We start from the raw sequence: 44,679 nt of genomic DNA, 5'->3' as shown, positions 1-44,679 counted from the left end.
CGGGCCGTCGTCGCAAGCTCAACGAGCCCCTCAGTTCGGATTCCACCAGCGTGCGCACGATCTGGAGGCCGAGCCGATCCGTGCGTTCGAGGGAGTGACCGCGGTGCGCCAGGCCGGCGGGGTGGTGGTGGCGGTTTCGGCGGCTTCCCTGGTGCCGAACTCGGTGAAGAGTTCCTGGGCTTCGGTCCAGCAGCACGAGGCTCCCGGGCCTCGGATCGAGGCGCCCAGGTCGCGCAGGGTTCGGGCTCGCCAGAGTTTCGAGCCGTGCCGGGCCCACAGGCGGAGGGCTTCGGTCAGGCGGGCTCGGGCTTCCGGGAGGTCGCCCGCGGCCAGGGCCGTTTCGCCCAGGGTGCGGGTCGCGAGCGCGACGCCGAACGTGTCGTCGTGGTCGCGGAACAGGGTGAGGGCGCCGCGCAGCGTGTCCGCGACCCCCTCGAACCGGCCCTGGCGCACCGCGGTCTTCGCCGACGCCACCGCCGCCCGGGCCGCGCCCAGGTCGTCGCCCGCGTCCCGCAGCACAACCTCGGCCCAGCGGGTGGAGCGCTCCGCCTCGGCGAGATCACCGACCGCCCGCGCGCACAACCCCGTCTCCAGCACCGCCGACGCCTCGCCGCGCCGGTCGCCGACCAACCGGAACAGCTCCGCGGCGCGAGTCGACATCGCGCGCGCCTCGGCGACGTCGCCCACCGCCAACGCCACCGACGCCACACCGTGGCACGCCGCCGCGACCAGGCCGGTGGCGCCGATCCGGGTGGCCGCCGCGAGGCCCGCCTCCAGGTCGGCCCGCGCGGCCACGAAGCGGGCCTCGTCGCGGCGCACCAGGCCCGACGCGATCGACGCGGCCACCGCGGTCTCGTCGTCCGCCGAGTCCAACGCCCGCGCCAGGGTCGCCGTCGCGGACCGGTGGTCGGCCCGCGCGTGGTGCGCCTGGCCGAGGCTCAGCAGCAGGGCCGCCTCGACCCGGGGTTCGGCCGACGGCAGCAGCGCCTCGTGCGTGCGCCGCCACGTGTCCACGTCGTGCCGCACGGCGCACTCCCGCCCCAGCAGGATCGCCGCCGGCGCGCCGACCGGGTCGGGCACGCCGAGTCCGCGCGCCCGTTCCAGCACGTGCGCGAGCGCCGCGCTCTCCGCCGCCGACCACACCGCCACGTCGGCCGGCGCCGGGTCGACGGGCGCGGTGACGACCGGTCCGACCAGCACCATCGGCAACCGACGTCCGGCCAGCGCGAGCAGTCCGGTCCACGCGCGCAGCAACCGGGTCACCGCCTCGGCGACCACGTCGGGCGGTTCGACCGCCGCCCGTTCGACGCCGAACAGCCGCACCAGCTCGGGCACCCGGTACCGGACACCGCCCGCCGCGCCGACGACCTGGAGCAGGCGCAGGTCCACCAGCCGTTCCACGACGTCCTCGCCGTCCTGCCGGGCGACGCCGACCAGCGTGCCGGCGACCCACCCGGCGAAGTCGGGCAACCCGAGCAGCGACAGCAGGTGGAACACCCGCCGGTGCACGTCGTCCAACCCGGCGTACTCGACCTCCAGGCTGGACCGCACCGCGAGGTCGCCCACCGACAGCGCGTCGAGCCGCCGCCGGTCGTCGGCCAACCGGTCCGCCAGCACGCTCAACCGCCAGTGCGGCCGCGCGACCAGCCGGGCCGCCGCGGCCCGCAACGCCAGCGGCAACCCGCCGCAGTAGGCCGCGATGTCCGCCGCCGCGCCGGGTTCGGCGTCCACCCGGTCCGACCCGACGACCCGGCGCAGCACCTCCACCGCGCCGGCCGCGCCGAGCGGACCGACCTCGACCACGTCCGCGCCCGCGAGACCGGGCAGCCGCGACCGGCTGGTCGCCAGCACCAGACACCCCGGCCCGGCGGGCAGCAACCCGCGCACCTGCCGCTCGGACCGCACGTTGTCGAGCACCAACAACACCCGCCGGCCCGCCAGCTCGCGCCGGAACAGCTCCACCCACAGCCCGGGGTCCGCCGCCGGCACGCCCAGCAGCCCCAGGAACCGGCCGGCGACGTGCCGCGCGTCGGGCTCGCCGTCGCCCAGGTCGGCGTACAGCTGCCCGTCCGGGTACCGGTCCCGCACCAGGTGCGCGGCGCGGACGGCCACCGCCGACTTGCCGACCCCGGCCGGTCCCGCGACGACCACGACCCGCGTGGTCACCGCGTCGGCCCGGTGGTCGGCGACGATCCGCGCCAGCTCGGCCTCCCGGTCGGTGAGGTCGGCGTCGTCCGGCGGCAGGGTGCGCGGCGGCACCACCTCCGGCGCGACCCGCGGCGCGGGCACCCCGGGCGGCTCCACCGCGCGGTCGAGCACCTCCCGGTGCAGGTCCCGCAGCACGGGACCGGGCTCGATGCCCAGCTCGTCGGCCAGCCGGTCCCGGACCTCCCGGTACACGGCCAGCGCCTCCTCCGGCCGGCCCAACACGTGCAACGCCCGCATCAGCAGCGCGTGCGTCTCCTCGCGCAACGGGTGCGCGGCGGCCAGCCGTTCCAGCCCGGACACCGCCTCGCGCGCCAGCCCGAGCGCCAACCTGGTGCGCGCCAAGCCTTCCTCGGCCGCCGCCCGGCCGCCCGCCAGCCCGACGACGCGGACCCGGGCGAACGCGGCGTCCACCCCGCCGAGCGCGGGACCGCGCCACAGCGCCACGGCCCGCTCGTAGTGGGCCACCGCCTCCCGGTGCTCACCACCCCGCTCGGCCCGCCGCGCCACGTCCACGTGCCGCTCGAACTCGCCGAGGTCGGTGTCCGCGACGCCGATCCGCAGCTCGTACCCCGGCGCGCGGGTGACCAGCGCGTCCTCGGCGCCGACCGACGCCAACGCGCGCCGCAACCGGGACACGTAGGTGTGCACCAGCGCGGTCGCCGTCCGCGGCGGCTCCTCCCAGAGCAGGTCGATCAGCCTTTCGGTCGACAGCACCTGGCGCTCCAGCGCCAACGCGGCGAGCACCGCCTTCGGCTTCGCGCCGCCGACCTGCGCCTCCCGCCCACCCGACCACAACTCGACCGGTCCCAACACCAGCACGCGCACGCCGAACCCCCCGCCACCGCCTCCGGCACCCCACGGATCCTGCCCGCCCGCGGACCGCCCCGTCACCCCGTCCCGATCTTCGGGCACGGGGTTCCCCGCACGCACCCCGGGGCGCGTGCGGGGAGAGTCGTCACCCCCAGATGTCCGAGTGCCGCCCGATGGTCGGACCCCAGTAGAAGTGCCGCAACCCTCCGACCCCGTGCAGCCACACGTGCTGCTGGTCGCCGAAGATCGCGCCGACCAGCTGGTCGGAGCCGGGGTCGTTGCCCCACACGTCCTGCTGCCGCCCGAACGACGGGCCCCAGTAGAGGTGCTGGATGTTGCCCGCGGGGTCGCGCACCCACACGTGCCGCTGGTCGCCGTAGGGCAGGTACACCGGGCGGCCCGTGATCTCCGTGGTGGTCCAGTCCTCCTGGGTCACCGCGCCGGTCGTGCCCTTGGCGTAGTGCCGGAGGTTGCCGGTGGCGTTCTTCACCCACACGAGCAGCTTGTCCCCGGACACCCCGGCCACCGGGTCACCCGCGATCGGGTCACCCCAGAGCTCTTGCTGGATGGCCGAGCCCGGGCTCCACCAGAAGTGCTTGAGCCGCCCCGCCGGGGTGCGCGCGAACACGTGCTGCTCGCTGCCGCGCACCACCACCGACGGCTTGCCGACCACGTCGTTGCCCCACACGTCGGACAGCTGCCCGAGCGACGGCGACCAGTAGAAGTGCCGCAGCTCGTTGTTCGCGCCCTGCGCCCACACGTGCTGCTGGTCGCCGATCACGATGGCCGCCGGCTCGTCGGCGATCGTGCCGCCGTCCCAGGTGTCGTTGCGCAGCCCGAACGTCGGGCCCCAGTAGAAGTGCCGGAGCTGGTTGCTCACCCCGCGGGCGAAGACGTGGATCTGGTCGTTGTACTTGACCACGACCGGATCGCTGATCACCGACCCGTAGGGAGCCCACTCGTAGGTGCCGAAGCCGTACTCGGCCATCCACGACGTGGATCGGATCGAGCGGTCGACCCGCTCGAAGTAGTACTGGGCGGTCGAGTTGTCGGCCTGGTAGTCGATCGCCCGACCGCCCTCGACCACCGGACTCGCCGCGACGGTCGCCCGCGCGTCCACCGGCGCTCCGACGGCGACGGCCGAACCGGTGGACAGCACCAGCCCCACCGCCGCCACTCCCACCGTCCGGAGCAGAGTTCTCCGCAACACGGTCCCCCCTCACGCGCCACCGCCCCTCGGTGGCCGGACCGACGGTAGTGCGGCCACCTGCACGCGACCTGTCCCGCGGCCGGCAGCCGCCGTCAGGTCGCCGCGCCGGCCCTCGCGGGCAGCGCGGAGAGCAGTTCCCGGGTGTAGTCGTGGCGCGGGTGGTCGAACACGTCGTCCACCGGGCCGGTTTCCACGATCGCGCCGTCCTTCATCACCGCGACGCGGTCGCTCACGTGCCGCACCACGCCCAGGTCGTGCGAGATGAACAGCACCGCCGCGCCGGTGTCCCGGCGCAGGTCCAGCAGGAGGTCGAGGATCTGGGCCTGGATGGAGACGTCCAGCGCCGACACCGGCTCGTCGCACACCAGCACGTCCGGGTCGGTGGCCAGGGCGCGGGCGATGGACACCCGTTGCCGTTGACCTCCGGACAGCTCGCGCGGTCGACGGGTCAGCACGGTGCGGGACAGGCCCACCCGGTCCAGCAGGTCGGCCACCCGGGCCCGCCGGTCGGCGCCGCGGCGACCGGTGCGGGCCACCGCCTCGCCGATGACCCGTTCCACCGGGTAGCGGGGGTCGAACGAGCCGAGCGGGTCCTGCGGCACGGTCTGGATCCGGGTGCGGCGGGCGCGCCTGGCCCGCTCCCGCAGCCCGCTCCACGGCTCGCCGAACAGCCGCACCTCGCCCTCGTCGGGTTCGGCGAACCCGAGCGCGATGCGGGCCGCGGTGGTTTTGCCCGAGCCGGATTCGCCCACCAGACCGAGGGTTTCGCCGCGCGCGAGGGTGAACGAGACGTCCTTCACCGCGTCGTACCAGGTGCGGTCGGGCGCGCGGAACCGCTTCGCGATGCCGGTGACCTCGACCAGCGCGTCGCCGACGACCGAGGCGGGCGCGATCCGGTCGGGCTCGACGGGTGCGGGCTCGGCGGGCCCGGGGTGCCGGCAGCGGGGGCCGGAGGTCGGGTGGGCGGGCAGTGCCGCGCGGCAGTCGTCGTCGGCGCGGGCGCACCGGGTGGCGTACGGGCAGCCGTCGGGACCGGGCGCGGCGCCGTCGACCGGGGTGATCGACAGTCGCACGCCGCGCGGCCGGGTGCCGGGCACGGCCGCGATCAGGGCCTGGGTGTAGGGGTGGCGCGGGTCGTCCAGCACCTCGCGGACCGGTCCGTGCTCGACCACGACGCCGCCGTACATCACCGCCACGCGGTCGGCGATGCCCGCGACCACGGACAGGTCGTGGCTGATCAGCAGCAGCGCGGTGCCCTCGTCCTTCAAGCGCCGCAACAACTTCAGCACCTGGGCCTGCACGGTGACGTCGAGCGCGGTGGTCGGCTCGTCGGCGATCAGCAGGCGGGGCGCCGCGGCCAGCGCGGACGCGATCAGGGCGCGTTGGCGCAACCCGCCGGAGAGTTGGTGCGGGTACTGCCGGGCCCGCCGGTCGGGTTCGGGCACGCCGACGCCGTCGAGGAGTTCGCGCACCCGCGCCGGCCGGTCGGCGCGGTCCACGACCCCGTGCACGCGCAGCGCCTCGCCGACCTCCGCGCCCACGGTGCGCAACGGGTCGAGCGACACCAGCGCGTCCTGGAGCACGAGCCCGATCTCCCGGCCGCGCACCCGGCGCCAGCCGGCCTCGCGGACGCCGGTGAGGTCGCGGCCGTCGAAGGTCAGGGCGCGGGCGCGGACCGTCGCGGTGTCGCCGGCGAGGCCGACCAGGGTGCGCGCGGTGACGCTCTTGCCCGAGCCGGACTCGCCGACGATCGCGAGGCACTCCCCCGCGTCCAGGGTGAAGGAGACGTCGCGGACCGCGTGCACACCGGGGAACGCGACGTCGAGACCGTCGACCACGAGCAGGCTCATGCGGAAGTCCTCTTGGTGAACGCCGCCTGGAGCCGGCGGCCGACGACGTTGACCGACACCACGGCCAGGGTGATCGCCGCGCCCGGGAACACGGCGGTCCACCAGGCCACGGCGAGGAACTTGCGCCCGGAGGAGAGCATCGTGCCCCACTCCGGTGCCGGCGGACGCGCGCCGAGGCCGAGGAAGCTCAAGCCGGACACCGCGATGATGGCGGTGCCGAACCCGACCGTGGCGAGCACGAGCAGCGGACCGAGCGCGTTGGGCAGCACGTGCCGGGCGATGAGCACCGGACGCGGCAGGCCCAGTCCGACCGCCGCCTCCACGTACCCGGACCGGCGGACCACCAGGGCCTCGGCGCGGACCATGCGGGCGTAGCCGGGCACCAGCGACACCGCGATGGCGATCATGGTGTTGCCCGTGCCGGGTCCGAGCACCGCGATGACGAGCAGCGCGATCATCAACTCCGGCAACGAGAGCAGCACGTCGGCCAGTCGCATGAGGACGGTGTCGGCCACGCCGCCGCCGAGCGCGGCGGCGATGCCGAGCAGCGCGCCGGCGGTGACCGCGACGAGGATCGCGCCCAGTCCGACCGACAGCGACGAGCGCGCGCCGTGCACGACGCGGGAGAACACGTCGCGGCCGAGTTCGTCGGTACCGAGCCAGTGCCCACCACCGGGCGGCCGCAACGCGTTGACCGGGTCGGCCTCGATCGGCGACACCGAGGTGAACAGGCCGGGCGCGACGGCCGCCAGCGCCAGCACGACGACGATCAGGCCGCACAGCACCACGGCCGCGCGAGGAGTCCTGCGCACGCTCGTCACCTCGTCCGCAATCGGGGGTCGACCACCAGGTACAGCAGGTCGACCAGGGTGGAGATCACCACAAACACCAACGCGGACAACAGCACCAGGCCGATCACGAGCGGCATGTCCTTGTTGGTCACGGCTTGCAGCGTCAGCGCGCCGATGCCGGGACGGCCGAACACCGTCTCGACCAGCACCGCGCCGCCCAGCAGCGAGCCGGTGAGCCAACCGGTCAGCGTCACCAGCGGCACCGCGGCGTGCCGCAGCGCGTGCCGGGCGCGCACCGCGGTCCGGCTCAGCCCGCGCGCCCGGGCGGTCACCGCGAACGGCTCGGCCAGGGCGGCCTCCAGCCCTTCCCGCAGCACCTGCGAGAGCACACCGGCCACCGGCAGCGCCAGGGTCAGCGCGGGCAGCACGAGCGCCGAGAAGTCCTCCGCGCCGGACACCGGGAACCACCGCAGCGTGAAGGAGAACACGGTCAGCAGCAGGATCCCGACCCAGAACGGCGGGCTGGAGACCGCGAGCAGCTCCCACCCCGACGCCACCGCCTTGAGCCCGCGCCGCCGACCCGCGGTGGCGATCGCGGAGCCGACCGAGATCGCCACCGCGAGGACCAGGGCGGCCAGCGCGAGCTCGGCGGTCGGACCGAGCTGGTCGCCGATCAGGTCCACGACCTGGCGCTGCAACTGGTAGGACCGGCCTAGGTCACCGGTCGCCAGTCGGCCGAGGTAGTGCAGGAACTGGCCGAGCACGGGCCGGTCCAGCCCGTACTCGGCCCGGATGGCCGCCTGCACCTGCGCGGACGCCTGGGTCGCCGGACCGAGGATGATGGCGACCGGGTCGCCGGGGATCAGTTGCAGCGCGGCGAAGGCGAGTCCGGCCGCGCCCAGGAGCACGGCGAGCGCGGCCAGGACCCGGTGCGCGGCGCCGCGCAGGAGCGGGCGGATCACTTCTTGTCGAGCCAGACGTCGTAGAAGCCGAGCCGGGCGTCCTTGGTGTAGGACAGGCCGTGCACGGTCTTCGCGACACCCGCGGTGTTCAGCGGCGTGTAGACCGGGTCCCCAGCGCGAGGTCGACCGTGGCCCGGCGCTGCACCTTGGCGTAGGCGCCGGCGCGGGCGGCCGGGTCGGCGGACCCGCGGGCCGACTCGGTGAGCTGGTCGAGTTCGGCGTCCTGGGTGAAGGTCGCGTTCTGACCGCCCTTACCGGGCTGGCTCGCGCTGTTGAAGAACAGCCACAGCACGTCCGGCTCGAACCGGTTCCAGCTGTAGTCGGTGAAGTCGGTCTGCCCGCCGTACACCTGCTTGATGTAGGTGCCGATGTCGGGCTGGTCGCGGACGACCTCGACGCCGAGCTTCTTCAGGTCGGCCTGGATGGCCTGCCCCAGCACGTCGCGCTGCTCGCGCAGGTACGGCGGCGGCATGACGGGCCACTTGACGACCAGCCGGGCGCCGTTCTTGGTCCGGTAGCCGTCGGCGTCCTTGCCGGTCCAGCCGGCCTGGTCGAGCAGCTTCGCGGCCTCGGCGGCGTCGTGCGGCCAGCTGTTCTCCAGCGTGGCGTCGTACCCGGTGGTGGACGGCGACAGCGGGCTCCAGGCGCGCTTGTACTGTCCGAAGTAGACGGTCTTCACGGCCTGGTCGAGGTCGATGCCGCGCTGGATCGCCTTGCGCACCAACGGGTCGTCGAACGGCGCCTTGGACGCGTTGAGGTAGATGTTGTAGTTGCCGCCCGGCACGTCGTTCTTGAGCAGACCGACGCTCTGGTCCGCCTCGAGGTTCTTCACGTCGACCGGCGAGATCGCCCGTGCCACCTGCACCTGGCCGCTGGTCAGCGCGCCCACCCGGACCGAGTCCTCGGAGAGGAACCGCACGGTGAGCTTGTCCAGGTACGCAGCCCCGGTGTGCGCCGCGCCGGTCGGCGCCCAGTTGTAGTCCGCGTTCCTGGTCAGGACGAGGTTCTGCCCCTTGGTGTACTCGGTGAAGGTGAACGGCCCGGTACCGACCTCGACCGCGCCACCGCCGCCGAGCTTGTCGGCGTTGTCCGCCAACGTCTTCGGCGAGTAGAACCCGAGGTAGGGGGTGCTCGCGCCCTGGAGGAACGGCGCGAAGGGCGCGGTGAAGGACACCTTGGCGGTGCGCGGGTCGACCACCTCGGTGCCCGCGTACGGGCCGAGCAGGCTGGCCGCGAGCTGGGACTTGGTGGCGGGGTTGGCGATCCGGTCGAAGTTCGCCTTCACGGCCGCCGCGTCGAACGGGGTGCCGTCGGTGAACTTCACGCCGTCGCGCAGGTGGAACGTGTAGGACTTCAGGTCCGGCGCGACGTCCCACGAGGACGCGAGCCACGGCGTGAACCTGCCGTCGGCGTCGACCGACACCAGTGAGTCGACCACGTGGCGCAGGATCTCGCCGGTGATGTCCTGCGGGCTGACGTGCACGTCGAACGAGACGGGCTCGCTGTCGACCGCGACCGTCAGCTCACCACCCGACACCGGTGCCGACGCCGTGGTGCCGGGTCCCGCGTTCGCCCCGCCGCAGGCGGAGAGGACGAACGCGAGACCGCAGACCAGGGCGGCGGCCCGGCGGGACAACAAAGAGGACTCCGCGGTGGCTCTTCGCCTGCGCATGGTGGGGCTCCACAACGTCGAGTACTGGATTTTTCCCTTGGGACAAAGGAAATCCGCCGAGCGGCTGACTCGAACGTAGTCCGGGACACCGAAGTCACCGCACCCCTACGCACCCCTAGCGCCCCCTAGTCACCCCGGCCCGGGTGCTGTTCGGCGGGGCGATCGTGGAGCTGCCCCGGTCACCCGGCACGTGCCCGCGCGCCCGGCGGCGAGGCGGCCGGCGGTGCGCCCTCCCCCGCCGGCCGCCCGCACCGCCTAAGCCTCCGCAGCCTCCGCCGGCACCCCGGTGTCGGGCAGCCAGCGGTCCCACTCCCTCGCCGGCAGCGCCACCTTCGGTCCGAGCGGGAACCTCGGCACCGACACGCGGCGCGCGATCCGCCAACCCGCCGGGGTGTCCCGGAACTCGTCCAGGTAGTCCCCGTTGGTCACGCTGCCGTCGACCAGCACCGCGAGGTAGCGGCTGCGCACGCGCAGCACCTCCGCCGGGTCGCCCGGCGCGCGGAACACCACCGAGTCCAGGGTGTGGTGGTCCACCCGGTCCGGTCCGATGGCGAGCGCGAACTCGCGGATCGCCGCCAGGCCGCGCACCTCACGGCCGCCGCCCATGGTCAGCTCGATCACCGCGTCCTCGGTGAACACCAGGCCGAACCGGTCGACGTCCCTGTTGTCGAAGACGTGCGGGAACAGCGCGCGGACCTGGTCCACCGCGCCGATCTCCGCCGCCGTCGGCCGGGCGCTCAGGACGCGACCTGCTGGATGATGCCCAGGCGGTCGGGCAGCACGCGGTAGCGCACGACCTGGCCGTCCCGGAACGTGATCAGGCTGACGCTGTGGCCCACGAACCGGCGGCCGGTGCCGGGCACGCCGAACATGTTGCCGCGGTGGATGCCGTCCATCCGCCAGTACACGACGACGCGGTCGCCCTCGGCCACCAGGTCGGTGATGGTGGTCTTGACGTCCTCCACCGTCTCCCACAACCACGTGGCGTGCTGGCGGAACGCCTCGCGCCCCGCGCCGCCGATGCCCGCGGCCTCGTCCACCGCGTCCTCGGCGATGATCTCGTCCACGAGGTCGAGCCGGCGCTCGTTGACGAACTCCTCGTAGTACCGCCGGGCGACTTCCTTGTTGATCTCGATGCTCACTGCACGCCTTTCTCGGTGGGGTTTCGGTGCTCAGCCCGGAGGTTCGCCGGGACCGGCCGGCGGGAGCAGGATGCCCCCGTTGGCGGACAGGCCGCCGTCGACCGACAGCACGGTCCCGGTGATGTAGGACGCGGCGGGCGAGGTGAGGAAGAAGATCGCCTCGGCCTGCTCGCGCGGTTGTGCCCAGCGACCCAGCGGGATGCGCCGGGCGATGGTGGCGCCGAACGTCGGGTGCTCGACCTGCGACCGGGTCATCGCGGTGACCGTGCCGCCGGGCGCGATCGCGTTGATCCGGATGTCCTCGGCCGCGTAGTCGATCGCGAGTCCGCGCACCAGGTTGATCTGCGCGGCCTTCGCGGCGTTGTACGCCCAGGTGGACGGGTCGCCGCGCAGCCCGGACACCGAGGAGGTGACCACGATGGCCCCGCCGCCGGACTGGCGCAGCGCGGGCGCGGCGGCCCGGATGCCGGCCGCGGCGCCCAGCACGTTCACGGTCAGCACCTCGGCCAGCCGGTCGAGCGCGCCGGGCGCCTCGATCGGACCGCCGCCGCCGTACCCGGCGTTCAGCACGGCCGCGTCGAGCCTGCCGAACCGCTCCAGCGCGGTCGCGACGGCCTGCGCGTTGACGCGCTCGCTCGCCACGTCGCCGACCACGGCGGCCACGTCCGGGCGGTCGGCCAGGTCGCCGAGACCGGCGGGCGAGATGTCGACCGCGACGGCGTTCCAGCCGCGTTCGGTGTAGAGGTCGAGCGCGGCGCGGCCGATGCCGGAACCGGCGCCGGTCACGACCACCACCCGGGTCGGCTCTTCTGTTGCGGACACTGGGTTCTTCGCTTCCTTTCGTCTCACCCGGCGGCTGCTGCGCCGAGGGTGTCGAGCCAGTCGCGCACGGCGGCCACGGTGGTGTCCGCGTGGTCCTCCAGCACGGTGAAGTGGTCGCCGGGCACGTCGACCACCTCGTGCGGGAAGGGCCACGCCGCACGCCAGTCGTGCGGTCCGTCGGTGATCGTGCCGCGCAGCGGTTCCCCGGCCCGGACGAGCAGGGTGCGACCGCCGATCGGCCTGGGCGCCCAGTCCGCGAGGACGCGGCCGTAGCCGCCCATGGCGGTGAGGCTGGTGTCGCTCCACACCATCCGGTAGCGCTCGATCCGCTCAAGCATCCCGTCCAGCATCGCCTGGAGCCACCAGTCCCGGAATCCGGGCAACTTCGGGCTTTCGATGAGGTAGGAGTCGATCAGGACTTGACCGAGCGGCGGAACACCGTCCGCCTCCAGCGTCGCGGCGACGGCGTTGGCGATGCACCCGCCCATCGAGCGGCCGACGATCACGTACAGCGCGTCGCCCACCCACGCCCGGACCGTGTCGGCGTGCATCCGGACGTAGGTGGACTCGCTGTCCGGCAACGAGTCCGTCTCCCGGTAGCCGGGCGAGGGCACCACCAGCACGTCCCGCTCGCCCGCCAGGCCGTGCCCGAACCGGGCGTATTCGTGCGGCCCGGAGATCGCGCTCACCGCCGGGAACAGCACCAGCTTGACCCGACCCGGCCCGGTGGCCAGCTCGATCGGCGGCAGCACGTGCTCGGGCGTCTGCTCGGCGGTGAAGCTCGTCCGCAGGTGCGAGGCGACGCCGATGATCTCGGCCGCCGCCGGGTACTGCCCGCTGCCCGCGAGCGCCCGGTAGAGCGTCGCGAGCGGACCCTGCCGGTCGGCCGGCGGTGCGGGCGGGGTGTCGGCGAGGTCGCCGAGGCCCGCGTCCAGGTGCGCGGCGAGCGCGGTCGGGTCGGGGTGGTCGAACGTGGCGGTCGCGGGCAGTCGCAAGCCGGTGGCCGCGTCGAGCCGGTTGCGCAGCTCGACCGAGGTCAGCGAGTCGAGCCCGAGGTCCGCGAACGGCCGGTCCGGCTCCACCGCGTCGATCCCGGTGCCCAGCACCGAGGCCGCCTCCGCGCGCACCAGGTCGAGCAGCGCGGCCCGGCGCGCGGCCGGGTCGAGCGCCGCCAACCGGGACCGGGCACCGCGCGGGTCGTCCGTGCTCGCGGCACGCCGACGTGGCCGGACCAGACCGCGCAGCACCGCCGGCACCGCGCTCCCGTTCCGCACGGCGGCGAGGTCGAGCGGCGCCGGCACGGCGGTGGGCAGGTCCAGTCGCAGCGCGGCGTCGAACAGCGCGGCGCCCTGCTCGTCGTCGATCAGCCGGAGCCCGGCGCGCGCGGACCGGGCCAGGTCGACCTCGGTCAGGTGCCCGGTGATGCCGCTGGGCGTGGCCCACTGGCCCCAGGACAGCGAGGTCGCGGCCAGGCCGACGCTCGCCCGGTGCACGGCCAGCGCGTCCAGGAACGCGTTGGCCGCGGCGTAGGCACCCTGACCGGGTCCGCCGAACACCGCCGCGACCGAGCTGTACAGCACGAACGCGGCCAGGTCGTGGTGGCGGGTGAGCCGGTGGAGGTGCCACGCGGCGTCGACCTTGGGCGCGAGCACGGCGTCCACCCGCTCGGCGGTGAGCGTGTCGAGCGTGCCGTCCGCGACGACGCCGGCCGTGTGCACGACCGCGGTCAGCGGGTGCTCGTCCGGGATCGCGGCGACCACGTCGGCGAGGAAGTCCGGGTCGACCACGTCGCCCGCCGCCACCACGACCTCGGCGCCCGCCTCGGCCAACTCGGCCAGCAGCTCCGCCGCGCCCGGGGTGTCCGCGCCACGCCTGCCGACGAGCACGAGCCTCCGGACGCCGTGCGACCGGACCACGTGCCGGGCCGCGATCGCGCCGAGCACGCCGAACCCGCCGGTGATCAGCGCGGTGCCGTCCGGGTTCCACGGCCGGCCGCCGTCCTCCGGCGGCGCGACCCGGGCGAGCCTGGGCGCCAGCACCCGGTCGCCGCGCACCGCCACCTGCGGCTCGCCGAGCCCGAGCACGGCCGGGTCGAACTCGTCGTCCGGGCCGAGGTCCACCAGCACGACCCGACCCGGCCGCTCCGCCTGGGCGCTGCGCAGCAGGCCGAGCAGCGGCGCGGTGACGCCGTCCGGCAGCTCACCATCCACAGTGGACACCGCACCGCGGGTCACCACGGCGAGCACCCGGTCGTCGGCGAGCCGGTCCCGCACCTGCGCCGCGACGGCGAGCAGCGTGGACCGGATCTCCTCCGGCAGCACCGCGTTCCGGTCGCCGGGCGGCACCACCAGCACGTCGCACTCGGGCGTCGGCCCGGGTTCGGCCACCTCGACCCAGGTGAGCGCGAACAGGGCGTCCCGGTCGGACCGCGCGGCGGCGAGCCGGTCGGCGGTGATCAGCCGGGAACGCAACGCGTCGACCGAGACGACCGGCGCGCCGGACGGGTCGACCGCGTGCAGCGCCAACTCGTCCGGTCCGGTCAGGGTGAGCCGAACCCGCAGCGAGCGCGCGCCCGACGCGTGCAGCCGCACCCCGCGGTAGGCGAACGGCAACCGGTTCGCGCCCGGCGGGTTGGTGGCCAGGTCGTGGTGCGCGGGCGCGTGCAGGGCGGCGTCGAACAGCGCCGGGTGCAGGCCGAAGTCGCCCGCCGGGGTGCCCTCGGGCAGTTCCAGCTCGGCGTGGAAGACCTCGCCGGAGCGCCACGCGGCACGCACACCCCGGAACACCGGGCCGTAGTGCAACCCGGCCGCGTCCAGTTCGGCGTAGAGGTCGGCGACGTCGACCGGCTCGCCCGCCGGCGGCCAGTCGAACTCCGGGTGCGCGGCGGAGGCCTGTTCGGTGAGCGCCCCGGTGGCGTGGGTGGTCCACTCGGCCTCGCCCACGCGCGAGTGCACGCCGAACGCCCGGCGCCCCGAGCCGTCCGACTCCTCCACCACGACCTGCACCCGCACCTCACCGCGCTCGGGCACGACGAGCGGCGCGGCGACGACGAGTTCCTCCACCGTCGACGCGCCCACCTCGTCGCCCGCGCGCAGGGCCAGTTCGAGCAGCGCGGTGCCGGGCAGGATCACGGTCCCCCGCACGGCGTGGTCGACCAGCCACGGGTGGGTGCGCGTGGACAGCGCGCCGGTCAGCACGAAACCGCCGCCGGCCAACGCGACCGCGGTGCCGAGCAGCGGGTGCGACTGCGCCGCGCCCGCCGGCCGGACCACGTCGGCGAGCCAGTACCGGTCGCGGCGGAACGCGTAGGTGGGCGGGGTGACGGTGCGCGGCTCGTGGTCGGCGAACACCGCCTGCCAGTCGACCTTCGCGCCCTGGGCGTGCGCGAGACCCAGCGCGGCGAACGCGGTCGCGACCTCCGACCGGTCCCGGCGCAGCGCGGGCAGGGCCCGGACCGGTCGGTCCGCGAGCGCGTCCCGGACCAGCGCGGTGAGCACGCCGTCGGGCCCGAGTTCGAGGAACGTGCGGACGCCCGCGTCGGCGAGGTGGTTCACCACGTCGCCGAACCGGACCGCGCCGCGCACGTGCCGCACCCAGTAGTCGGCCGAGCCGACGTCGCCGACCTCGCCGGTCAGGTTGGACACCACGGGGATCGTCGGCGGGTGGAAGGTCAACCCCTCGGCGACCGCCCGGAACGGCTCCAGCACCGGGTCGACGAGCGGCGAGTGGAACGCGTGCGACACCGACAGCCGGCGGGTGCGCCGACCGAGCGCGGCGAAGTGCGCCGCCACCTCCTCGGCCGCGTGCGCGACGCCCGAGACGACCACGGACGTGGGCCCGTTGACCGCCGCCACGCCGACCTCGTGCTCCCGGCCGGCGAGCAGCGGCAGCACCTCGTCCTCCGTCGCCTGGACGGCCACCATCGCGCCGCCCTCGGGCAGCGCGGCCATCAGCCTGGCCCGCGCGGCGACCAGCGCGGCGGCGTCGGGCAGCGACAGCACGCCGGCGACGTGCGCGGCCGAGATCTCGCCGACCGAGTGCCCGGTGACGTGGTCCGGCCGCAGCCCCCACGACTCGAAAAGCCGGTACAGCGCCACTTCCAGCGCGAACAGCGCGGGCTGGGTGTACCCGGTGCGGTCGAGCTCGCCGGTGTCGCGCTCGGCGAACAGCACGTCCCGCAGCGACCGCGACCCGTCACCGTGTTTGTCCACTTCGGACACCACGGCGTCCAGCGCGGTGGCGAACGCGGCGTGCGCCCGGTACAGCTCCCGCCCCATCCCGAACCGCTGCGACCCCTGACCGCTGAACAGCACGGCCTGCCCGCCGCCGACGGCGCCGGTCACCACGTCGGCGTGCTGCTCACCGCGCGCCAGCACACCGAGCCCGGCGAGCAGCGCGTCCCGGTCCGCCGCCACCACGACCGCGCGCCGGGGCAACGCGGACCGCTTCGTGGCCAGGGCGAAGCCGAGGTCGACCGGCCGCTGGTCCGGGTGCTCCTCGACGTGCCGGGCCAACTTCGCCGCCTGCGCGACGAGTCCGGCCTCCGACCGCGCGGACAGCACCACCGGGATCGGCGTGCCGGCGACGGTCGGGACCGCCTGCTCGGTTTCGGTCCGCGCGGCGGCGCTCCCACCCGCGGGGGAAACCGGTGCCGCGGCCGGATCGGCCGCCCCGGCTTCGGCGCCGGCCGGCAGACCCGCGGCCTCGATCTTCGGGCCGCCCGCCGCCCGCACCACACCGGCCGCGCCGGCCGGCTGATCGACAGCCCCGGTGGCCTCGGTCCTCGTCGCGGCCGGTGCCTGTTCCACGATCACGTGGGCGTTCGTGCCGCTGACGCCGAACGCCGAGATGCCGGCCCGGCGGGGTGCGCCGGTCTCCGGCCACGGACGGGCGTCGGTGAGCAGGCGCACGGAACCCGCCGACCAGTCGACGTGCGGGGTGGGCTCGTCCACGTGCAGCGTGCGCGGCAGGACGCCGTGCCTCAGCGCGCCGAGCAGCTTCACGATCCCCGCGACACCCGCCGCCGCCTGCGTGTGGCCGATGTTGGACTTCAACGACCCCAGCCACAGCGGCCGGTCCTCGGGGCGGTCCTGGCCGTACGCGGCGATCACCGCGCGGGCCTCGATGGGGTCGCCGAGCGCGGTGCCGGTGCCGTGGGCCTCGACCACGTCGACGTCCGCCGGCGAGAGCCGGGCCGAGGCCAGCGCGGCCCGGATGACGCGTTGTTGCGCACCGCCGTTGGGCGCGGTCAGGCCGTTGGACGCGCCGTCCTGGTTCACCGCCGTGCCGCGCACCACGGCCAGCACCTCGCGACCCGCGCGGTGCGCGTCCGACAGCCGTTCCACCAGCAGCCAGCCGACGCCCTCGGCCCACCCGGTGCCGTCGGCGGACGCGGCGAAGGCCTTGCAGCGGCCGTCGGCGGACAGGCCGCGCTGGCGGGAGAACTCCACGAAGCCGAACGGGGTGGTCATCACCGACGCCGCGCCGACGAGCGCCAGGTCCGACTCGCCCGACCGCAGCGACTGGACCGCCAGGTGCAGGGCCACCAACGACGACGAGCACGCGGTGTCCACGGTGACCGCCGGACCCTCGAACCCGAACGTGTAGGCCACCCGGCCGGACGCGACGCTGCGCAACGTGTTGGTGCCCAGGTACCCCTCGACCTCGACCGGTGTCGCGGCCCGCGGCGTGTAGTCCTCGCCCGCGATGCCCGCGAACACCGCGGTGCGGGAACCGCGCAGCGACACCGGGTCGATGCCCGCGCGCTCCAGCACCTCCCACGCGGTCTCCAGCAGCAACCGGTGCTGCGGGTCGGTCGCCAGCGCCTCCCGGGGCGAAATCCCGAAGAACTCGGCGTCGAACTCCGTGACACCGTCCAGGAACCCGCCGTGGCGGGTGGTGGAGGTGCCGGGCGAGTCCGGGTCCGGGTCGAACACGCCGTCGAGGTCCCAGCCCCGGTCGGTGGGGAACTCGCCGACCGCGTCGACGCCGCCCGCCACCAGGTCCCACAGCTGCTCCGGCGAACGCACGCCACCCGGCAGCCGGCAGGAGGCCGCGGTGATCGCGATCGGCTCCCGCCTGTTCGACTCCAGCTCGCGCACCCGCTGCTGGGCGCGCTGGGACTCCGCGAGCGCCCGCTTCAGGTAGTCGCGGAGCTTCTCGTCATTCGCCATGGTCGACCCGTTCCTCGAAGTTGTTGTCCATGAACGCGAACAGCTCGTCGTCCGAGGCCGCGTCGAAGTCGATGTCACCGGCGGCGGTGGCGGTGACGCCGCCGAGCCGGTCGACCAGCGCGCGCAGCCTGGCGGCCAGCTCCGGCTGGTCGCCCGCCGCGAACACCGCCTCCAGGTAGTCGACCGAGGCGTCCGCGTTCGGGAACCGGTCGACCTCGCCACCGTCCAGTTCGGACACCAGGAACGCCGCGACGTCCGCCGGCGTCGGGTGGTCGAACACCAGCGTGGCGGGCAGGTCCAACCCGGTCGCCGCGCCGAGCCGGTTGCGCAGGTCGACGGCGGTCAGCGAGTCGAGCCCCAGTTCCCGCAGCGGTCGCGCGTCGTCCACGCCCGAGGTGTCGGTGTGCCCGAGCACGGTCGCGGTCTCCGCGCGCACCAGCTCGAGCACCGCGGCGGCCCGCTCCGCCGGCGGCAACCCGGCGACGCCCCGCACCGACCGGGACTCCGGCTCGGGCAGGTCGGCCCGGGCCCGACCGTCGGAGGTGGCCTGCGTCAACCAGTAGCGGTTCCGCTGGAACGGGTACGGCGGCAGCGCGACGCGCGCCCGTCCGGTCACCCCGGCCCAGTCGACCGGCACACCGCGCACCCACAGCTCGGCGGCCGAGCGGCGGAACCGGTCGAGCCCGCCCTCGTCGCGGCGCAGCGTCCCGGCCACCACCGGCGCGGCGGCGCCCACGGCCTCCAGGGTGTCCTGCACGCTCGCGGTCAGCACCGGGTGCGGGCTGATCTCCACGAACACGTCGTGCCCCTGCGCCGAAAGGCCTCGCACGGCCTCCTCCAGCCGCACGGTCCGGCGCAGGTTGGTGTACCAGTAGTCGGCGTCGAGCCCGGTGGTGTCGGCCCAGTCCGCGGTGACCGTGGAGAACAGCGGCACGGCGCTCGCGCGCGGCGCGATGTCGCCCAACGCGGTCAGGATCTCGTCCCGGATCGGCTCGACGTGCGCCGAGTGCGACGCGTAGTCGACCGCGATCGTCCGCGCCCGCAGGCCCTCCTCGGTCGCGGCCGCCACGATCTCGGCGAGCGCGTCCGGCTCGCCCGCGATCACCACGGCGGCCGGCCCGTTGACCGCGGCCACCGACACCCGGTCCCCGTGCGGCGCGATGCGCTCGACCACGCGGTCGATCGGCAACGCGAGCGAAGCCATGCCACCGCGCCCGGACAGTGCCGTGATCGCCTTGCTGCGCAGCACGACCACCCGCGCACCGTCCACAAGGGACAGTGCGCCGGCCACCGTGGCGGCGGCGATCTCGCCCTGGCTGTGCCCGACCACCGCGTCCGGCGTCACGCCGTGCGCCTCCCACAGCGCGGCCAGCGACACCGCGACCGCCCACAGCACCGGCTGCACCACGTCCACCCGGTCCAACCCGGGCGCACCCGGTTCGCCGCGCAGCACGGCGACCGGCGACCAGTCGACCAGCGGTGCCAGCGCGGCGGCGCACTCGGCGAACCGCGCGGCGAACGCGGGCGCTCCGTCCAGCAGCTCCACGCCCATGCCCGCCCACTGCGAACCCTGGCCGGGGAACACGAACACGGTCCGGCCGGGCGTGCCCGCGACACCGGTGACCACGTTCGGCGCGGACCGCCCGGCGGCGAGCGCGGCCAGTCCGGCGCCGTGCCCGCCGACCACCACGGCGCGCTCGGCGAACTCCGTGCGACCCGGCAGCGCGGCGGCCACGGCGGCCGGCGGCGCGTCGACACCGGCCACCGCGCCCGCCCACGCGGCGAGCGCGTCCGGGGTGCGGGCCGACAGCACCCACGGCAGCGCGGGATCGTCCGACCCGGCCGCGGGCACCGGCTCGGGGTCGCCCTCCTCCAGGACGACGTGCGCGTTGGTGCCGCTGACGCCGAACGACGACACGCCGGCCCGGCGCGGTCGCGAGGTGAGCGGCCACGGGCGGGACTCGGTCAGCAGCCGCACCGAGCCCGCCGACCAGTCCACGTGCGGGCTGGGCTCGTCCACGTGCAGGGTCGCGGGCAGCACGCCGTGCCGGAACGCCTGGAGCACCTTGATGATCCCGGCCGCGCCGGCCGCCGCCTGGGTGTGCCCGACGTTGGACTTGAGCGAACCCAGGTAGAGCGGCTCGCCCTCGCGGTCGCGGCCGTAGGTGGCGATCAGGGCCTGCGCCTCGATCGGGTCGCCCAGCGTGGTGCCGGTGCCGTGCCCCTCGACCACGTCGACGTCCGAAGTGGACAGTCCGGCGTTGGCGAGCGCCTGCCGGATCACCCGTTGCTGCGCGGGCCCGTTCGGCGCGGTGAGGCCGTTGGACGCGCCGTCCTGGTTCACCGCCGTGCCGCGCACGATCCCGAGCACCCGGTGCCCGTTGCGGCGCGCGTCGGACAACCGTTCGACGAGCAGCAGGCCGACGCCCTCGGCCCAGCCCGTGCCGTCGGCGGCGCCCGAGTAGGCCTTGCAGCGACCGTCCGGCGCGAGCCCGCGCTGCCGGGAGAACTCCACGAACACCGCCGGCGTCGACATGACCGCGACACCGCCCGCCAGCGCGAGGTCGCTCTCGCCGGACCGCAGCGACTGCGCGGCCAGGTGCAGCGCCACCAGCGACGACGAGCACGCGGTGTCCACGGTGACCGCCGGACCCTCGAACCCGAAGGTGTAGGAGACCCGGCCGGACGCGACGCTGCCCGCCGAGCCGTTGGCGACGAAACCCTCCAGCTGCGCGGGCGCCTCGCCGACGCGGGGCGCGTAGTCGTGGTACATCACGCCCGCGAACACCCCGGTGCGCGACCCGCGCAACGAGGTCGGGTCGATGCCCGCGCCCTCGATGGCCTCCCACGCGGTTTCCAGCAGCAGCCGCTGCTGCGGGTCGGTCGCGAGCGCCTCCCGGGGCGAGATCCCGAAGAACTCGGCGTCGAAGTCGCCCGCGTCGTGCAGGAACCCGCCGTGCCGGGTGTAGGAGGTGCCCGCCGTGCCGGGATCGGGGTCGTACAACCCCTCCAGGTCCCAACCCCGGTTGTCCGGGAACCCGGTCACCGCGTCCCGGCCGTCGCGCACCAGGTCCCACAGGTCGTCCGGCGAGGCGACGCCGCCGGGCAGCCGGCAGGCCATGCCGACGATCGCGATCGGCTCGTCGGTCCGCACCGGTGCCGCGACGGCCACCTGCTCGGGCTCGTCCGGCGACAGCTCGGCCACCAGCCGCTCGACCAGGTCGGTCGCGGTCGGGTGGTCGAACGCCAAGGTCGCGGGCAGTCGCAGCCCGGTGGCCGCGTCGAGCCGGTTGCGCAGCTCGACGGAGGTCAGCGAGTCCAACCCGAGGTCGCGGAACGCCTTCGTCGGGCCGACGGCGGACGGCGCGACACCGAGCACCACGGCCACCTCGGCCCGCACCAACTCCAGCAACGCGCCCCGGTCCAGGGTGCGCGGGCGTTCGGTCGCGACGGCCGCGCGGCGGGTCGGGCGCACCAGCCCGCGCAACGGCGCCGGCACGGGACCCGAGCGGCGCACCGCGGCCAGGTCCAGCGGCGCGGGCACGACGAGCGGGTGATCGAGCCGGGCGGCCAGGTCGAACAGCGCGAGGCCGTCGGCGGTCGGGAGCCTGCGGACGCCCGCGCGGGCGTTGCGGGTGTGGTCGGCGGCGGTCAACCCACCGCTGATGCCGCTCGCCTCCTCCCACATGCCCCACGCCAGCGACCGCGCGGGCAGCCCGAGCTCGACCCGGTGCGCGGCGAGCGCGTCCAGGAACGTGTTCGCGGCGGCGTAGGCGGCCTGTCCCCCGCTGCCGAGCACGCCGGCGATCGAGGAGAACAGCACGAACGCGGCCAGGTCGTCCTCGCGGGTCAGCTCGTGCAGGTGCCACGCGGCGTCGACCTTGGGCCGCAGCACACCCGCGACCCGCTCCGGGGTGAGCGAGTCGACCACCCCGTCGTCCACCACGCCCGCGGTGTGCAGCACGGCGGTCAGCGGGTGGTCGGCGGGCACCGCGGCGAGCACGTCCGCGAGCGCGGCCCGGTCCGCCACGTCGACGGCGACCGCGGTCACCCGCGCGCCGAGCCCGGTCAGCTCGGCCACCAGCTCCGACGCGCCCGGCGTGTCGGCACCCCGGCGACCCAGCAGGAGCAGGTGCCGCGCGCCGTGCGCGACGACGGCGTGCCGGGCGAACGCGGCGCCGAGCGTGCCGAGCCCACCGGTGATCAGGACCGTGCCGTCGGGGTTCCACGGTCGCGCGGAGCCGGCGGGCGTGCCGGCCCGGGCGAGCCGCGGCGCGGCCACCCTCCCGTCCCGCACCCGCAGCTGCGTCTCGTCGCCGAACGCGGGCACCACGTCGGAATCGCTGTCCAGCAACAGGATCCGACCCGGCTGCTCGGTCTGCGCGGCCCGCACCAGGCCGCGGACCGCCGCGTGCGCGAGCCCGTCGCGCACCCGCACGACCAGCGTCCGCTCGTCCTCCGCGAGGTGCACCCGGATCCCGGCGAGCACGGCGGCGGCCGCGGTGTGCGCGTCGGCGACGACGTCACCGGTCGGCTCGGGCGCGTCCAGCACGACGACCCGCGCGGCCGTGGACTCGACGTCGCCGAGCTGCGCCCAGTCGACGGTGAACAGGGCGTCCGCCGGCCCGGCGACACCCAGCTCCCGCGCGTCGACCAGCCGCGACCGCAGGCTCTCGACCTCCACCACCGGGGTGCCCGAGGTGTCGGTCGCGAGCAGCGCCAGCTCGTCGTCACCGGTGATCGTCACCCGCACCCGCAGCGCGGTCGCGCCGGTGGCGTGCACCCGCACACCCCGCCAGGCGAACGGCAACCGGTTGCGGCCGGCGGGAGTGGTGTCGAGCGCGGCGAACGCGGCCGGGTGCAGCGCCGCGTCGAGCAACGCGGGGTGCACGCCGAACCCGTCGACGTCCTCGGCGGTCACCTCGGCGTAGAGGGTGCGCCCGTCCTTCCACAACGCCCGCACCCCTTGGAACGCGGGGCCGTACCCGAGTCCGGCCTCGGCCAACGCGGCGTAGAACCCTTCCACGTCCACGGTGTCCGCCGCGGGCGGCCAGGTGTCCAGCCGCTCCGACGCGGTGTCCACCGCCGGCGCCAGCCGACCGCGGGCGTGGCGGGTCCAGTCGGGTGCGCCCTCGGCGCGGGAGTGCACGGACACCGCGCGCAGCCCGGCCGCGTCCGGCGCGCCCACGGCGACCTGCACCTGCACGGCCCGTTCGGCCAGGGCCAACGGGGTGTCCACCACCAGGTCGTCCAGCACCGGCGCGCCGACCTCGTCGCCTGCCCGCACGGCCAGTTCCACGAACGCCGTGCCCGGCACGAGCACCGTCGTGCCGACCACGTGGTCGCGCAGCCACGGGTGGGTGCCCAGCGCGAGCCTGCCGGTCAGCAGCAACCCGCCGTCGGCGGCGACCGCGACGGCCGCGCCCAGCAGCGGGTGGTCGACCGCGGCGAGCCCGAGGCCGGCGGCGTCGGCGGGCGCGTGGTCGGCCTCCAGCCAGAACCGCTCCCGCTGGAACGCGTAGGTGGGCAGGTCAGCGCCGCGCGCACCGGGGAACACCGCCGACCAGTCGACCGCGAGACCCCGCACGTGCGCGGTGGCCAGGGCGGTGACGACGGTCAGCGCCTCCGGGCGGTCCCGGCGCAGGGTCGGCGCCAGTACGGCGTCGGGCGCGCTGTCCGCCGCCGACGCGGTGAGCACCGCGTCCGGGCCGATCTCCAGGAACGTGTCGACGCCCGCCGCCACCAGGTGCGCGACGGCGTCGGCGAACCGGACCGCGTGCCGGGCGTGCCGCACCCAGTAGTCCGGGTCGCGCAGCTCGTCGGTCACCGCGCCGCCGGTCACCGCCGACACGACCGCGAGGGACGGCGCCGCCGACGCCACCCCCGCGACCACCGCGCGGAACTCCGCCAGCACGGGCTCCACCAGCGGCGAGTGGAAGGCGTGCGACACCGTGAGCCGCTTGGTGCGCCGACCCATCGCGGCCACCCGCGCGGCGACCGCCAGCACGGTCTCCTCCGCGCCGGACACGACCACCGACGACGGTCCGTTCACCGCCGCCACGTCCACATCGGACAGTCCGACCAGCAGTGCCCGCACGGTCTCCTCGTCCGCCGCCAGCGCCACCATCGCGCCACCGGCGGGCAGCGACCGCATGAGCCGACCGCGCGCCGCGACGACCTTCGCCGCGTCGGCGAGCGACCACACGCCCGCGACGTGCGCGGCCGCCAGCTCGCCGATCGAGTGCCCGGTCACGAAGTCCGGTCGCACGCCCCACGACTCCAGCAGGCGGTACAGCGCGACCTCGACCGCGAACACCCCGGCCTGGGTGAACTGGGTGTCGTCCAACGATCCCGCGCCACCGCCGAACACGACGTCCGCGACGCCGACGCCCAACTCCCGGTCCAGCTCGGCGACGGCCGCGTCGAACGCCGCCGCGAAAACGGGGTACGCCGCGTGCAGCTCGCGCCCCATGCCGACCCGCTGCGCGCCCTGACCGGTGAACAGGAACGCCGACGCGCCACCGGCCACCCCGCGCACCACACCGGCCGAGGGCTCACCCGCGGCCAGCGCGCGCAGGCCCTCGTCCAGCGCGGCCCGGTCCGCGCCGACCACCACGGCCCGCTCGGTCAGCGAAGACCGGTGCACGGCAAGGGAAAACCCGATCTCGGCGAGGTTGCCCGCCACCTCGGCCAGTCGCCCGGCCTGCGCGGCCACCGCGTCCGGCGTGTGCCCGGAGAGCACCCAGGGCGTGACCGGCACGCCGGCGGGCTCCGGTGCGGGCTCGACGGCCGGCGCCTCCTCGATGATCACGTGCGCGTTGGTGCCGCTCACGCCGAACGCGGAGATCCCGGCCCGGCGCGGCGTCGGGCCGGCGGGCCACGGCTGCTCCCGCTCCAGCACCCGCACCACGTCGCCGGACCAGTCCACGTGCGAGGTCGGGCGGTCGACGTGCAGCGTCCGCGGCAGCACGCCGTGGCGCAGCGCCTCCACCACCTTGATGATGCCCGCGACACCGGCCGCCGCCTGGGTGTGCCCGATGTTGGACTTCACCGAGCCCAGCCACAGCGGCTTGTCCCGGCCGCGCCCGTAGGTCGCGATGAGCGCCCGGGCCTCGATCGGATCGCCGAGCCGGGTTCCGGTGCCGTGCGCCTCGACGGCGTCCACTTCGGACGGTTCGAGCCGGGCGTCCGCCAGCGCGGCGGTGATCACCCGGCGCTGGGCAGGCCCGCTCGGCGCGGTGAGCCCGTTGGACGCGCCGTCCTGGTTGACGGCGCTGCCCCGCACGACGGCGAGCACCCGGTGCCCGTTGCGCCGCGCGTCGGACAGCCGTTCCAGCAGCAGCACACCCGCGCCCTCGCCCCAGCCGGTGCCGTCGGCGGAGTCGTCGAACGCGCGACACCGACCGTCGACGGACAGGCCGCGCTGCCGGGAGAACTCCACGAACGACGACGGCGACGACATCACCGTGACACCGCCGACCAGGGCGAGCGTCGACTCGCCCGACCGCAGCGACCGGACGGCCAGGTGCAGCGCCACCAACGACGACGAGCACGCGGTGTCGATCGTGACGGCCGGTCCGCCGAAGCCGAAGGTGTAGGAGATCCGGCCGGAGGCGACGCTGGCCGCGGTGCCGACCGCGAGGTGACCCTCGACCGACGCCGGCGTGGCGGGCAGCCGGGCCGCGTAGTCCTGCCCGTTGACCCCGGCGAACACCCCGACCTCCTTGCCGCGCAACGAGTGCGGGTCGATGCCCGCCCGTTCCACGGCCTCCCACGAGGTCTCCAGCAGCAGTCGGTGCTGGGGATCGGTCGCGAGCGCCTCGCGCGGCGAGATGCCGAAGAACGCCGCGTCGAAGTCGGCGACCCGGTCGAGGAACGCGCCGTGCCGGGTGTAGGAGGTGCCCGACCGGTCCGGGTCCGCGTCGAAGATCGCGTCGAGGTCCCAACCCCGGTCGGCCGGGAACGGGCCGACCGCGTCGCCGCCGTCGGCCACCAGCCGCCACAGGTCCTCCGGGCTGTCCACGCCGCCGGGGAACCGGCAGGCCGACCCGATGATCGCGATCGGCTCGTGCCGGAACGCCTGGAACCGGTCGCGGGTGTCGGTCAGCTCGGCGGTGACCTTCAGCAGGAGCTGCCGGATCCGGTCGTCGCTGCTCATCTCTTCGTCATGCCTCTCGTTGGTGACCCCGGCGGGTGCCCCGGTCGCGACCGGACGGTCAGTGGATGCCCAGGGTGTTGCCGATGAAGGCGGCCAGTTCGTCGTCGTCCGCGTGCTCGAGCTCCGCCACCGACGACGGCGCCGGCACGTCCCAGCCCGCGATCAGCGCGCGGAGCCTGCCCGCGGTCTCGGCCCTGGTCGCCGCGTCCGCCGTCGCCGCCGCCTCGACCAGCGCGTCCACGACGGACTCGATCGAGCCGACCGGCGCGATCGGCGTCAGCTCGGCCGCGAGGTGGGCGGCCAGCGCGGTCGGCGTCGGGTGGTCGAACACCAGCGTCGACGGCAGCTTCAACCCGGTGCGCGCGCCGAGCCTGGTGCGCAACTCCAAGGCGGACAGGGAATCGAAGCCCTGGTCGCGGAAGCTGCGGTCCACGTCGACCGCGGCGAGCGCGCGCCCCTGCACGGCCGCGACCTGCTCGCGCACCAGCGCGGCCAGCCGGGTGGTGCGCTCGGCCGTGCCGAGCCCGGTGAGGTCCACCCGGTCGTCGGCGGGCGCGGGCGTGCTCGAGGCGCCGGTCAGCTCGGCGATCAGCGGCGTGGCGCCGGCCAGGGTGGCCCAGTCGACGTCGGCCACCACCACCGCGGTCTCGTCGGCGTCGAGCACCGGACCGAGCGCGGTCACCGCGAGGTCCGCCGGCAGCGCGCGGACCCCGTTGCGGGCCAACACCTTCCCGGCGTCCTCGGCGACGATGCCGGCACCGGCCCACTGGCCCCAGGCGATCGCGGTGCCGGGCAGCCCGGCGGCCCGGCGGCGCACGGCCAGCGCGTCCAGGTAGGCGTTGCCGGGCGCGTAGTTGCCCTGCCCCGCCGTGCCGCGCACCCCCGCCAACGAGGAGAACAGCACGAACGCCGACAGCTCGACGTCCCGGGTCAGCTCGTCCAGCGCCCGCGCGGCGCCGACCTTGACCGACAGCGCGGTCGCGACCCGGTCCGGGGTGAGCTCGGCCAGCAGCGCGTCGTCCAGCACGGCCGCGGTGTGCACCACGGCGTCCAGCGGGTGCGACGCGGGGATCGCGGCCAGCACACCGGCCAGCGCGGCCCGGTCGCGCACGTCCACCGCGACCACCTCGACCTCGCTGCCGAGCGCGGTCAACCGGTCCACCAGCTCGGCCGCGCCGGGGGCGTCCGGACCGCGGCGACCGAGCAGCAGCAGCCGGGGCGCACCCCGTTCGGCGAGCCAGGTCGCGACGGACGCGCCCAGCGCGCCGGTGCCACCGGTGATCAGCGTCGTGCCGCGCGGCCGCCACGTGCGGGAGGTGCGCTCGGCGGGTGCCCGGACGATCCGCCGGGCGAACGCGCCGCCCGCCCGGACCGCGACCTCGGTCTCCGCGCCGGTGAGCACGGTGGCCAGCCGGTCCCACGCCGCGGCGTCGGCGTCGGCGGCCAGGTCGAGCAGCCCGCCCCAGCGGCCGGGGTGCTCGGCGCCCGCGATCAGCCCGAGGCCCCACAGCAGGGCCTGGTCCGGATCGGCGTCGGCACCGGGTTCGACCGCGACCGCGCCCCGGGTGAGGACCCACAGCGGCGCGTCCACCGGTTCCAGCACGCGCAGCAGGTCGAGCGTCGCGACGTGCCCGGCCGGCACGCCCGGGTGGTCCGGGTGGTCGCCCTTCGTCAGGCCCAGCAACGACAGCACGCCGTCGACCCGTTCCGCTCCGGTCACCTCGGTGACCACCCGCACGTCCGCGCCGCGCGCCCGCAGCGCCCGTTCCGCGAGCCCCACCCAGTCGTCGCACACCAGCGGGACGACCAGCAGCCAGGTGCCGGACAGCCGGCCGGCCGGGTCGGGCGCGGGCCGCCACACGACCCGGTGCCGCCACGAGTCGACCCGGTCGCCGCTCGGCCGCCCGGAGTTCCAGCCCGCCAATGCGGGCAGCAGCGCCTCCACCGGCCCGCGCAGGCCCTCGTCGCCGAGCGCGGCGGCCAAGCCGGCCGGGTCGCCCGCGCGGACCAGTTCCCAGAACCGGGAGTCGTCGGCCGCGACGCTGGCGTCCAGCCAGAACCGGTCGCGCTGGAAAGCGTAGGTGGGCAGGTCGACCCGCCGGGCGGCGGGGAACACCGCGGTCCAGTCCACCGTCGCGCCGCCGACGTGCGCGGCGCCCAACGCGGCCACCGCAGCGGGCGCCTCGGGCCGGTCCCGGCGCAGCGCGGCGACGGCGCGCACCGGCTCGTCGCCCAGGACTTCCCGCGCCAACGCGGTGAGCACCGCGTCCGGACCCAGCTCGACCAGCGTCGTCACGCCCCGGCCGCGCAACGTCGTCACCGCGTCGGCGAACCGGACCGCCTCCCGCGCGTGCCGCACCCAGTAGCCGGGTTCGGCCAGCTCGGCCGACGTCGCGACCGCGCCGGTCAGCGTGGACACCACGGTGATCGTCGCCGGGCGGTAGGTCACACTCCTCGCCACCGCGAGGAAATCGGCGAGCACGGGTTCGAGCAGCGGCGAGTGGAACCCGTGCGACACCCGCAACACCTTGGTGCGCAGGCCGTCGGCGGCGAACCGGTCCGCGATCGCGAGCACCGCGTCCCGCGCGCCGGACACGACGACGGACGTCGGCCCGTTCACCGCCGCGACGTCCACAGTGGACACCTCGGCGAGCGCCGCGCGGACCCGCTCCTCGGTCGCCTCGACGGCCACCATCACACCACCGGCGGGCAGCGACTGCATCAGCCGACCCCGGGCCGCGACCAGCGTGGCGGCGTCCGCGAGCGACCAGACGCCCGCGACGTGCGCGGCCGCCAGCTCGCCGATCGAGTGCCCGGCCACGAAGTCCGGCCGCACGCCCCACGACTCGAACAGCCGGTACAGCGCCACCTCGACCGCGAACAGCCCGGTCTGCGTGTAGACCGTGTCGTCCAACGACCCCGCGACGCCGAGCACCACGTCCGCCACCGGGTGCGGCACCGCGTCGCCCAACGCTCGGTCCAGTTCCGCGACCACCGCGTCGAAGGCCGCCGCGAACACCGGGTAGGTCGCGTGCAGCTCGCGGCCCATGCCGACCCGCTGCGCGCCCTGGCCGGTGAACAGGAACGCCAGCGCGCCACCGGAACGGCCGGTCGGCGCCGTACCGTCGGCCAGCGCGCGCACCCCGTCGAGCAGTGCCTCGCGGTCCGCGCCGACCACGACGGCGCGTTCGGCCAGCGCCGCGCGGGTCGTGGCGAGCGAGAAGCCGAGGTCGCCCAGCGGCGCGCCGTCCCGCAGCACGGGCAGCAGCCGCTCGGCCTGGGCGCGCACCCCCTCGGCGGTCGCGCCGGAGAGCACCAGCGGCACCACCGGCGGCGGGGTGCCGCCGTCGGTCGCCTCGACCGGTTCGGCCTGCTCCACCACGACGTGCGCGTTGGTGCCGCTCACCCCGAACGACGACACGGCGGCCCGCCGCGCCCGCCCGGTCTCCGGCCACGGCCGGGCCTCGGTGAGCAGCTCGACGCCGCTGTCCGCCCAGTCCACGTGCGGGGTCGGCGCGTCCACGTTCAAGGTCTTGGGCAGCACGCCGCGGCGCAGCGACTCGACGACCTTGATGATCCCGGCGACACCGGCCGCCGCCTGGGCGTGGCCGACGTTCGACTTCAGCGAACCCAGGTACAGCGGGTCGCCCGCGCGGTCCGCGCCGTAGGTCGAGATCAGCGCCTGGGCCTCGATCGGGTCGCCGAGCCGGGTGCCGGTGCCGTGCGCCTCGACGTAGTCCACATCGGACGGTGCGAGGCCGGCGGAGGCCAGCGCGGCCCGGATCACCCGCTGCTGCGACGGCCCGTTGGGCGCGGTGAGCTGCGAGCTGCGCCCGTCCTGGTTGACCGCCGAACCGCGCAGCACGGCCAGCACCGGGTGCCCGTTGCGCCGCGCGTCGGACAGCCGTTCCAGCACCAGCACGCCGACGCCCTCGGCCCACGCGGTCCCGTCCGCGCCGGAGGCGAACGGCTTGCACCGGCCGTCCGGCGCGAGCCCGCGCTGCCGGGAGAACTCCACGAACATGCCCGGACCGCCCAGCACGGTGGCGCCGCCCGCGACCGCGAGCGAGGTCTCGCCCGACCGCAGCGCCCCGATCGCCAGGTGCACCGCGACGAGCGAGGACGAGCACGCGGTGTCCACGGTGACCGCCGGACCCTCGAGGCCGAAGGTGTAGGCGATCCGGCCGGACGCGACGCTCGTGGTGGTGCCGGTGAGCACGTAGCCGTCGGTGTCGTGCGCGGGCTTGTGGTGCAGGCTCGGGCCGTACTCCTGCGCGATGACGCCGACGAACACGCCCGCGTCCGTGCCGCGCACCGTGCCGGGGTCGATGCCCGCGCGCTCGAACGCCTCCCAGGTGGTCTCCAGCAGCAGCCGCTGCTGCGGGTCGGCGGCCAGCGCCTCGCGCGGCGGGATGCCGAAGAAGTCCGCGTCGAACTCGCCCGCGTCGTAGAGGAATCCGCCGCGCTGCGCGTAGGACTTGCCGCTGCGCGCGGGATCCGGGTCGTACAGGCCCGGGTCCCAGCCGCGGTCGGTGGGCAGCGGACCGGTCGCGTCGCGCTCCTCGGCCACCAGCCGCCACAAGCCCTCGGGCGAGTCGACACCGCCCGGCAGCCGGCACGCGGTGCCGACGATCGCGATCGGCTCGGACGCGGCCGCCGTCACCTCGTCCAGCCGCCGCCGGGTCTGCCGCAGCGCGGCCGTGGCCTTGGCCAGGTAGTCGCGCAACTTCTGCTCGTCGCTCACGGTGAATCCCCTTCTGCTCGCGGTCGACCGGTCAGGACCGGCGGAGTTCGGCGTCGATCAGGTCGAACAGCTCGTCGGTGCCCTCGACGTCCACGTCGGGCACGGCACCGGTGTCCAGTCGGGACAGCAGGTCGCGCAGCCGGTCCACGACCGCCGTGCGCACGGTGTCCTCCAGCGGCGTGCCCAGCCGTTCGGCGAGCCGGTCGAGGTCGGCGACCACCGGGTCCGGCCCGTCGACCGGCGCCAGCAGCACGCGCAGGAACGCGGCGACCGCGATCGGGGTCGGGTGGTCGAACACCAGCGTCGACGGGAGCCGTCGCCCGACCCGCGCGGCGAGCCGGTTGCGCAGCTCCATCGCGCTCAGCGAGTCGAACTCGCCGTCGAGGAAGCCCTGGTCCGGCCGGACCGCGTCCGGCGAGGTGTGCCCCAGCACGGCCGCGCCGGTCGTCTGCACCAGCAGCAGCAACGTCCGCTCCTGCTCGGCCGGGGTGAGCGCGTCGAGGTCGGCCAGGACCGGCGCCGGCGCGACGACCTCGGTCCGGCCGGGCGCGAGGGCGCGCAGCAGCGGCGACGTGGCCCGGCTCGCGTCCACCCTGGCCGTGACCAGCGCGGGGTCGGGGCTCTCGAGCGCGGTGTCCAGCAGGGTCAGCGCGACCTCGTTCGACATCGGCGCGAGACCGGTGCGGGCGAGCGCGCCCCGGTCCGCGCCACCCATGCCGCCCGCGTCGGCCCAGTGGCCCCAGGCGGCCGAGGTGGCGGGCAGACCGGCGGCGACCCGCAGTTCGGCCAGCGCGTCCAGGAACCCGTTGGCCGCGGCGTAGGTCGTCTGGCCGGGGTTGCCGAGCACGCCGGCGGCCGACGAGTACAGCACGAACGCGGCCAGGTCGTGCTCGCGGGTCAGCTCGTGCAGGTGCCACGCCGCGTCCACCTTGGGCCGCAGCACGGTCGTCACACTCGCCTCGTCCACAGTGGACAGAGTGGCGTCGGCCAGCACGCCGGCCGTGTGCACGACGGCGGTCAGAGGGCGGGACAGGCCCGCGAGCACCGCGCCGAGCGCGTCCCGGTCCGCGACGTCGACCGCGACGACCTCGGCCGTGGCGCCCAGCCCGGCCAGCTCGGCCACCAGGTCCGCCGCGCCCGCGCCCGGACCCCGCCGGCTCGCGAGCAGCAGGTGGCGGACGCCGTGCCGGCGCGCCAGGTGCCGGGCCGCGAGGGCGCCGAGCGCACCCGTGCCGCCGGTGACGAGCACGACGCCGTCCGGGTCGAGCGGCGCGGGCAGGGTCAGCACGAGCTTGCCGGTGTGCCTGGCCTGCGACAGGTGCCGCAGCGCGCGGTGGGCGTGCCGGACGTCCCAGGCGTGCAGCGGCAGCGGCCGCACCACGTCCAGGTCGGCCAGTTCGTCCAGCATCGCGGCGATCCGGTCCCGGTCGACCTCGAACAGGTCGAACGCGGTGTAGCGGACCCCGTGCGCGGCGAGGACCTCCGCCGGGTCGCGCTGGTCGGTTTTGCCCAGCTCCACGAACCGACCGCCGGCGGCGAGCCGCAGCGAGGCGTCGGTGAACTCGTGCGCCAGCGCGTTGAGCACCACGTCGACCGACCCGAACGCGGTCTCGAAGTCCAGCGTCCGCGACGACGCCAGGTGGGCGTCGTCCACCCCGGCGGCCCGCAGCACGTCCCACTTGGCCGGGCTCGCGGTGCCGAACACCTCCGCGCCCAGCCTCCGGGCCAACCGCACCGCCGCCGTGCCGACGCCACCGGTCGCGGCGTGCACCAGCACCCGCTCCCCCGCCGCCGTGCGGGCCACGTCGACCAGCCCGTGGTAGGCGGTCAGGTACGCCACCGGCGCGGAGGCGCCCTGCGCGAAGGTCCAGCCGGCGGGCAACCCGGTGAGCACCCGCTCGTCGGTCACCACGACCGGGCCGAGCGAACCGTGCACCAGCCCCATCACCCGCTGCCCGGGCCGCACCCGGGTCACGCCGGGACCGACCTCGAGCACGACGCCCGCGCCCTCGGCCCCGATCCGCGCGCCACCGGGGTACATGCCGAGCGCGATGAGCACGTCCCGGAAGTTCACCCCGGCCGCGCGCAACCCCACCCGCACCTCCCCGACCGCCAACGGCCGCGCCGCCTCGGGATCGGGCAGCAGCGCCAGGTTCGCGAGCGACCCGGGCACCGCGACGTCGAGCCGGTAGTCCCCCGAGGGCACCTCCAGCGCGTCACCGACCCGCGCCAACGACGGCACGAGCACCACGCCGGCCCGTACCGCGACCTGGTGCTCTCCGGTGCCCAACGCGGCGCCGAGCCCGTCAAACCCTTGTCCCGGCGGGAGATCCACCACCACGACCCGCCCCGGCAGTTCGGCCTGCGCGACCCGCGCGACACCCCACACCGGGGCGCCGGCCGGGTCCACGACCCGATCGCCGGACGCGGCGACCACCGCGCCGCGGGTCACCAGCACCAGCGTCGCGTCGTCCCTCCAGTCCCGCACCAGCGCGAGCACGGCCTTGGTGACCGCGTGCGCCCGCTCGACCGGGCCGGCCTCGGACACCAACCCGCCGACCTCGACCACCGCGAACGCGTGCTCCGACCCGTGGTCGCCCAGCGGTGCCCAGCTCGCCTCGGTGTTCGCTACGGGTGCGGGGATCCAGTCCACCCGGTACGCCGGCGCCCGGTCCGCGACCGCCCTCAGCAGCAACGACTCCACCGCGACGACCGGTGTACCGGCCGCGTCCACCGCGTGCAGGGCCACCGAGTCCGGGCCCGTCCGGCGGATTCGGACCCGCAGGGTCGACACGCCGGTCGAATACCGCGTCACACCGCGCCAGGCGAACGGCACCAGCGGGCGGTCGTCGTCCAGCGCGAGGCCCACCACCGCGTGCAAAGCGGCGTCCAGCAGCGCCGGGTGCAGCACGTGGCCGGCCGCGTCGTCGCCGGGCAGCCGCACCTCGGCGTACACCTCGTCACCGTGCCGCCACGCCGCCGCCAACCCCCGGAACGCCGGGCCGTAGTCGTAACCGCGACCGGCCAGCACCGGGTACAGCGACCCGACCTCCGCCGGCCGCGCGTCCGCCGGCACCCGAACCTCCTGCGCCGCCGCCACTTCCGCGGTGAGCACGCCCTCCGCGTGCCGAACCCAACCGCCGTCGGACCGCGAGTGCACCGCGACCGCCCGCACACCGTCCACTTCGGACTCCACGACCACCTGCACCACCACCGGCGCGACGCCGAGGACGAGCGGGGCGTGCAGCGTCAGCTCGGCGACCGTCGGCGCGCCGACCCGGGAACCCGCGTGCGCGACCAGTTCCAGCAACGCCGTGCCGGGCACCAGGACCCGGCCGCCGACGACGTGGTCCGCGAGCCACGGGTGCGTGGTGGTCGACAGCCGACCGGTCAGCACGAGCCCGCCGTCCGTCAGCTCGACCGCCGCACCCAGCAACGGGTGCCCGGCCTCGGCCAGACCCACCGCCGTCACGTCGGTCGCGGCGGGGGCGTCGAGCCAGTGCCGGCGGCGCTGGAACGGGTAGGTCGGCAGGTCGACCCGGCGCGCGTCGGGGAACGCCGCGGTCCAGTCGACCGGCAGACCCGCGACGTGCAACCCGGCCAGCGCGGTCGACCACGCGTGCGCGTCGGGCTTCCCGGACCGCAGCGCCGCGACCGCCGTGGTCGCCTCGACGCCCTCCAGGGTCAACGCGGTCAGCACCGGGTCGGGCCCCAGTTCGAGGTACGTGCGCGCGCCCGCGTCGTGCACCGCGCCGATCCCGGCGTGGAACCGGACCGCGCCACGCAGTTGCGCGACCCAGTAGTCCGGCGTGGTCAGCTCGCCGAACTCCGCCAGGCGACCGTGCACGGTGGACACCAGGGGAATCGTCGGCTCGGCGTAGGACAGCTCGGCCGCGACCGCGCGGAACGCGTCGAGCACCGGGTCCAGGTGCGCCGAGTGGAACGCGTGGCTCACGGTGAGCCGCTTGGCTTTCCGGCCCCGCTCGCGCCACCGCGCGACCACCGCGTCGACCCGGTCCGCGTCACCGGAGACCACGACCGACCGCGGTCCGTTGACCGCGGCGAGGTCGAGCCCGTCGGTCAGCTCCGGGGTGATCTCCTCCTCGGTGGCCTGGATCGCGGCCATCGCGCCGACCGCCGGCACGCTCTGCATCAGCGCGCCCCGGGCGGCGACCAACCGGGCCGCGTCGTCCAGCGTCAACACGCCCGCGACGTGCGCGGCGGCGATCTCGCCGACCGAGTGGCCGATCAGGAAGTCCGGGCGCACCCCGAAGGACGCGGCGAGCCGGAACAGCGCCACCTCCAGCGCGAACAGCGCCGGCTGGGCGAACTCGGTGCGGTCGAGCAGCGCGGCCTCGGGCGTGCCCGGCTCGGCGAACACCAGGTCGCGGACCGGTCGCGAGGTGTGCGCGTCGAGTACCGCGACCACCTGGTCGAACGCCTCGGTGAACGCCGGAAACGCTTGGTACAGGCCACTTCCGGCACCGGGGCGCTGGCTGCCCTGGCCGGTGAACAGGAACGCGGTCCTCCCGACCGGCCTCGCCGTCCCGACCACCACGTCGGCCGACTCGGCGCCCGCGGCGAGCGCGTCGAGTCCGCGCGCGAACCCGTCGGCGTCCTCGGCGACGACCACCGCGCGGTGGTCGAACCGGGCCCGGGCGGTGGCCAGGGTGAAGCCGGTGTCGGCGACGTCCTCCGCCGGGTGCTCCCGCAGCCGGGAAGCCCAGTCCCGCAACGCTTCCGGCGACCGGGCGGACAGCACCCACGGCACCGCGCCGACGGTCGCGCCCCGCTCGGGGAGCACCGGCTCGGCGGGCGGCTCCTCCAGGATGAGGTGCGCGTTCGTGCCGCTGATCCCGAACGACGACACCGCCGCGCGCCGGGGTCGGTCGACCTCGGGCCACGCCGTGGCGCGGTCCACCACCGTGACGGCGCCCGCCGTCCAGTCCACGTGGTGCGAGGGCCGGTCGACGTGCAGCGTGGCCGGCACGACGCGTTCGCGCAGCGCGTGCACCATCTTGATCACGCCGGTCACCCCGGCCGCGGCCTGCGCGTGCCCGAGGTTCGACTTCGCCGAGCCCAGCAGCAGCGGGTGTCCGGAGCGTTGGCCGTAGGTGGCGAGGATCGCCTGCGCCTCGATGGGATCGCCCAGCGCGGTGCCGGTGCCGTGCGCCTCGACAACGTCCACATCGGACGGCTCCAGGCCGGCGTCGGCCAGCGCGGCGCGGATGACGCGTTCCTGCGACGGGCCGTTCGGCGCGGTCAGGCCGTTGGACGCGCCGTCCTGGTTGACCGCGCTGCCCCGCACCACCGCGAGCACCCGGCGACCGTGGCGGCGCGCGTCGGACAACCGTTCCAGCAGCACCAACCCCACGCCCTCGGCCCACGCGGTGCCGTCGGCGGCGTCCGCGAACGGCTTGCACCGACCGTCCGGCGCGAGCCCGCGCTGCCGGGAGAACTCGGTGAACATACCGGGGGTCGACATCACCGTCACGCCGCCCGCCAGCGCCAGGTCGCACTCGCCCGCCCGCAGCGCCCGCACCGCCAGGTGCATCGCGACCAGCGACGACGAGCACGCCGTGTCGACGGTCAGCGCCGGGCCCTCGAACCCGAAGGTGTAGGAGAGCCGACCGGACGCCACGCTCGTCAGGCTGCCGGTGAGGTTGTGCCCCTCGTAGCCCTCGGGCGTCTCGTGCAGCCGCGGGCCGTAGTCCTGGGTCATCGCGCCGACGAACACACCGGTCCTGCTGCCGCGCAACGTCGCCGGGTCCACACCCGCCCGTTCCACGACCTCCCACGCGGTTTCCAGCAGCAGCCGCTGCTGGGGGTCGGTGACGGCCGCCTCGCGCGGCGCGAGCCCGAAGAACGCGCCGTCGAACAGGTCGGCGTCGTGCAGGAACCCGCCCTCCCGGGTGTAGGTGGTGCCGGGACGGCGCAACTCGGCGTCGTACAAGGCTTCCAGGTCCCAGCCCCGGTTCACCGGGAACGGCCCGATGGCGTCGACCCCGCCGGCGAGCAGGTCCCACAACGCCTCCGGGGTGTCCGCGCCGCCCGGCCACCGGCCACCGGCCGCGACCAGCACCACCGGGTCGTCGTCCACCGGCCGCGCGACGACCTCCGGCGCGACCTCCCGCCGCCCGGTGAGGAACCGGGCCACGGCGTCGGGCGTCGGGTGGTCGAACGTCAGCGTCGACGGCAGCGCCACGCCGGTGACGTCGGCCAACCGGTCCCGGAACTCGACCGCGCCCGCGGAGTCCAACCCGAGGTCGCGGAACGTCGCCGCCGGGTCGACCGCGTCCGCGCTCGCGTGCCCGAGCACCACCGCCGCCACCGCCCGCACGGTCTCCGCCGCCGAGCTCGGGTCCACAGTGGACTTCCGCGGCTCGTCCCGCGGCGCTTCGCCCACCACGACCTCGACGGTCGTGCTCGTGTCGACCCAGTACCGGTCCCGCTGGAAGGGGTAGGTGGGCAACGGGATCCGCTCGCCGCGGCCCAGCGCCGCCCAGTCGACCTTCACCCCCCGCACGTGCACGCCGGCCAGCGCGGTGAGGAACCGCGTGGTGTCGCCCTCGTCCCGGCGCAGCGTGCCGACCACGGTGAGGTCGGCGTCGTCCCCGATCGCGCGCAGTCCCGACGCCAGCACCGGGTGCGGGCTGACCTCCACGAACACCCCGTGCCCGGCCACGATCGCGGCGGTCACCGCGTCCGCGAACTCCACGGTCCGCCGCAGGTTCCGGTACCAGTAGTCGCCGGTCAGCGCGGTGGTGTCGAGGAGCCCGCCGGTCACCGTCGAGTAGAACGCGATGTCCGAGGCGCGCGGCGCGATGCCGCCCAGCACCCGCGCCAACTCGTCCCGCAACGCCTCCACCAGGGGCGAGTGCGACGCGTAGTCGACCGGGATGGTCCGCACGTCGACGCCGGCGTCCCGATACCCGGCCACGAACTCGGCGAGCGCCTTCGGCTCACCGGACACGACGGTCGCCGCCGGTCCGTTCACCGCCGCCACCGCGAGCTCGTCCTCGTAGGCAGCCAACTTCTCGCGCACCAGCGCGGCGGGCTCGGGCACCGAGACCATCCCGCCGGCCGTCGCGTGGGCCGCGATCACCCGCGCCCGCAGGGCCACCACGGCGGCCGCGTCCGCCAACGACAACGCGCCCGCGACGTGGGCGGCGGCGATCTCACCCTGGGAGTGCCCGATCACGGCGTCCGGCCGCACGCCCGACGCGATCCACAGCTTCGCCAACGACACCATCACGCCGAACAACGCGGGCTGCACCACGTCGACCCGGTCCAACGGCAACCCGTCCCGCAACAACTCGACCAGCGACCAGTCGACGTGCGCCCGAAGCGCCGCGTCCACCTCGGCGACGTACCCGGCGAACACGGGCGACTGCGCCAACAACCCGCTCGCCATGCCGACCCACTGCGAGCCCTGCCCGGGAAACACGAACACCGTGCCCCCGGTCGCCCGAACGGTCCCGGTCACGACGCTCGCCGCGGGCCGCCCCGCCGCCAACTCCCGCAACCCCGCGCCAAGCGAAGCCGCGTCCGCCCCGACCACCACCGCCCGCCGCGCGAAGACGGTCCGAGCAGTACCGGCGGTCCACGCCACATCCGCGGGCTCCGTCCCCGCCACCACGTCCGCCCACCGCGCCGCCTGCTCCCGCAACGCCGCCTCGGTCCGCCCGGACACCGGCACCGCCACCGCGCCGCTCAACGGATTCGCGACCACACCAGCCGAACCACCCGCCACTCCGCCAGTCACACCAAGCGCAACACCACCAGCGAAACGCTTCGCGAAATCCTCAACCCCACCATTCGCGCCCACACCAGCAGAACCCCGCGCCGACTCGACCGCCGACCGATTCGCGGCACCCTCGGGCACCTCGTTCGCCGGCCCACCAACCACACCATCCGCGAAACGATTCGCCGCACCTCCCGCAGCACCATTCGCAGCCAATCCAGCCAAACCACGCGCACCCACACCAGCCGAAGGACCCGCAAACACAGCGGCCGAACCAGTCGCGGACGGGCCGGCCACACCACCGTCCGAACCACCAGCCGAAAGGCCACCGAACACACCGGCCGAAAGATCCGCGGACACACCAGCCGAACCAATCGCGGACCCACCGGTCAGGCCGCTCGCGGAACCGCCGAGCGAACGCCCCGCGGGCGCGTCGGCCGAGCCGTCGGCCAATCCGTCGGCGAGGTCGAACGCCGAAGGGATCGCGGGTCCGGCCGCAGCGGGCGTTTCCGGGGCGTCGGCCGTCGGCACGCCGGTCGCCGGCACAGCGGTGGTCGGCACGGTGGTGATCGGGGCGCCAGTGATCGGGGCGCCGGTCGTCGGGGCACTGGTCGTCGGGGCACTGGTCGTCGGCACAGCGGTGATCGGAGCGCCGGTCGTCGGCACGCCAGCCGTCGGCACGCCAGCCGTCGGCACGCCAGCCGTCGGCACGCCAGCCGTCGGCACGCCAGCCGTCGGGACGGCGGCCGTCGGCACAGCGGTGATCGGGGCGGCGGTGATCGGGGCGGCGGTCGTCGGGGTGCGGCCCGGGGCTTCGGTGAGGATCAGGTGGGCGTTGGTGCCGCCCATCCCCCACGAGCTGACCCCCGCGACCAGAGGCCGGTCGGGGCGCGGCCACGGGCCGGACTCGGTGGCCACCCTCAGGCGCAGGTCCGCGAAACCGATCGCGGGGTTGGGGGTGGTGAAGTTGAGGCTGGCCGGGATCCGGCGCTCGCGCAGGGCCAGCACCGCCTTGAGCAGGCCGACGATGCCCGCCGCGCCCTCCAGGTGCCCGACGTTGGTCTTCGCGGACCCGACCACCAGCGGCTCGGTGCGGTCGCCGAGGGCGGCGCCCAGGGCGGCCGCCTCGATCGGGTCGCCGACCCTGGTGCCGGTCCCGTGCAACTCCACGTACTGCACGTCGCCCGCCGCCACACCGGCCGCCGCCAGCGCGGCCCGCACGACGTCGCGCTGGGCGTCCGCCGACGGCACGGTGAGCCCGTCCGTCGCGCCGTCGTTGTTGACCGCGCCACCGAGGATCACCGCGTGCACCGGGTCGCCGTCGGCCAGCGCGGCCGCCAGGGGCTTCAGCACGACCACGCCGCCGCCCTCGCCCCGCACGTACCCGTTCGCCCGCGCGTCGAAGGTGTAGCTGGTGCCGTCCGGCGACAACCCGCCGAACTCCTGCGCGGTGGCGGTGCTGTCCGGGACGAGGTTGAGGTTCACGCCGCCCGCGAGGGCGACCGTCGACTCGCCGCGCCGCAGGCTCTCGCACGCCAGGTGCACCGCGACGAGCGCGGAGGACTGGGCCGAGTCGACCGTCAGGCTGGGACCGCGCAACCCGAGCACGTAGGACACCCGGTTCGCGATGACACCCCGGTTGAGCCCGGGAAGCGTGTGCCGGGTGAGCCCGCCGTGCCGGGCGACGAGGGTGGCGTAGTCGCCGCCGATCGCGCCGACGAACACGCCGGTCGCGCTGCCCGCCAACGCACCGGGCACGATCCCCGCGTCCTCCAAAGCCTCCCAGGCCAACTCCAGCACCAACCGCTGCTGCGGGTCGGTCGCCGCCGCCTCGGCGGGCGACACCCCGAAGAACCCGGCGTCGAACCCGGCGACGTCCTCGAGCGCGCCGCCCAGCCGGTCACCACCGCCGGGCGCGGTGCCCCAGCGGTCGGCGGGCGTCGGCCCGATGGCGCTCGTCCCGGTGTCCAGCAACCGCCAGAACCCGGCCGGGTCGGGGGCGCCGGGCAGCCGGCAGGCGAGTCCCACCACCGCGACGGCCGCACCGCGATCCTGGACGTGCTGACGGTCGTCGCTGGTCATCGCGTGCTCCACGCTCCTTCACCCGGCGGTCGGAAAGGGCGGTCACGCCCGATTCCAACCTGCCGCGCGGAGCGGAGGGGTAGCACCCCTAGGCACCCCTATGCACCCCTAGGTCTCCCGCGACCCCGACACCGGGGTCCTCGGTGAACCGGTCCAACCAGGACGGCAGCTCGGCACGCCTGCCGACGCCGAGCTTGCGGTAGATGCGGGTGAGGTGCTGCTCGACGGTGCTCACCGTCACGTAGAGCTTGGCGGCGATCTGACGATTGCTCAACCCCCGCGCGGCCAGCCCGGCCACCCGGCGCTCGGCGCCGCTGAGCCCGGCCACACCGTCCACAGTGGACTCCTCGACCGGGCGCCCCGACCGGGTCGCGCGATCCGCCGTCACGGCGCGGCCGGTGTCGGAGGTGAAGCGGTAGGCGTCGTTCAGCTCGGCCAGCGCGGCGGACAACGTCAGCCGGTCGCCCGCCTGCCGCAGCACCTCGACCGCCTCCTCCAGCATGCGCGGCCGGTCGCGGTAGTCCGAGGCGCGGGCCCGCAGCAGGAGGCACAGCCCCCGGGTTCTCGACGGACCGGGGTGTAACCGCAGCAGCTGCTCGTCCACCACGGCCCGCGCCGCCGACACCTTGCCCATCCGCACGTGCGACTCGGCGACACCGAGCCGCCACGGCACCAGACCGGGCACGTCGACGTCCCACCGCGCGGCCAGCTCGCCGCAGCGCCGGAACTCCGCCAGCGCCGCCTCCGGCCGGTCGAGCGCCAGCAGGTGCCGACCGCGCGCCTCCAGGTAGGGCAGCGCGGCGACCGACTCGAACACCGCGTCCGCGAGCGGCACCGCGAGGTAGCGCGCGGCGTCCTCCAGCTTGCCCAGCGCCAACTTCGCCCGCACGAGCGTCGCGAGCGGCATGCCGGCCGCGATTCCCCACTGCTCCACCGAGAAGTGCGTGATCGCGGCCCGACCGCACCGCTCGGCCTCCGCCGCGTCACCGAGGCGCAGCGCGGTCTCGGCCCGGATCGCGGCGAACAGCGCCTGCCACACCGGGCGGCAGTGCGCGGTCGTCTGCTCGACCAGGGGCGCGGACCACCGGGCCGCGCGGTCCGGTCGGTCGGCGTAGACCAGGGTGGCGAGCGCACCGGTCAACGACTCCAGCGTGGACGAGGTGATCGCGCAGTCCCGCAGCACCTGCTCGGCCTGCTCGACGGCGGCGTCCGGGTGTTCCCCGCGCACCAGCCCGGCCAGCACGCGCAGTCCGTCCGGCACGGCGTCGGGCGCGCGCGGCACGTCGTCGTCGGTCCACCGCCCGCGCGACGCGGGGTACCAGAAGGACAACCAGTCGGCGACGCGCGGCGAGGCGGGTCCGCCGGCGAGCGCCGCGAACCCGGCCGCGACGTCGCCGTGCCAGAACAACCGGGCCACGTCGCGTCGATCGTCCACAGTGGACTCGGCGGGCGCCGTGGTCGCGGCGAGCACCTGCGCCGCGATGACCGGGTGCCGCAGCGCGCCCGCCAGGACCAACCCGGACGCGGTCAGCGCGGCCACGGCGCGCGGCTCGGCGGGTCGCCCCTCGGCCAGCGCGCGGGCCGCCGCCATCGCGTCCGGCGCGAACCGGAACAGGCACCAGCGGGCGGCCCGGGCGAACGCCTCGCCCACCACGAGCCCGTCGGGGCCCGAGCCGTCCTCCGCGAGCGCCCGCGCCAGCACCGGGTTGCCGCCGCACACCCGGTGCGCGTCGGCCGCGACCCGCTCGTCGCCGAACAGTTCGACCAGCGCGGACCGGGTCAGCGGGGTGAGCGCGATCCACCGGTGGTAGGGCAGCCGCGCGAGCTCGGTCTCGAAGCGGGTGTCGTCGGGGTGGCCGGTGTCGCGCGCGCCGGTCAGCAGCAGCACCCGCGCGGTCCGCATCCGGCGCGCCAGGTACAGCAGCCACGCCCGGGACTGCGGGTCGGCGTGGTGCACCTCGTCCACGGCGACCACGACGGGTCGCGTCGCGGCGAGGTCCAGCACCGCGGTCGCCAACCCCTGGAGGACCGCGGGCGGCACCCGGTCGCCGTCGGCGGTCGCGTGCGCGCCCTCGTCCAGCAGCGCGCAGACCACCCGCGCCGCGTCCCGGTCCAGGGTCGCGCCGTGGAACAGCTGTCCCACGACCGCGAGCGGGAAGTCCCGCTCGGCCTCCGCGCCCGTCGCGGCGAGCACCAGGGCGTCGGCCTGCTTCAGGAAGGTCTGGATCAGTTCGGTGCGCCCGACCGCCGCCGGCCCCGTCACGGTGACCACGACGCCCTCCCCGGTGCCGCAGCGCCGCAGCGCGGCGGTCAGCGTCCCGAATTCACCAGCGCGCCCAACCAGGTGCATTGTCTTCCATCTCCACGTCAGCGATCGGCAGCGGCAGCAAAAACCGTGACGAGGGCACGGCAGTCGACCGTCCCACCGGGGACGGCTCGGTCGGTCGACAAGGGTGGTCGAACAGACGCGTCGATCTCCGGGGATTCCCGACCCGACGCACCCTCCTCGACCGGGTGCGGCGGACCGGGGAATTCACGGATTCCACCGGCGCGCTTTCTGCACGGGAGGATACGAACCCGCGCGCGACCTCGTCAACGACATGATCAACTTCGCCGGACCGGCTCGGCACGGCCATTTCGCCAGGTCGCGGCGCCGACACGAAGCGCGGTCAGACCAGCGCGGAGAGCGACCGAAAACGGCCGTCGTTCACCCGTTCCGCCCAGTTGATCTACACCGTTCGCCGTGCGAGCACACCAATCCGGCGCAGGAGATCACCCCCGCGTAACGTCCCACCACCTGGACAGCCTTCAGTTCGCCGACAGCCCGACCCGGTCGCGATTTACCCCTCCGCCGCAAAACCGGAAAACCGCCGCGCCGTCGATTTACCCGGACGCCGCTGCCTCGGACTCCGAGCCTTCTGCCGCGGCCCGCGAACCCGTCCCACTTGGTGAACGCGCTTGACGGCCGATCACCAATCCGGACCAACCGAAACGGCGTTTTCCCGGGCGGACCGGACAACCCTCCCCGACCGCCCGGGCACGCCCCGCCCGCCCACGTCGCGAGCGGACCTCACTCCCATTCCCAGGAAATGCCGTAGACGCCCGGCTGGCATTTCGCCTGGAACGAGTGCACCGACGGGGTGGCGTCCATCGGCAACCGCCGCCGGTCCTCCAGCGGCGCGTCGACCTTGGCCCGCCGGTATTCGTAGCAGCGCGCGGGCACCGTGACGTGGTCGAAGCACACCTGCAACAGGTAACTGCTCGTGGTGGTACGCATCCGCCGTTCGTGCTGCCGGGACGGGATGTCGCTCTCGCCCATCCGCCAGTCGTACTCGACGACCGCCGTCTCGTTCTTGTCCAGCGTGCGACCGAGGTGGATCTCGGCCGCGACATAACCACCCTCCTCGTCCACCCGGTAATCGCCGAGCGTGCCGCCGCGCACCAGCAGGTCGTGCGGCATCACGTCGCCCTCGTCCACCCCGTGCACGACGAGGAAGCGCTCGCAGCCGTTGTTCACCCCGCGCAGCACCTGCCTGGTCGCGATCCGGCGCAGCGACCGGCGCGCGTCCACGAAGCACTGCTCGGTGGTCGCCAGCACGGTCACGTCCGGGTTCGGGTTGGCGAACTCGTCGCCGAGCACCGTGCGGATCGGCGAGTCGTCCCCGTAGAGGGCGCGGAAGCTCAGCCCGGTGTCGCCGAGCCACCGGCCGCGCGGCCGACGGGGTTCGAGGAAGTCGAACAGCGTGTTCCTGGGCAGGTCCAGGATCGCCTCCAACTCGCGCAGCGCGCGCAGCGACTTCGGGCGTTCGGGCCGGCTGCGACCCTGCTGCCAGTAGCTCAGCGTCGCCAGGCTGATCTCGACACCCCGGTCGGCGAGCCGCGCGCGGATGCGGTCGAGGGTGAGGTCACGTCGGGCGATCGCGGCACGCAGGGCGTCGGCGAACTTCTCCTGGTTGAGCACCTGCTCGGGGCCGGGTCTTTCCTGGGGAGCTGCCACGACCGAGCATCGTCCTCCAAATTGGTGAATGCCGATACCCCCTGTTGGGGGTATCGGCACGCGCATCGTCACGCTGAGGTCACCCGACGTTCAGGGTCAGCCCGTAGTAGGACAGGGCGTCGCTCAGCGGCTGGAAGTACGACGACTTACCGCTCTGCACCCCACCGTTGTAGGTGCACTGCTGGCCAGTAGGCCCGCCGGAGGTCATGCCCTGGGCCTGGTTGCCCGAGATGTACGCGCCACCGCTGTCGCCGCCCATGGTGCACACGGTCGACGCGCCGAGCCCGCGAACCACGGTCGAGGGACCGCCGTTC

General features: G+C 75.3%; 15 protein-coding genes and 1 pseudogene (1 of these 16 cut by a window edge). All 16 read right to left on the bottom strand.

Features of this window, described 5'->3' with window-relative positions; all coding sequences use genetic code 11:
* Nucleotides 1-1,656: 1,656 nt before the first annotated feature.
* Nucleotides 1,657-2,952 (bottom strand): annotated as a pseudogene (locus tag AB0G50_RS11170) (AfsR/SARP family transcriptional regulator); the annotation flags it as partial.
* A gap of 211 nt (nt 2,953-3,163) precedes the next feature.
* Nucleotides 3,164-4,228 carry a hypothetical protein gene (locus AB0G50_RS11165; protein ID WP_360105326.1) on the bottom strand — a complete coding sequence of 355 codons (1,065 nt, stop codon included), beginning with the start codon at nt 4,226-4,228 and terminating at the stop codon, nt 3,164-3,166.
* Nucleotides 4,229-4,320: 92 nt separating this feature from the next.
* Nucleotides 4,321-6,078, bottom strand: coding sequence for an ABC transporter ATP-binding protein (locus tag AB0G50_RS11160; protein WP_360105324.1), 1,758 nt, complete (start codon nt 6,076-6,078; stop codon nt 4,321-4,323).
* Entirely contained in the window at nt 6,075-6,890 is an 816-nt protein-coding gene (locus AB0G50_RS11155) for an ABC transporter permease (RefSeq protein WP_360105321.1), read from the bottom strand. The genes AB0G50_RS11160 and AB0G50_RS11155 overlap by 4 nt, the downstream gene beginning before the upstream one ends.
* A gap of 5 nt (nt 6,891-6,895) precedes the next feature.
* A complete protein-coding gene (locus tag AB0G50_RS11150) occupies nt 6,896-7,831 on the bottom strand; it encodes an ABC transporter permease (protein WP_360105319.1) in 936 nt (311 codons plus the stop codon).
* 88 nt (nt 7,832-7,919) lie between these two features.
* Complete coding sequence (locus tag AB0G50_RS11145; protein WP_360105316.1) at nt 7,920-9,503, bottom strand: ABC transporter substrate-binding protein; 1,584 nt, start codon at nt 9,501-9,503, stop codon at nt 7,920-7,922.
* A 255-nt stretch (nt 9,504-9,758) separates the two neighbouring features.
* Nucleotides 9,759-10,217, bottom strand: coding sequence for a nuclear transport factor 2 family protein (locus tag AB0G50_RS11140; protein ID WP_360105338.1), 459 nt, complete (start codon nt 10,215-10,217; stop codon nt 9,759-9,761).
* 23 nt (nt 10,218-10,240) lie between these two features.
* On the bottom strand, nt 10,241-10,645 hold the full coding sequence (locus tag AB0G50_RS11135) for an ester cyclase (RefSeq protein WP_360105313.1): 405 nt from the start codon (nt 10,643-10,645) through the stop codon (nt 10,241-10,243).
* Between the two features lie 30 nt (nt 10,646-10,675).
* Nucleotides 10,676-11,467: an SDR family oxidoreductase gene (locus tag AB0G50_RS11130; RefSeq protein WP_360105310.1), complete on the bottom strand. Its 792-nt coding sequence runs from the start codon at nt 11,465-11,467 to the stop codon at nt 10,676-10,678.
* 23 nt (nt 11,468-11,490) lie between these two features.
* Nucleotides 11,491-17,640 carry a type I polyketide synthase gene (locus tag AB0G50_RS11125; protein WP_360105307.1) on the bottom strand — a complete coding sequence of 2,050 codons (6,150 nt, stop codon included), beginning with the start codon at nt 17,638-17,640 and terminating at the stop codon, nt 11,491-11,493.
* Nucleotides 17,630-25,798, bottom strand: a complete 8,169-nt coding sequence (locus AB0G50_RS11120) for a type I polyketide synthase (protein WP_360105304.1) — start codon at nt 25,796-25,798, stop codon at nt 17,630-17,632. The genes AB0G50_RS11125 and AB0G50_RS11120 overlap by 11 nt, the downstream gene beginning before the upstream one ends.
* Nucleotides 25,799-25,856: 58 nt before the next feature.
* On the bottom strand, nt 25,857-30,542 hold the full coding sequence (locus AB0G50_RS11115; protein ID WP_360105301.1) for a type I polyketide synthase: 4,686 nt from the start codon (nt 30,540-30,542) through the stop codon (nt 25,857-25,859).
* A 31-nt stretch (nt 30,543-30,573) separates the two neighbouring features.
* On the bottom strand, nt 30,574-40,368 hold the full coding sequence (locus tag AB0G50_RS11110; RefSeq protein ID WP_360105298.1) for an SDR family NAD(P)-dependent oxidoreductase: 9,795 nt from the start codon (nt 40,366-40,368) through the stop codon (nt 30,574-30,576).
* 88 nt (nt 40,369-40,456) lie between these two features.
* Complete coding sequence (locus AB0G50_RS11105) at nt 40,457-42,718, bottom strand: AAA family ATPase (protein WP_360105295.1); 2,262 nt, start codon at nt 42,716-42,718, stop codon at nt 40,457-40,459.
* A 720-nt stretch (nt 42,719-43,438) separates the two neighbouring features.
* Nucleotides 43,439-44,365 carry a hypothetical protein gene (locus tag AB0G50_RS11100; RefSeq protein WP_360105292.1) on the bottom strand — a complete coding sequence of 309 codons (927 nt, stop codon included), beginning with the start codon at nt 44,363-44,365 and terminating at the stop codon, nt 43,439-43,441.
* Nucleotides 44,366-44,444: 79 nt separating this feature from the next.
* Nucleotides 44,445-44,679, bottom strand: partial view of a S1 family peptidase gene (locus AB0G50_RS11095; RefSeq protein WP_360105289.1) — the final stretch only. It continues 959 nt past the right edge of the window; the window shows 235 of its 1,194 coding nt (coding positions 960-1,194); the start codon falls outside the window, past its right edge; it ends in the stop codon at nt 44,445-44,447.

The sequence above is a fragment of the Actinosynnema sp. NPDC020468 genome, from assembly GCF_040642015.1.
Lineage (GTDB): Bacteria > Actinomycetota > Actinomycetes > Mycobacteriales > Pseudonocardiaceae > Actinosynnema.
Note: the sequence above shows the minus strand (reverse complement) of the source record. Positions and strands in the feature narration are given on the sequence as shown.

What these genes read in the sequence shown, in the direction of transcription:
- AB0G50_RS11160 (WP_360105324.1), bottom strand. Translation starts at nt 6,078, where the DNA reads ATGAGCCTGCTCGTGGTCGACGGTCTCGACGTCGCGTTCCCCGGTGTG.
- AB0G50_RS11145 (WP_360105316.1), bottom strand. Translation starts at nt 9,503, where the DNA reads ATGCGCAGGCGAAGAGCCACCGCGGAGTCCTCTTTGTTGTCCCGCCGG.
- AB0G50_RS11125 (WP_360105307.1), bottom strand. Translation starts at nt 17,640, where the DNA reads ATGGCGAATGACGAGAAGCTCCGCGACTACCTGAAGCGGGCGCTCGCG.
- AB0G50_RS11120 (WP_360105304.1), bottom strand. Translation starts at nt 25,798, where the DNA reads ATGAGCAGCGACGACCGGATCCGGCAGCTCCTGCTGAAGGTCACCGCC.
- AB0G50_RS11110 (WP_360105298.1), bottom strand. Translation starts at nt 40,368, where the DNA reads ATGACCAGCGACGACCGTCAGCACGTCCAGGATCGCGGTGCGGCCGTC.
- AB0G50_RS11105 (WP_360105295.1), bottom strand. Translation starts at nt 42,718, where the DNA reads ATGCACCTGGTTGGGCGCGCTGGTGAATTCGGGACGCTGACCGCCGCG.